This window comes from Microaerobacter geothermalis (assembly GCF_021608135.1).
Lineage (GTDB): Bacteria > Bacillota > Bacilli > DSM-22679 > DSM-22679 > Microaerobacter > Microaerobacter geothermalis.
In genome coordinates this window covers 1-54811 of record NZ_JAKIHL010000017.1, presented here as the reverse complement: position 1 = coordinate 54811, position 54811 = coordinate 1, and the positions used below count along the sequence as shown (strand labels likewise).

The 54811-nt window shown below is 42.2% G+C and carries 56 protein-coding genes and 4 pseudogenes; 52 read left to right on the top strand and 8 right to left on the bottom strand.

All coding sequences use genetic code 11. The annotated features are described in order from the left end of the window. Positions 1-336 precede the first annotated feature (336 nt). The 3 genes from L1765_RS08360 to L1765_RS08350 all read left to right on the top strand — a co-directional run bounded on the left by L1765_RS08360 (position 337) and on the right by L1765_RS08350 (position 2945). Positions 337-1296 (top strand): MraY family glycosyltransferase, encoded by a 960-nt coding sequence (locus L1765_RS08360; protein ID WP_236406279.1) that lies wholly within the window; start codon positions 337-339, stop codon positions 1294-1296. Between the two features lie 258 nt (positions 1297-1554). Beyond that, positions 1555-1869: a YbjQ family protein gene (locus L1765_RS08355; RefSeq protein WP_236406278.1), complete on the top strand. Its 315-nt coding sequence runs from the start codon at positions 1555-1557 to the stop codon at positions 1867-1869. 218 nt (positions 1870-2087) lie between these two features. After that, positions 2088-2945: a YitT family protein gene (locus tag L1765_RS08350; RefSeq protein ID WP_407942235.1), complete on the top strand. Its 858-nt coding sequence runs from the start codon at positions 2088-2090 to the stop codon at positions 2943-2945. A 154-nt stretch (positions 2946-3099) separates the two neighbouring features. Here the strand turns inward: L1765_RS08350 and L1765_RS08345 are convergent, their stop codons facing one another. Beyond that, a complete protein-coding gene (locus tag L1765_RS08345) occupies positions 3100-3345 on the bottom strand; it encodes a hypothetical protein (protein WP_236406276.1) in 246 nt (81 codons plus the stop codon). 273 nt (positions 3346-3618) lie between these two features. Between L1765_RS08345 and gatC the strand changes: the two genes are divergently transcribed. The 3 genes from gatC to gatB are packed head-to-tail and all read left to right on the top strand — an operon-like array spanning position 3619 to position 6873. Then, positions 3619-3912, top strand: coding sequence for an Asp-tRNA(Asn)/Glu-tRNA(Gln) amidotransferase subunit GatC (gene gatC / locus L1765_RS08340; RefSeq protein ID WP_236406275.1), 294 nt, complete (start codon positions 3619-3621; stop codon positions 3910-3912). A gap of 50 nt (positions 3913-3962) precedes the next feature. Further along, a complete protein-coding gene (gene gatA / locus L1765_RS08335) occupies positions 3963-5420 on the top strand; it encodes an Asp-tRNA(Asn)/Glu-tRNA(Gln) amidotransferase subunit GatA (RefSeq protein WP_236406274.1) in 1458 nt (485 codons plus the stop codon). 13 nt (positions 5421-5433) lie between these two features. Next, positions 5434-6873 (top strand): Asp-tRNA(Asn)/Glu-tRNA(Gln) amidotransferase subunit GatB, encoded by a 1440-nt coding sequence (gatB, locus tag L1765_RS08330; RefSeq protein ID WP_236406273.1) that lies wholly within the window; start codon positions 5434-5436, stop codon positions 6871-6873. Positions 6874-6960: 87 nt separating this feature from the next. Here the strand turns inward: gatB and L1765_RS08325 are convergent, their stop codons facing one another. Next, positions 6961-7290, bottom strand: coding sequence for a hypothetical protein (locus L1765_RS08325; RefSeq protein WP_236406272.1), 330 nt, complete (start codon positions 7288-7290; stop codon positions 6961-6963). 200 nt (positions 7291-7490) lie between these two features. Between L1765_RS08325 and tnpA the strand changes: the two are divergent. The 5 genes and pseudogenes from tnpA to L1765_RS08300 all read left to right on the top strand — a co-directional run. Continuing rightward, positions 7491-7727 (top strand): annotated as a pseudogene (gene tnpA, locus L1765_RS08320) (IS200/IS605 family transposase); the annotation flags it as partial. A gap of 326 nt (positions 7728-8053) precedes the next feature. After that, positions 8054-8431 (top strand): annotated as a pseudogene (locus L1765_RS08315) (transposase); the annotation flags it as partial. Between the two features lie 106 nt (positions 8432-8537). Further along, positions 8538-9449, top strand: coding sequence for a tyrosine-type recombinase/integrase (locus tag L1765_RS08310; protein ID WP_236406270.1), 912 nt, complete (start codon positions 8538-8540; stop codon positions 9447-9449). Positions 9450-9699: 250 nt separating this feature from the next. After that, positions 9700-11646: a putative bifunctional diguanylate cyclase/phosphodiesterase gene (locus L1765_RS08305; protein WP_236406268.1), complete on the top strand. Its 1947-nt coding sequence runs from the start codon at positions 9700-9702 to the stop codon at positions 11644-11646. A gap of 115 nt (positions 11647-11761) precedes the next feature. After that, the gene (locus tag L1765_RS08300) at positions 11762-14182 is read left to right on the top strand and encodes a heavy metal translocating P-type ATPase (protein WP_236406267.1); all 2421 of its coding nucleotides are present in this window, start codon (positions 11762-11764) and stop codon (positions 14180-14182) included. 203 nt (positions 14183-14385) lie between these two features. Here the strand turns inward: L1765_RS08300 and L1765_RS08295 are convergent, their stop codons facing one another. After that, on the bottom strand, positions 14386-14523 hold the full coding sequence (locus L1765_RS08295) for a hypothetical protein (RefSeq protein ID WP_236406266.1): 138 nt from the start codon (positions 14521-14523) through the stop codon (positions 14386-14388). Positions 14524-14685: 162 nt separating this feature from the next. On the opposite strand from L1765_RS08295, the gene L1765_RS08290 reads away from it, so the two are divergent. The 24 genes and pseudogenes from L1765_RS08290 (at position 14686) to L1765_RS08175 (ending at position 33887) form a co-directional block, all read left to right on the top strand. Beyond that, positions 14686-16818, top strand: coding sequence for a copper-translocating P-type ATPase (locus tag L1765_RS08290; protein ID WP_236406265.1), 2133 nt, complete (start codon positions 14686-14688; stop codon positions 16816-16818). A 200-nt stretch (positions 16819-17018) separates the two neighbouring features. After that, entirely contained in the window at positions 17019-18320 is a 1302-nt protein-coding gene (locus L1765_RS08285) for an ammonium transporter (protein WP_236406264.1), read from the top strand. A 25-nt stretch (positions 18321-18345) separates the two neighbouring features. Further along, complete coding sequence (locus tag L1765_RS08280) at positions 18346-19419, top strand: DUF294 nucleotidyltransferase-like domain-containing protein (protein WP_236406263.1); 1074 nt, start codon at positions 18346-18348, stop codon at positions 19417-19419. Between the two features lie 43 nt (positions 19420-19462). Beyond that, complete coding sequence (locus L1765_RS08275; RefSeq protein ID WP_236406262.1) at positions 19463-20182, top strand: exonuclease domain-containing protein; 720 nt, start codon at positions 19463-19465, stop codon at positions 20180-20182. A gap of 128 nt (positions 20183-20310) precedes the next feature. Then, complete coding sequence (locus L1765_RS08270; RefSeq protein WP_236406260.1) at positions 20311-21189, top strand: diacylglycerol kinase; 879 nt, start codon at positions 20311-20313, stop codon at positions 21187-21189. 27 nt (positions 21190-21216) lie between these two features. After that, a complete protein-coding gene (rlmD, locus tag L1765_RS08265) occupies positions 21217-22605 on the top strand; it encodes a 23S rRNA (uracil(1939)-C(5))-methyltransferase RlmD (protein ID WP_329609999.1) in 1389 nt (462 codons plus the stop codon). 231 nt (positions 22606-22836) lie between these two features. Next, positions 22837-23187, top strand: a complete 351-nt coding sequence (locus L1765_RS08260; RefSeq protein ID WP_236406258.1) for a hypothetical protein — start codon at positions 22837-22839, stop codon at positions 23185-23187. Positions 23188-23204: 17 nt separating this feature from the next. Continuing rightward, positions 23205-24104, top strand: a complete 900-nt coding sequence (locus L1765_RS08255) for an SIR2 family protein (RefSeq protein WP_236406256.1) — start codon at positions 23205-23207, stop codon at positions 24102-24104. Then, on the top strand, positions 24097-24519 hold the full coding sequence (locus L1765_RS08250; RefSeq protein WP_236406254.1) for a hypothetical protein: 423 nt from the start codon (positions 24097-24099) through the stop codon (positions 24517-24519). The genes L1765_RS08255 and L1765_RS08250 overlap by 8 nt, the downstream gene beginning before the upstream one ends. Positions 24520-24546: 27 nt before the next feature. Further along, on the top strand, positions 24547-26124 hold the full coding sequence (locus L1765_RS08245; protein ID WP_329610000.1) for an ATP-binding protein: 1578 nt from the start codon (positions 24547-24549) through the stop codon (positions 26122-26124). A 583-nt stretch (positions 26125-26707) separates the two neighbouring features. After that, positions 26708-26959, top strand: coding sequence for a DUF1281 family ferredoxin-like fold protein (locus L1765_RS08240; protein ID WP_236406250.1), 252 nt, complete (start codon positions 26708-26710; stop codon positions 26957-26959). Continuing rightward, positions 26952-27266, top strand: a complete 315-nt coding sequence (locus tag L1765_RS08235) for a hypothetical protein (RefSeq protein WP_236406248.1) — start codon at positions 26952-26954, stop codon at positions 27264-27266. Before L1765_RS08240 ends, L1765_RS08235 begins: the two co-directional genes overlap by 8 nt. A gap of 32 nt (positions 27267-27298) precedes the next feature. Then, positions 27299-28000, top strand: a pseudogene (locus tag L1765_RS08230) (DNA adenine methylase); the annotation flags it as partial. A 19-nt stretch (positions 28001-28019) separates the two neighbouring features. Continuing rightward, positions 28020-28190: a hypothetical protein gene (locus L1765_RS08225; protein ID WP_236406245.1), complete on the top strand. Its 171-nt coding sequence runs from the start codon at positions 28020-28022 to the stop codon at positions 28188-28190. 59 nt (positions 28191-28249) lie between these two features. Further along, the gene (locus tag L1765_RS08220) at positions 28250-28492 is read left to right on the top strand and encodes a type II toxin-antitoxin system Phd/YefM family antitoxin (protein WP_236406243.1); all 243 of its coding nucleotides are present in this window, start codon (positions 28250-28252) and stop codon (positions 28490-28492) included. Then, positions 28489-28863 (top strand): type II toxin-antitoxin system death-on-curing family toxin, encoded by a 375-nt coding sequence (locus L1765_RS08215; protein ID WP_236406241.1) that lies wholly within the window; start codon positions 28489-28491, stop codon positions 28861-28863. Before L1765_RS08220 ends, L1765_RS08215 begins: the two co-directional genes overlap by 4 nt. Positions 28864-28933: 70 nt before the next feature. After that, positions 28934-29149 (top strand): hypothetical protein, encoded by a 216-nt coding sequence (locus tag L1765_RS08210; protein WP_236406239.1) that lies wholly within the window; start codon positions 28934-28936, stop codon positions 29147-29149. Next, positions 29143-29469: a DUF4320 family protein gene (locus L1765_RS08205; RefSeq protein ID WP_236406237.1), complete on the top strand. Its 327-nt coding sequence runs from the start codon at positions 29143-29145 to the stop codon at positions 29467-29469. Before L1765_RS08210 ends, L1765_RS08205 begins: the two co-directional genes overlap by 7 nt. A 251-nt stretch (positions 29470-29720) precedes the next feature. Continuing rightward, entirely contained in the window at positions 29721-29924 is a 204-nt protein-coding gene (locus tag L1765_RS08200) for a conjugal transfer protein TrbL family protein (RefSeq protein ID WP_236406236.1), read from the top strand. Continuing rightward, positions 29881-30183, top strand: a complete 303-nt coding sequence (locus L1765_RS08195; protein ID WP_236406235.1) for a hypothetical protein — start codon at positions 29881-29883, stop codon at positions 30181-30183. The genes L1765_RS08200 and L1765_RS08195 overlap by 44 nt, the downstream gene beginning before the upstream one ends. Positions 30184-30498: 315 nt before the next feature. Further along, on the top strand, positions 30499-31203 hold the full coding sequence (locus L1765_RS08190; RefSeq protein ID WP_407942231.1) for a futalosine hydrolase: 705 nt from the start codon (positions 30499-30501) through the stop codon (positions 31201-31203). After that, positions 31200-32045, top strand: coding sequence for a 1,4-dihydroxy-6-naphthoate synthase (locus L1765_RS08185; protein WP_236406233.1), 846 nt, complete (start codon positions 31200-31202; stop codon positions 32043-32045). The genes L1765_RS08190 and L1765_RS08185 overlap by 4 nt, the downstream gene beginning before the upstream one ends. Before the next feature lie 213 nt (positions 32046-32258). Next, positions 32259-33446, top strand: coding sequence for an MFS transporter (locus L1765_RS08180; protein ID WP_236406232.1), 1188 nt, complete (start codon positions 32259-32261; stop codon positions 33444-33446). A 30-nt stretch (positions 33447-33476) separates the two neighbouring features. Then, entirely contained in the window at positions 33477-33887 is a 411-nt protein-coding gene (locus L1765_RS08175) for a hypothetical protein (protein WP_236406231.1), read from the top strand. A gap of 9 nt (positions 33888-33896) precedes the next feature. On the opposite strand, the gene ppdK is transcribed toward L1765_RS08175, so the two are convergent. The 3 genes from ppdK to L1765_RS08160 all read right to left on the bottom strand — a co-directional run bounded on the left by ppdK (position 33897) and on the right by L1765_RS08160 (position 37186). Continuing rightward, positions 33897-36545: a pyruvate, phosphate dikinase gene (gene ppdK / locus L1765_RS08170; RefSeq protein ID WP_236406230.1), complete on the bottom strand. Its 2649-nt coding sequence runs from the start codon at positions 36543-36545 to the stop codon at positions 33897-33899. A 4-nt stretch (positions 36546-36549) separates the two neighbouring features. After that, positions 36550-36726: a hypothetical protein gene (locus L1765_RS08165; protein ID WP_236406229.1), complete on the bottom strand. Its 177-nt coding sequence runs from the start codon at positions 36724-36726 to the stop codon at positions 36550-36552. Between the two features lie 172 nt (positions 36727-36898). Then, on the bottom strand, positions 36899-37186 hold the full coding sequence (locus L1765_RS08160) for an FAD/FMN-containing dehydrogenase (protein WP_236406228.1): 288 nt from the start codon (positions 37184-37186) through the stop codon (positions 36899-36901). 376 nt (positions 37187-37562) lie between these two features. Here L1765_RS08160 and L1765_RS08155 point away from each other — a divergent pair, with 376 nt between their 5' ends. Then, complete coding sequence (locus L1765_RS08155; protein ID WP_236406227.1) at positions 37563-38333, top strand: DeoR/GlpR family DNA-binding transcription regulator; 771 nt, start codon at positions 37563-37565, stop codon at positions 38331-38333. An 11-nt stretch (positions 38334-38344) separates the two neighbouring features. Next, entirely contained in the window at positions 38345-39364 is a 1020-nt protein-coding gene (pfkB, locus tag L1765_RS08150; RefSeq protein ID WP_236406226.1) for a 1-phosphofructokinase, read from the top strand. A 42-nt stretch (positions 39365-39406) separates the two neighbouring features. On the opposite strand, the gene L1765_RS08145 is transcribed toward pfkB, so the two are convergent. Beyond that, on the bottom strand, positions 39407-40642 hold the full coding sequence (locus L1765_RS08145; RefSeq protein WP_236406224.1) for an MDR family MFS transporter: 1236 nt from the start codon (positions 40640-40642) through the stop codon (positions 39407-39409). 193 nt (positions 40643-40835) lie between these two features. Between L1765_RS08145 and L1765_RS08140 the strand changes: the two genes are divergently transcribed. The 6 genes from L1765_RS08140 (at position 40836) to L1765_RS08115 (ending at position 46199) form a co-directional block, all read left to right on the top strand. Continuing rightward, complete coding sequence (locus L1765_RS08140) at positions 40836-41369, top strand: ferritin-like domain-containing protein (RefSeq protein ID WP_236406222.1); 534 nt, start codon at positions 40836-40838, stop codon at positions 41367-41369. A gap of 211 nt (positions 41370-41580) precedes the next feature. Further along, positions 41581-42786, top strand: coding sequence for an ABC transporter substrate-binding protein (locus L1765_RS08135; RefSeq protein ID WP_236406282.1), 1206 nt, complete (start codon positions 41581-41583; stop codon positions 42784-42786). Between the two features lie 46 nt (positions 42787-42832). Then, on the top strand, positions 42833-43717 hold the full coding sequence (locus L1765_RS08130) for a branched-chain amino acid ABC transporter permease (protein ID WP_236406281.1): 885 nt from the start codon (positions 42833-42835) through the stop codon (positions 43715-43717). Positions 43718-43723: 6 nt separating this feature from the next. Beyond that, positions 43724-44713 (top strand): branched-chain amino acid ABC transporter permease, encoded by a 990-nt coding sequence (locus tag L1765_RS08125; RefSeq protein WP_236406220.1) that lies wholly within the window; start codon positions 43724-43726, stop codon positions 44711-44713. Further along, positions 44713-45486: an ABC transporter ATP-binding protein gene (locus tag L1765_RS08120; protein ID WP_236406219.1), complete on the top strand. Its 774-nt coding sequence runs from the start codon at positions 44713-44715 to the stop codon at positions 45484-45486. The genes L1765_RS08125 and L1765_RS08120 overlap by 1 nt, the downstream gene beginning before the upstream one ends. Then, positions 45480-46199: an ABC transporter ATP-binding protein gene (locus tag L1765_RS08115; RefSeq protein ID WP_236406217.1), complete on the top strand. Its 720-nt coding sequence runs from the start codon at positions 45480-45482 to the stop codon at positions 46197-46199. The genes L1765_RS08120 and L1765_RS08115 overlap by 7 nt, the downstream gene beginning before the upstream one ends. A gap of 21 nt (positions 46200-46220) precedes the next feature. Here the strand turns inward: L1765_RS08115 and L1765_RS16200 are convergent. After that, a pseudogene (locus tag L1765_RS16200) lies at positions 46221-46292 on the bottom strand (hypothetical protein); the annotation flags it as partial. 389 nt (positions 46293-46681) lie between these two features. Here L1765_RS16200 and L1765_RS08110 point away from each other — a divergent pair. From L1765_RS08110 to L1765_RS08075, 9 genes are all read left to right on the top strand, one after another. After that, a complete protein-coding gene (locus L1765_RS08110) occupies positions 46682-48094 on the top strand; it encodes an RsmF rRNA methyltransferase first C-terminal domain-containing protein (protein ID WP_236406215.1) in 1413 nt (470 codons plus the stop codon). Positions 48095-48103: 9 nt separating this feature from the next. Beyond that, positions 48104-48829, top strand: coding sequence for a pseudouridine synthase (locus L1765_RS08105; protein ID WP_236406213.1), 726 nt, complete (start codon positions 48104-48106; stop codon positions 48827-48829). Positions 48830-48870: 41 nt separating this feature from the next. Continuing rightward, positions 48871-49815, top strand: a complete 945-nt coding sequence (locus tag L1765_RS08100) for a 4-hydroxy-3-methylbut-2-enyl diphosphate reductase (protein ID WP_236406212.1) — start codon at positions 48871-48873, stop codon at positions 49813-49815. Positions 49816-49848: 33 nt separating this feature from the next. Then, entirely contained in the window at positions 49849-51015 is a 1167-nt protein-coding gene (locus L1765_RS08095) for an MFS transporter (protein WP_236406210.1), read from the top strand. 15 nt (positions 51016-51030) lie between these two features. Further along, a complete protein-coding gene (locus tag L1765_RS08090; protein ID WP_236406209.1) occupies positions 51031-51834 on the top strand; it encodes a GTP pyrophosphokinase in 804 nt (267 codons plus the stop codon). A 91-nt stretch (positions 51835-51925) separates the two neighbouring features. After that, positions 51926-52279, top strand: coding sequence for a hypothetical protein (locus tag L1765_RS08085; RefSeq protein ID WP_407942230.1), 354 nt, complete (start codon positions 51926-51928; stop codon positions 52277-52279). Between the two features lie 36 nt (positions 52280-52315). After that, complete coding sequence (locus L1765_RS16195) at positions 52316-52468, top strand: RCKP-type rubredoxin-like domain-containing protein (RefSeq protein WP_407942229.1); 153 nt, start codon at positions 52316-52318, stop codon at positions 52466-52468. A 144-nt stretch (positions 52469-52612) separates the two neighbouring features. Then, the gene (locus L1765_RS08080; RefSeq protein WP_236406208.1) at positions 52613-53518 is read left to right on the top strand and encodes a DNA-3-methyladenine glycosylase family protein; all 906 of its coding nucleotides are present in this window, start codon (positions 52613-52615) and stop codon (positions 53516-53518) included. Between the two features lie 611 nt (positions 53519-54129). Then, positions 54130-54811 (top strand): transposase (locus L1765_RS08075; protein ID WP_236406206.1); only part of this gene is annotated, 682 nt, incomplete at its 3' end.

The following is a 54811-nucleotide window of genomic DNA, read 5'->3' as shown; positions in this document are numbered from 1 at the left end:
CCGCAAGTGTACCGGAGCCCTTGTAGGGGTACATCCCTTTGGCGGATTTAACATGTCTGGTACCGACAGCAAGGCAGGGGGAAGAGATTATCTGCTTCTTTTCACCCAGGCGAAGCTGACCTCTGAGCTGCTTTAAATTATCCGATGGCTAACCGCTGCTACATTCTTTAGCCTCTTCGCTTGGCACAAACTCGAAGGCTGTCCTTAGTAAATTCTTTAGTTCCATTTGTATAGTTGGGTAAGCTCCTGGATAAGTGGTGAAGGTTAGTTATCGGATAAACCACGGTTTTCTTTCCAATATTAACAATAAGTCCGCTAAAACAAGGGTGAAGTTTCATGTTAAGCTACCTATTGTCATTTTTATTTTCGTTTTTTATTGTTTATCTACTGATTCCAGTCACAAGAACCGTGGCATTAGCTTGGGGATTGGTAGATGTTCCGAATTCAAGAAAACAGCATCAGCATCCAATTCCTTTATCAGGTGGGCTTGCTATATATCTTGGCTTAGCTATTTCCATGATGATATGGGTTCCCAAAACTGCTCTGTCATGGGTGATATGGATAGGAGGAGGTTTTCTTGTTTTGCTTGGTGTTTTAGATGACTGGTTTAAATCAAGGGGGCAGGAATGGGGACCGGTATGGAAGCTGTTGGGACAGATTAGTGTGGCAATCTTTTCTTTTATGATGGGTGTAGGATTTTGGGGGATGCAGACATATACGATGATGGATGTTCAATATATACTATTCCCGCAGTGGGTTTCACTTTTGGCAACGATCCTTTGGGTGGTTGCATTAACCAATATGATTAACTTTTTGGATGGCTTGGATGGCCTGGCTGCAGGGATCACGTCCATATCTGCTCTTAGTTTGTTTTTTATTTCAGTTGTGAAGGGACAGACCATCAGCGGATTGCTTTCGGTAATCTTAATTGGATCCAGCCTTGCATTTTTAAGACATAACTTTTTTCCGGCCCAAGTATTTATGGGGGATGCCGGCTCCATGCTATTGGGGTTTCTTTTAGCCGTTATTTCCCTTGACGGAGCGATGAAGGGAGCCACATTATTCAGCTTGCTGATTACGATCCTTGTATTTGGCGTTCCCATTTTCGATACGATACAGGTATTTTGGTCTCGGTTAAAGGCTGGCCGTCCCATTTATTTTCCCGATCGATCCCATGTACATCATCGCCTATTGGGGATTGGGCTATCCCAAAAACAGACGGTTCTTGTCCTTTACACGTTGGGCATTGGATTTTCACTCCTTTCCATATGGTTATTCTGGATTTTGATATTCTAACGATTCATCAAAGTGGATAAAATATAACGGAATAAACTATAGATGTGTTCGATCTATAGAGACTTAGTTCAAATGGGGATTTCAGGTTCTGGAAATACACAGAAGATGAAACCTGAAGTAAGATTTTTCGTATCAATAAGGTGAAATTTTTGATATGAAAATACATTTTCAAATCAATTTGTGACTCTTCTGGTCATGGATGTTTAGTTCCATCCTTACAGGTTATGTAAAGAATGAATGAAGGAAGGAGAAATGAAGATGATATTAACCACAACCAATACGATTCAAAACAAAGAGGTGGAAGAATACCTCGGCATCGTTACCGGGGAGGCCATTATGGGGGCTAATGTTGTAAGGGATTTCATGGCAAGCATCACTGATATTATCGGTGGACGCAGTGGGGCTTATGAAAACAAGCTAGCCGAAGGAAGGCAAATTGCCATCAATGAAATGAAGGAACAGGCCCGCAGAATGGGAGCTAATGCGATTGTTGGGATTGATTTGGATTTCGAAACGCTTCGGGATGGCATGATGATGGTTGTTGCTACCGGAACTGCGGTAAAGGTGAGGTGAAGTGATCAGAAGACTAACAGGTAATGGAGACTCCCATACGGAGTCTTTTTTCTTTGAGGGCTCCGTTCTTTAGACTTGAAGCGGACCCCAATACTTCCTGACGAACCCGACTATCGGACGTGGGAATCTTTAATTCCACATCATAGTTGAAAATGGTAATATATTAATTAATTCGCAAAAGTAGAGGTGATGATATGGAGGAACAAGCTTTGGGAAAAATGCATCGCAAGATTCCCCTTTCCGTTCAAGTACGCCGGTTTGTGTTTATTTTCTTTGGTGCTGTTTTAGTCTCCATTGGACTGGAATTATTTTTAGTACCTAATAATATTATTGACGGTGGAATCATCGGAATTTCTATTATCTTAAGCTATATCACCAATATACCCATAGGGACGTTTACATTTTTCCTTAATCTTCCTTTTTTGATTGTAGGGTATAAACAAATTGGAAAAAGTTTTGCTCTCTATACATTATTTGGTGTTGCAATTCTATCCCTAACCGTTAACCTTCTTCACGGACTGCCCACCGTGACGAAGGAACCCATATTGGCAACGGTCTTTGGGGGAATTATCTTGGGTGTGGGAGTTGGATTGATCATCCGCAATGGAGGATCCCTGGATGGGACAGAAATTGTCGCCATCCTGTTTAATAAAAAATTCCCCTTTTCCGTTGGAGAAGTGGTGATGTTTTTTAATATATTTATCCTTGGGAGCGCTGGTTTTGTATTCGGTTGGGACCGGGCCATGTATTCACTGATCACCTATTTTATCGCCTTTAAAATGATTGATCTGACCATCGAGGGCTTTGAGGAATCAAAGGCGGTTTGGATTATTTCAGATAAATCAGGGGAAATAGGAGAGACCCTGCTTGCCCGATTAGGTCGGGGAGTGACCTATCTGCACGGAGAGGGCGGATATTCGGGAGAAGGAAAGAAGGTTTTGTTCACAGTGATTACCCGTCTGGAATTGGCGAAGCTTAAATCAATCGTGGAAGATATCGATCCCAATGCTTTTCTGGCCATTGGCAATATCCATGAAACAAAGGGCGGGCAGTTCAAGAAGAAAGCTATTCACTAAGAACTTCCGTTTACAATAAAAGTGGAACTAAGTATTTACATCTCCGCAAATGAGTTCGGCGAAGGAGTGATTAAAGTCTGAGAAAATTCTTTATTTCCATATAGTTGTGAGATAAGTAGCACTAAGATATTCACCAACGGACTTATGTTTTTGTTTACCGAATGACGGAATAACCCAGTTTGACAAAGGATGTGCGCAACATTTCCCGATCGGTTTGTCCAGGGACACATATCAGGGTCACTTTTCCCGTAGTGGGATCAATATAAAATTCCCTGACTCCACGAATAGAATTGAATTGATTGAACACGGTATTCTTATTCGTATTTATCCATTGTTGATTTTTAAACTCGGAAATCCAAAAGCTTACAATATTTTGGCCAAAAGCTCCACCGCCACACATGCTAACCCCCCCATACAAGCAGCTATTCGGCAGATATTATGTTAATTTAGGGTCGTGACTTCGTACCGCTGCTCTTAAGATCTATTATGCTGGTATCGGGATTTTTTTGCAATATTCAGCGAAATATAATTTTAATATCTGTGGTTAATCATTAAAGGTGCAATGACAGAAAACCTTACATTAAATATTTAAACCTTTGCCGGGCATGGTTGCGATGCCCTTTTTTCTTTGATATCATCTTAATATTGATTGTGAATTGGAGGAGTGAGGAAGATGGCCATTTCTAAGAAAGAAGTTGAGCATGTGGCTAATCTGGCCAGGCTGAATTTAACCGATGAGGAAAAAGAAACATTCACCAAACAACTGGATGCCATATTGGAATTTGCCAATAAACTAAATGAGCTGGATACGGAATATGTTGAACCGACCAGCCATGTACTACCCATCTCCAATGTGTTGCGTGAGGATGAGGATCGTCCATCCCTGCCTGTAGAAGATGTAATCAAAAATGCTCCGGATCATGAGGATGGTCTGATTAAAGTGCCAGCGGTATTGGAAAGTGAATAGGAAAGCAGTAATCCAAAATGAATATGGGTTGGTATAAGGGAGGGTTTAAGGTGGAAATATTTCACAAGCGAATAGAAGAGATACATAGCGATTTGGTTAATAAAGAATATTCGGTTCAGGAATTGGTGGAAGTCTCTTTTGACCGAATTAAAGAAGTAGACGGTAAAGTAAAGGCCTTTCTTACTTTGGATGAAGAAGGAGCCAGAGATAGAGCAAAGAAGCTAGATGAAGAATTGTCCAGGAATGAAGAGTTAGGTATCCTGTTTGGGTTGCCGGCAGGAATTAAGGATAACATTGTTACAGAAGGAGTAAGGACAACCTGTGCCAGTAAAATATTGGCTAACTATAATCCCATCTATCACGCATCTGTAATGAAAAGACTTCATGCCGGACAAGCCATCATGGTTGGAAAAACAAATATGGATGAGTTTGCTATGGGCTCATCAACGGAGAATTCAGGATTCCATCCTACCTTTAATCCTTGGAACTTAGATCATGTACCTGGCGGATCCAGCGGCGGCTCAGCTGCTGCTGTGGCGGCAGGAGAAGTCTTTTTCGCATTGGGTTCAGATACGGGGGGTTCCATCAGACAGCCTGCCTCTTATTGTGGTGTAGTTGGACTTAAACCTACCTATGGATTGGTTTCAAGATTTGGGTTGGTTGCCTTTGCATCTTCACTGGACCAAATCGGGCCGCTCACAAGAACGGTGGAGGATGCGGCTTATGTATTACAGGTGATTGCTGGACATGATACCTATGATTCCACCTCTGCCGATGTGGCGATACCGGATTATATTTCAGCTCTAACTACCGATGTAAAGGGGCTAAAAATTGCAGTACCAAACGAATATCTGGGTGAAGGGGTAGATTCAGAGGTTAAAGAAAAGGTGAAGGAAGCTTTAAAAGTGCTGGAAGGATTGGGCGCCGCAATTGATGAGGTTTCTCTTCCTCATTCTCAGTATGCCGTTCCAACCTATTACCTGATCGCTTCATCTGAAGCATCTTCCAATCTGGCTCGTTATGACGGAGTTCGTTATGGTGTTCGGGCAGATCAGGGGTCCAATTTAATGGATATGTATAAGGAAACAAGAAGCCAAGGTTTTGGTGAAGAAGTAAAAAGAAGAATTATGCTGGGAACTTACTCATTAAGTTCTGGATACTACGATGCTTACTATCTGAAGGCCCAAAAAGTAAGGACATTAATTAAACGGGATTTTGAACAGATTTTTGATCAATATGACGTGGTCATCGGGCCGACGGCCCCTACCCCGGCCTTTAAGATTGGAGAGCAAACCGATGATCCACTGACCATGTACATGAACGATATTTTAACCATACCCGTTAATTTGGCGGGAATACCAGCGATCAGTGTACCTTGCGGTTTTGTAAACGGTTTGCCGGTAGGATTACAAATCATTGGGAAAGCCTTTGATGAATCAACGATACTGCGTGTTGCCCATGCCTATGAGCAGCATTCTGATCATCATAAGGTTCAACCTGCATTGTAAAGGGGGATTGGTCATGGGTACAACTTATGAAACAGTCATTGGTTTGGAAGTTCATGCGGAATTATCTACAAAATCGAAGATTTTTTGTGGGTGTTCCACTGAATTTGGAGCTCCCCCAAACACGCATACCTGTCCGATCTGTTTGGGACATCCTGGGGTGTTGCCTGTTTTAAACAAACGTGCTTTGGAATTTGCTATAAAAGCAGCACTGGCCCTAAATTGTGAAATTTCAACAGAGAGCAAATTTGACCGGAAAAATTATTTTTATCCCGATTTGCCGAAAGCGTACCAAATTTCACAGTATGATAAGCCCATTGGCAAAAACGGGTGGATTGAGATCGAGGTGAATGGAGCAAAGAAACGAATTGGCATCACCAGACTTCATTTGGAAGAAGATGCAGGCAAGTTGGTTCATGCCGACGGATCCTATCATTCACTTGTTGATTATAACCGTGTCGGTGTTCCCCTTGTTGAAATTGTATCAGAGCCGGATTTGCGTTCTCCTGAAGAAGCCAGGGCTTATTTGGAAAAACTGAAGTCCATTCTCCAATATACTGAAGTATCCGATGTAAAGATGGAGGAAGGATCTTTAAGATGTGATGCCAATATTAGCCTCCGTCCGAAGGGACAGACAACATTTGGCACCAAGACGGAATTGAAAAACATGAACTCCTTTCGGGGAGTTCAGCGAGGACTGGAATATGAAGAGAAGCGTCAAGAAGAAATTCTTTCTTCTGGTGGAGAAATTATTCAAGAAACTCGGAGATGGGATGAGAATAGCGGCAAGACGATTGTCATGAGAGGAAAAGAAGAGGCCCATGATTATCGCTATTTCCCAGACCCTGATTTGGTTCTTCTTACCATCGACCAAAACTGGATTGAGGAAATAAGAAAAACGATCCCAGAGCTGCCTGATGAAAGAAAATTAAGGTATACAAAGGAATATGGGCTGCCGGACTATGATGCATCGGTATTAACTGCTTCGAAGGTCATTTCTGATTTCTTTGAGCAGGCTGTCAAGACGGGTGCAGAGGCCAAATTAGTCTCCAACTGGATGATGGGAGATGTCCTTGGGTATCTGAATGCCAATGAACTGGAAATAAAGGATGTAAAATTAACCCCTGAAGGCTTGGGGAAAATGATACAAATGGTTGAAAAGGGGACAATCAGCACAAAGATTGCAAAGACGGTCTTCAAAGAGATGATGGAAACCGGAAAAGATCCTGAAGTAATTGTAAAAGAACAGGGATTAGTCCAAATCAGTGATGAAGGTGCTTTGCGAAAAATCGTTGAAGAAGTATTGGAGCAAAATCCTCAATCCATCGAGGATTATAAAGCAGGGAAGGAACGGGCCATTGGGTATTTGGTTGGACAAGTGATGAAGCAAACCAAAGGTAAGGCGAATCCTCAGATGGTGAACCAGTTATTAAAGGAAGGGCTTAAGAACAGGTAATTATTTTGGAAAAAATTGCATGTTTATGATTTCTTTTTTTGCACACTCTATAGATGTCGGGTACGTAACGGTTGAGCGAAGACTCATTTATGTTCCTGCGGGGGTATAAATGAGTCGGCCAAAGGTTGTATACAGGTCATTTGGGCTTGTATACAGCCGGAGGGAAGATTCTATACGGTTGGGAAAGGCTTCATTATCATCAAAACGGATGGTAATGGGGTCCCAACCAATCGTATAGGGTCGAGCGAAGATTATACAGAGTGCCGCAGGCTCATTCCCATGAGTTAACAGTCCTATCGGGTCGAGAGATCCGGTAAGGCTGTACAGGTATTCTGTATAGTCGAACGACCGATCATCATGGGTGCTGAAATGTTTGGTTGCAGTCGAAAGATTGCAGCTGGGTATGAAGGTATTCATGATGGTCCAAGGTAGATCGTTACGTGCTCGGCATTTATTTTAACTTACCTCCGAAAGAAGTCTCCCACTACTGAACGTGAAGGTGCGGAAGCACCAGTGAAAGTGGGAGATGAATTTTGGTTAGACGTAGCCTAAAGTTGTCTCTTTTTTTTTGTGCTATGATATAATCAGTCTTAGATAAATGAAAGGCTGTAATATCAATGAAATCAGACAATAATAATCATTCAGTGTTCTTGTTGTATTACCATCTTGTTCTGGTTGTAAAACATCGCAGAAAAGTGATTGACGATGCCATATCTGACTATGCTAAAGATATGTTTGTTCGATTGGGTGAGAATTACAATATCTCCTTAGTCGAATGGAATCACGATATTGACCATGTGCATATTTTGTTCAAAGAACATCCGAATAGTGAAATATCAAAGTTCATCAATGCCTGTGAACTACTCACCACTTAACGTGTCCACGTTTGAAGTGGGAGCTTCCTAAACAAAGATTAGAGATTTGTTTCAAGCGAAGTTTGGTATTGAAGTTTCCACCTAATGGTTTAGGCAACCCTTATTCGCTTTGGATGGTTCACGCATCCATTATCCCTCACTGCTTGTATCAGATAGGGAATACCTGTATAGGCTTGTCTTAGAATATTAAGACTACCGTTAATATCTGCATTTATCAGTTGATTTTGATTGGTGCAAAATAGCCCCCTCTTTATTCGTCTGTTTTTGTTGTAATATTCTTTGGTGACAGGCTCCAGGTCAATGGCAAGGCGAGACAGTCATACACAACCAACGTAGTCAACGGAAACATTATGCTTTTGGATGGCTATATCAAATTACCGAAACTGAAACTTGTAAAGATAAAGCAGCATCGAGAAATTCCATCATGCCATATCATCAAGTCTTGTACGGTTTCTCGAACAAAAACAGGAAAGTATTATGTTTCTATTCTTACTGAATATGAACATCAACCTGTACAAAAAGAAGTACAAGCTGTTGTTGGCTTAGATTTTTCCATGAACGGTTTATTTGTCGATAGTGAAGAAGGTAAGACAGCCAATTACCCTCGTTTCTATCGCCAAGCCTTGGAAAAATTAGCGAAGGAACAGCATATTCTATCACGCAGAAAGAAAGGATCTACAAAGACCTTATAAAGGACTTTAAGGTTCTTTTTTTTATTATTAAAAAGATGGAAATAGTCGTACAATGTATCTTGTACGACATATGACAAGATATATGGAGGAGGGCACCATGAACAAAATAGCAGAAAATCAACAAATTATTCAGTTGTTTTTAGAAACTAAATGTCGCAATTCGTCTTATACATATCGCAATTATAAAAGATCATTGGATATGTTTCATCAATTTATCGGTAACAAATCTTTTACTGAAATTACCTGGAGAGATGTACAAGAATTTAAGCTGGCTTTACAAAGAGGGGATTTTTCAAAGTGCGTGAAAGAATATTCTTCTGCAACGATTGCTGGGATTCTAGCTCCCATTCGTTCATTTTTTAAGTGGGGTTACGAGCCGAATATTCGGGTTTTTTCCTATGATTTTTCTACCTGTATTAAATTGCCCAAAATAGACATTCGAAGCAAAAATCACTTTTTAACAAAACGTGAAATTCATTTATTTTTACTCCAACTTAAAGCGCAGAGTCATAGAGATTATATGATGGGTTTGATTTTTGTCTTAATGGGTTTACGGGTGTCTGAACTGATTTCTATTCGCTGGAGTGATTTTTATTATGATGCAACAGAAGAACATATCTGGTTATCTGTTAGAAAGGGAAAAGGAAATAAAAGTAGAGAAGTGAAGGTTCCTAAAAAACTGTGGAGGTTGCTAAAAGAATACGATTTACGGCAGGAAAAAAATAAACATGATAGCCTGCTGTTTCCCTTATCTGTAAGACAAGTGGAAAGAGTAATTGAAAAAGCGAGAAAAAATTCTAGTATCAATAAAAAGATAACACCGCACTGGCTTAGACACACAAATGCGACTATGGCTTTGCTTAATGGAGCAACCTTACAACAAGTACAGGCCAATTTGGGCCATTCCCAAATAATAACGACTCAACGATACCTGCACACAGTGGAGCAAATAAATAAATCAGCACCTGATTATGTAGAGGAAAGTTTGTCTGAAAGTGTGTATTTGTAAAATTATGTCGATTTGTTTTGGAAACTGTAGATATTTTGTGAAAATTAATTTACAATGGTCGTAGAATGTATCGGTTAACATCTTACAAAACTACAGCATGTCGTACAAGATACATTGTACGACTATTATATTTTAACACCTTGATTCGTGCAAATGTACTAACAATGTTTGATCAACCAACAACTAAAAACCAGAAGTGTTCCTTATGTCCAGATGGAGATCACCAGATCATGGTGAAAGAGGTGATGGAATGAAAAGAAATAAAAACATACTTATAAGTAAAGAAAATATTGCTCTTAAAATTTCTGCTATCTATGTAATCTTCGGAGGACTGTGGATTTTACTATCTGATAAACTAGTAGATTCATTAGTAAAAGACAAGGTGATATATACCTGGATTCAACTGCTGAAAGGATGGTTTTTTGTTATAACTACCGGTTTGATTCTGTATTTGCTTATGAAACGGGGAGTTGAACAACTTGTAAAAACACAAAAGGCTCTTAAAGATTCTGAGAATAACCTGCTTCTTTCAAAAGCAGTGTTTGACCATTCTGTTGAAGGAATTATGGTTTGTAATTCAGAGGGGGAAATTCAACTGGTTAATCCGGCTTTTACCCGAATTACGGGCTATTCACAAGAAGAAGTGATCGGGAAAAATCCTAGCATATTAAAATCAGGAAAACAGACAAAAGAGTTCTACAAAAGTATGTGGAGCACATTGCTACAATTTGGTCATTGGCAGGGAGAGATTTGGAACAGGAGAAAGAATGGAGAAATATACTTGGAATGGATTACGATAACTGCCGTAAATGAAAATGAAGAACCCCAAAACTTTATCGCTTTCTTTAGGGATATCACAGAACTGAAAGAGAAGGATGAAATCATAAAATATCAGGCTTATTATGATCAACTAACGGGCTTGCCAAACCGCCGCATGTTAAACGAACAATTAAACTTAAAGCTATCCCAAAACCAAGATGATCAAAAGCTTGCCATTTTGATTCTTGATTTGGACCAATTTAAATGGATTAATGATGCATTTGGACACACATTTGGGGATGCCCTATTAAAAAACATGGCAGTCAGGTTAAAGGGGTTGTTTGATGATGATATTTTCCTCGCCCGTCTTGGCGGAGACGAATTTATTTTGCTTATAGAAAATACGCCTTCTCGACATGTTTCCTTCTGTAAACACGTAGAAATCATTGCACAAAAGGTACTCAAAATGTTGGACAAGCCGTTTATGATTCAAGAGGAAGAAATTATTGTAACAGCAAGCGTTGGAATTAGTTTATTTCCTGATGATGCAAAAGATATGGACACCCTGTTAAAAAATGCCGATGTTGCATTGTATCGAGCTAAAGATCATGGAGGAAATACGTATCAATACTATACGGATATCTGGAGCGATGATGGATTAAGACAACTCACATTACAAAAACACTTACGAAAAGCATTAACAAATAAAGAATTTATCATACATTATCAACCAAGAATAGATATTCGATCTGGGAAAATAAATGGCATGGAGGCATTGCTTAGATGGAAAAATCCGAAGGAAGGATTGATTTCTCCAACTGAATTTATCCCTTTAGCTGAAAAAACCAACCTCATTATTCCTATTGGTGAATGGGTAATGCGAACTGCCTGCAAACAAAATAAGAAATGGCAGGATATGGGTTATCCTCCGATAAGGGTTTCAGTAAATATTTCTCCCCGCCAATTACAGAGAGATAATTTAATGGAAATGGTACACAATGCCCTGAAAGAATCTGGACTTCAACCGCATTATTTGGAAATCGAAATCACCGAAAGTGATATTATGAAGAATCCTGAGAAAAACATTGAAATGTTAACTCAATTAAAGGAAATGGGAGTTCATATTTCCGTAGATGATTTTGGTACAGGATATTCTTCCCTCAATTATTTAAAGCGGCTCCCCATCGATACCTTAAAGATTGACCGAAGCTTTATCAAAGACATTGATACTGACCGTGACAACGCAGCAATTGTTGAAGCTATTATTACCCTTGCCCATCAATTACATTTAAAGGTGGTTGCAGAGGGAGTAGAAACCAAAACACAAGAGGCTTTTCTGCAAAAGAAGTGCTGCGATGAGATTCAGGGATATTTATTTAGCAGGCCGGTTCCAGCTGAAGAATTTGAAGAGATGTTAATATTGGAAAAATGTATATAGTCCCCCTTCAAAGCAAAGAACTATGTATAAAGATTTTGCATCCACCAAAACATCCAATCATTAGGTTGAAGTCATAATGTTAAGGTGGAAGAAATGACTGAAGGTGGAATCGTTCATGGGCGATATGAAACAAACATCCCTGAAAATAAACGGCATGACATGTGCAAGCTGTGCTTTGAAGATTGAAAAGAACTTAAAAAAAATCCCTGGTGTGGTTGAGGCAAATGTCAATTTTGCTGTAGAAAAGGCAACCATAACCTATAATCCTGATGAGGTTCAACCCGCCCAGTTCGAGGAGAAAATTGAAAAATTGGGCTATACGGTTCCAAAATCAAGAGCGAAGCTGAAACTGGTCGGGATGACCTGCGCCAACTGCGCCCAAAAAATTGAAAAGAAACTGAACAGTTTAAATGGGGTATATTCAGCTACGGTAAATTTCGGAATGGAATTGGCCATGGTGGAATATAATGAAAATCTTATTTCAATTGGTGAAATGAAGCAGGCAATTGAAAAACTGGGCTATGAATCTTTTTCGGCCGATGAGGAAGGTTCGGCTGATGCCGAAAGGGAAGCGAGGGAAAAGGAAATTGCCAGGCAAAAACGATTATTTGTGTTTTCAGCCGCCCTCTCAGTCCCCTTGGTCCTCTATATGTTTGCGGAAATATTCACCTGGAATCTGCCAGCCATCTTTTTTAACAAATATTTCCAGTTTGCACTTGCTACCCCGATTCAGTTTTATGCCGGCTGGCAGTTTTATGTGGATTCCTATCACAACCTAAGGAATAAATCAGCCAATATGTCGGTTCTTATCGCGATGGGTACTTCGGCGGCTTATATCTACAGTGTAATCGCAACTTTTTGGGGAGATTTGATTGGTGAAACGGCCGTTTATTATGAAACAAGTGCAGTGATTATTACGTTAATTATTTTGGGAAAACTTCTTGAAGCGGTTGCCAAGGGACGTACTTCCGAAGCGATCAAGAAGTTGATGGGACTGCAGGCCAAGACAGCCAGAGTGATACGCAATGGGGAAGAAAAGGATATTCCTATTGAAGACGTAATCGTAGATGACATTATTGTGGTTCGCCCCGGGGAAAAAGTTCCGGTTGATGGCATCATCGTGGAGGGTTCTTCCAGTTTGGATGAATCCATGCTGACAGGGGAAAGTATTCCGGTAGAGAAGAAGACAGGAGATGAAGTCATCGGGGCCACCCTCAACAAATATGGAACGTTTAAATTTAGAGCAACAAAGGTTGGAAAAGATACGGCATTGGCACAAATTGTTAAAATCGTAGAAGATGCCCAAGGATCAAAAGCTCCCATTCAGAGAATGGCGGACAAAATTTCTTCTGTTTTTGTGCCGACGGTCGTGCTGATTGCCCTTCTCACCTTTACCATCTGGTATGTGTTAACCAGAGATTTAACACTCGCTCTTTTATTTGCCACTGCCGTTCTTGTGATTGCCTGTCCCTGTGCCCTTGGTTTAGCAACTCCGACGGCGGTGATGGTGGGAACAGGAAAAGGGGCTGAAAGCGGGATATTGATAAAAGGTGGGGAGCATTTAGAGAGTGCGTATAAAACGGATGTGATCGTTCTGGATAAAACAGGAACAATTACAAAAGGAAAACCAGAGTTGACCGATGTGATTCCCCTTTCGAAGGAATGGACGGAAGAGAAATTCCTTCAGATTGTTTCCTCTGCTGAAAAGAACTCAGAACACCCTTTGGCAGAGGCCATCGTGGCAGGAGCAAAAGCCAAAAATCTGCAACTGGCTGATCCGGAATCCTTTCATGCCATTCCCGGCCATGGGATTGAAGCAACCGTTGATGGAAACCGGATGGTTGTGGGAACACGAAAATTGTTGCGTGAAAAAAATATCGATTTCTCAGGTCATGAAAAAGAAATAGAAGCCCTGGAGGAAAATGGCAAAACAGCAATGCTAGTTGCCATAAATCATCGGTTGGCTGGTTTGATTGCAGTGGCTGATACGGTAAAGGATACCTCTGCCGAAGCCATTAAGGCTTTGCAAAAAATGGGGATTCGGGTGATGATGATTACTGGAGACAACGTAAGGACTGCCCATGCCATTGCCCGTCAGGTTGGCATTAAGCCGGAGAATGTACTGGCGGAAGTCCTCCCTGAAGAGAAGGCATCCAATGTGGAAAAGTTGAAAAAAGAGGAACGCATCGTGGCCATGGTGGGTGATGGAATCAATGATGCACCTGCCCTTGCCACCGCTGATATCGGTATTGCCATAGGAACAGGTACTGATGTAGCTATGGAAGCTGCGGATATCACGCTTATGAGAGGGGATTTGCGCGGGATTGTTGCAGCGATTCGCTTAAGCCGTCAAACGATGAGAAAGGCAAAACAAAATCTGTTCTGGGCCCTCATATACAATACATTAGGAATTCCAGTTGCTGCCCTTGGATTCCTGAGTCCGATTATTGCAGGTGCTGCGATGGCGTTCAGTTCGGTATCCGTTGTCACCAACTCAACCTTATTGAAACGATTTAACCCAATGAAAGGATTTTAAAAGGAAGTTCAAAAAGTCCGGTAAAAATTGCTGTCGAATTTCTGCGTTAGCTTGCTTTTGCGCTCCTCACGTATTAAAAGCATACGCTCCGGTGCTCAAAGCTACGCTGCCTTGAACTTCTCGGCCCTTTTTATCCTCCATTTTGAACAGGCTCTTTAATAAAAATGGGCTATCCCGTACATTTGGGACAGCCCATTTTTTAGTTAACAACCGCAACCGCGCTTTTTTTCCGTCTTTTCTTCCTTTATTTCCTCCTGTTTACTCATTGGTGCACAACAGTCATCTACAGTTTTGACTTCTTTTCTATTTTTTTCCTCTGCTGGTGTACAACAATCTATCATGAGTTCCACCCCCTATACAATAGGATTTCCTTATTCCTTTAGATTTAAGAGATGAAAATTTTACAGAATAGACAGGATAAAGTGAATCATGAACTGCGTATAAAATTTACCTGCTCCTCAAAAACTAAAATAATTGGAATTCTTTGTGAAAGGGTGTTGATGATGGAAAAAACCAAAAAAAAATTTAGTCATGTCCACAACAAAATTGATGAAAGGGCTGGACAAGTGGGACACTTTCATGAATCCCATGATGAATATAACAAAGCTACCGGGAATAACCAGGAAGATATGGCTGGAGTAAGTCATGAGCATCATGGACCGGAGATGACTGGGAAAATCCGAAATCTTTTTATAATTACTCTATTTTTTACCACATGGGTTCTTTTATATTCCCCTATTGCCACAGAACTGTTAAACATTCGTTTAAGAGCGCCGGTTGATAACAATCTGTGGCAGTTTTTGCTGGCCACTCCTGCTGTCCTCATTGGAGGTTCATTTTTTTATAAAGGGGCTTGGAGAGCCCTCCGTTTTCGCAGCCCTGACATGTCCGTTCTAATTTCCACGGCAGTATTGGCTTCTTATCTATACAGTGTGGGAGCCACTTTTATTTATGCGGGAGAAGTGTATTTCGAAGCTTCCCTCATGCTATTGACTTTTGTCTTGCTAGGTCATTGGATGGAAGCCATTACCCGCAGTAAAACCACCAAGGCCGTGAAAGCATTATTAGATCTGACTCCGCCAACAGCCCGCATAAAGGTAGAAGAAGAATGGAGGGAAGTAAAGCTGGAAGAGGTCCAGGTTGGGGACATCTTAATGGTAAAGCCTGGAGAAAAGATTCCTGTGGATGGAGAAGTAATCGATGGATTTAGCTCTGTGGATGAGTCAATGATCACCGGAGAATCTGTTCCCGTCGAGAAAAAGCATGGCGACGAATTGACTGGGGGAACCATGAATCAAAACGGGCAACTGATCATGAAAGCGACAAAAGTGGGATCTGATACCGCCTTGGCCCAAATAGTAAAGTTGGTTGAAAATGCCCAGAAATCAAAAGCAGAAGCTCAGAGAGTGGCAGACAAGTTTGCCCAATATTTGGTGATTGGGGTGATTACACTAGGAATATTAACTTTTGTTGCCTGGTATTATTTATTGGATGCTCCGGTTGTCTTTGCCCTTTCTGCCGCCGTCGCGGTAGTGGTGATTGCTTGTCCCGATGCGTTAGGACTTGCCACTCCAATCGCTATCGTGCTAGCCACGGGAATGGGAGCAAGAAGAGGGATTTTAATCAAAAATGCCCAGGCATTGGAACGCATGTCCAAGATTAATATGGTGGTAGTGGATAAAACAGGAACCTTAACTAAAGGAGAGCCGGAAGTTCAGGAAATGATCGTAACCCCTGAATGGACAGAAGAAAAACTGTTACAAGTGGCATCAGCCATTGAACAGGGATCAGAACATGTTTTGGCAAAAGCCATTGTAAAAAAAGCAGAAGTACAAAAAATAGAATCAAATGAAAATCATATCCGTGATTTCAACATCATTCCCGGTCATGGGGCGGAAGGCTGGTTAAAAGAAAGTCATGTGATCATCGGAAACCGAAAGTTGATGGAGGAAAAGAATATTGATATTACCCCTCTGCTACGGGAGGTTACAGAATTACAGGAAAAAGGTAGAACAGTCATGTATCTGGCTGTGGACCAAAAGTTAGCAGGAGCCATTACCGTTGCAGATGAGGTAAAACCAACCTCCGCCGAAGCGGTAAGAATGCTTAAAAATCAAGGAATTGATGTAGCTATGTTAACAGGGGATAATCAACAAACCGCAATAGCCATTGGTAAGAAACTGGGAATTGATCTCGTATACTCGGAGGTTCTTCCGCAACAGAAGGCAGAATATATAAAGAAATTTAAAGAAGATGGCAAATTTGTGGCTATGGTAGGAGATGGAGTGAATGATGCACCTGCATTGACTCAGGCAGATATAGGCTTGGCGGTAGGGGCGGGTACCGATGTCGCCATTGAGTCCGCAGATATTGTATTGGTAAAGGATGACCTGCGGGATATTGTTACGGCTGTAAAATTAAGCAAAATAACCCTCGGAAAAATCAGACAAAATTTATTCTGGGCAGTTGCCTATAATTTTGCGGCTGTTCCCGTTGCTGCAGGTATCTTTTATCCTACCTTTGGAATAATGCTTAGACCGGAAATTGCTGCTTTGGCTATGTCTGGAAGTACGATCACTGTGGTGTTGAGTTCCCTTTTGTTAAGAAGAAAAGAAAACAGACTTTCCTTAGCGTGATTTACCGCAAACTGCGTAATGTAATATAACAAGATAAATCACACACAATTGCCGTTATTTAACGGCTTTTTGTTTATGTAAATAAACATTACATTAAACAAGAAATAATATTGACAAAATACGAAAAACTAGGTATGATATGACGTATATAATGTTAGGTAATATAACATAATAAAAAATAAAGAAAAGGAGAGGATTGTATGGAAACCATTATTTATGAGCTAAATGCGGTTTGGATTTATTTAGCTGCGATGTTGGTGATTTTTATGCAAGCGGGATTTGCACTGCTGGAAGCGGGTTCTACACAAATGAAAAATGCCGGGCATGTTGCAGGAAAGCAGGTTCTGAGCTTTGCCATAGGTGCCATAGTTTTTTGGGCCTTTGGATATGGAATCACCTTTGGTGAAGGAAATGGTTTCTTTGGTACACAAGGTTGGTTTCTGAAAGGATTTGAAGGATTTGCAACTGGATTAACCTCTGGGGATTTGCCAGTTGAGTTAACCTATTTATTCCAGTATGGTTTTGCCGCTGTTTCCCTGGCTATCGCCTGGGGAGGATTTGCAGAAAGAGCGAAATTATCTGTCTATTTTGTTTTTGGTACACTCTTTATGATTGTCATCTATCCTGCCATCGGTCACTGGGTATGGGGTGGCGGTTGGTTAGGTGAATTGGGAATGTTGGATTTTGCCGGTTCTACGGTAGTTCACCTTACCGGAGCCATTGCTGCCCTTATTGCTACCCTATTATTGGGTCCTAGACTTGGTAAATACAACAAAAACGGTAAGCCAAATGCAATTCCGGGCCACAACCAGGTTTATACGGTTCTTGGGACATTGATTTTATGGTTGGGTTGGTTTGGTTTTAATCCTGGGAGTACTTTACAAACTGGCGCCGCACAATTTACCTATGTAGCATTAACCACCAATTTGGCTGCTGCGGCTGGTGCAATCTTTGCCCTATTGGCTGCGAAACTGCATAGCGGAAAGGCAGATATTCCAGCCACACTAAACGGAGTTTTGGCAGCCCTCGTTGCGATTACCGCTCCTTCAGCCTTTGTAGAACCATGGGCTGCAGTGGTTATCGGTGGAGCAGCGGGCTTTATCACATATTTTACAGCAGTATATTTTGAAAGAAAGAAAGTGGATGATCCGGTATGTGCTTTTTCCGTCCATGGAATTGCTGGGATTTGGGGAACCATTTCCATCGGACTCTTTGGAGTAGCAGAATTGACAGGAGGATCAGCAGGTCTTTTCTACGGCGGAGGATTAAAACTTCTCGGAATTCAAACTTTGGGTGTAGTGGCTGCTGGTTTATATGTAGCTGTGATAACCTTTGTAATATTAGGTATTATGAAAGTAACTATGGGCATTCGGGTTTCTGAAGAGTATGAAGTAGCCGGTTTAGATATTAGTGAACATGGCTCCTACGGTTATCCTGAGTTATTAAAGAAAAGTGAGGAGAAGAAAAATCTTCATCTGTCTGCCGAGTCTTCTTCGGTATGATCATGTCGTAAAATGGGAGGACCCAATGGAACGGTTGTTTCAAAATTGGCAAAAAGAAATTGCAGCGGCTTTCGATTTAAAAGAGCTGAAACAAATACATTGGGATATTTCTAAAGGGCTCTCCAGCGGATTTTCAAAGGGACTTATCCATCTATCCAACGTGATCGTAATATATGATCAATTAACGAAACTGCATGATCAAATGATGATAAAAACATTTCAGTTGGTGGAACAGGGGCTTCAACAGCAGGGAAAGGAGGCCCCTGTACCCTTTTGTTGGCTGATCCTGGGCAGCGGAGGAAGAAAAGAGCAGACGTTATGGACGGATCAGGACCATGCTTTGGTTTATTTAAATCCACCGGAGGAAAGAGAAAAGGAGATCGATGATTACTTTCAGAGTTTGGCGGATCAATTGGTTCTTGCCTTAGATGATATTGGATATCCCCTGTGTAAGGGGAATGTGATGATTAGTAACCCTAGATGGAGGAATTCCGCAGTCAAATGGAAGAATACCTGGACGGATTGGGTGGAACATCATCATTTGGACCATTTACGTTTTGCGTTGATTTCTGCAGATTTTCGACCCATCTATGGATTGATGGATCTGGGAAAAGAATTGCGGCACTGGTTTTCAACATTTATTTCTAAACAACAGGCATTCCTTAGCAGGGGAGCAGAGCATAATTTGGTTCACCAAATCCCCGTCGGTCCATTGGGGCAATTCATTACAGAGAGGTACGGTGAGAAGGCGGGATATTTTAACCTCAAAGAGGGAATTTACCGACAAATGGTGGAAACATTAAGGCTCTGGTCCATGAAATATGAAATACCCGCGGTCAATTCCTTTGAAAGATTATCCGGTCTGTCGGAAAGAGGGCTTTGGAAAGTTGAAGAAATAAAAGAATGGGAACAGGCATTGGCGATCGTATTTTTTCTTCGGTTATTTCATCACGTTACATCGGCTGCAAAACTGGAGTTTCCCGATAACTTTATTCAACTTCAAACATTGGAGAAGGAACAGATGAAAGAATTAAAAAAAGCGATGAAACTGGTCAGAAGGTTTCAAAAATATACAAATAAGAAATTTACATCTATGTGAAAGAGGATGTTCAAAAAAGTCATTTTGAACAGGCTCTAAAAGCTTGAGGAAAGGTCGATGGGAAGAAATGATGCAGTTTTTTAACCGGATGTTCAACATAAACCAAGGGGTTCAAGGAGGAAGCCTGCAGCAGGAAGCCTGGAAACGAAGCATTTTAAAGGAAGCCTCGGAACGGAGTCTACTTTCCCAACCCCTTGAAAAAGTGAATTACGTGGTTGTTGACACCGAAACAACAGGATTTCGTCCTGATTTGGGGAATGAAATTATTTCTTTGGGTGCAGTCCATGTGGAAGACGGGTTGGGACAGCGGTCATTTTCATCCTTGGTGAAGCCAACCCAGCCCATTCCTTCCCACATTACTGATTTAACAGGAATATCGATGAAAGATGTAAAAAAAGCACCGACACTAAAAGAAATATTGCCCTCCTTTATACAATTTGTTGGGTCAAGGGTTATCGTTGGATATCATCTGGGTCATGATCTGACATTTCTCAATTACTACCTGTGGAGAACTAAATTTTCCCGCATCACCAATCGGACCATCGAACTGAGGCGGGTCATATCCTCTTTATATCCAGAATTAATAGATCTGATTGAATTAGATGACATCTTAAACCATTTTCAAATTCCAATTTCTAAACGGCATACGGCCCTTGGTGATGCCAGAATGACAGCAGCTTTGTGGAGCATACTCTTAAATCAGTGCAAAAAACAAGGGATTATCACGTTCCAAGACCTGTATGAACAGTTGGCACTCTCCTGACCACCTTGGCTAAGGTGGTTTTTTTGTATAAAAGATCCAAAAGTTGCAGATGAGAAGTGGAACCTGTAAAATGGTGGCAGGAAATATCTGTTCGGAATAAAGAAATCACCATGAAGGAGTGGGGTTCCATGAAACGTGCTCGATTAATTTATAACCCATCAGCAGGCAGGGAAGAGATCCCGAAACGTTTGCCATATATCCTGGATCGGTTGGAAACGGCAGGATTGGAAACCTCCTGTCATGCCACAAAAGGATCAGGAGATGCGATTGAAGCAGCAAAAATAGCTGTTGAAAGAAAATATGATATCGTGATCGCTGCCGGCGGAGATGGGACAATTAATGAAGTGGTAAACGGTTTATCCAGATATGAGAAAAGACCTGCCCTAGGAATCATTCCCGCTGGAACCTCCAATGATTTGGCCAATGCCTTGGGAATTCCCAAATCGATTAGCAAGGCCTGTGAAATCATTGCAAATGGAAAACTAATGACCATTGATGTGGGGAAGGCAAACAAACGATACTTCATTAATATTGCCGGTGGAGGGTATTTAACGGAACTCACCTATGAGGTTCCAAGTAAACTGAAAACCGTATTGGGACAATTAGCCTATTACATGAAAGGAATTGAAAAGCTCCCCTTTATTAAGCCGACAAAAATAAGATTAGAAATGGATCATCAGACGGTTGATGAAGAAATGATGCTTTTTCTTGTAGCCAACAGTTCCACTGTGGGAGGGTTTGACAAATTGGCGCCTAAGGCTGATTTGCAGGATGGTCTGTTTGATGTGCTGGTTGTGAAAAAAACGACCCTGGCGGAATTTGTTAAGTTGGCCTCGTTGACCATGAAGGGAGAGCATATCCAAGATCCCCATATCTTATATTTTCAAACAAGCAGTTTAAGGGCCAGTTCAGAAAGTGTGGTTCATCTAAATGTAGATGGAGAATTTGGGGGAGATCTTCCCGTAGAGTTTAAAGTTCTGCCTAGACATATTCAGGTGTTTGTGTGAAATTTAGAAGGATAAGGAGAATGGCTTGTGGGAAAGACAACAATCCCGGTGGGAAAAAACCAAACCATCGAAATGGAGATTACTGGACTGACCCATGAGGGTCAAGGGGTTGGGCGATATCAAGGATTTACCCTTTTTGTTCCCCATGCATTGCCGGGGGAAAAAGTAGAAGTAAAGGTAGTTAAGGTAAAGAAAACATACGGATACGGCCGTTTAATGGAGATAAAGGATGCAAGTCCCTATCGGGCTGAACCGCCCTGTCCGATATATAAAAAGTGCGGAGGATGTCAGCTCCAGCATATCAATTACGAGGAACAGCTCCGGCAGAAGGAGCAGTTGGTACGGGATAACCTATCCCGAATAGGTGGATTGGAACATGTACGAATTCATCCGACCATAGGAATGGAAAACCCTTGGCGATACCGGAATAAAGCCCAGGTTCCCATAGGAGAAGAAAAGGGAGGGCTGATTGGCGGATTCTATGCAGCTGGCTCCCATCAAATCATAGACATGGAAGCTTGTCTTATCCAGCACGAAAAGAATGATGAGGTTGTACAGGCAGTCAAGGAAATTGCTTCTTCTTTAGGAATTTCTGCCTACCATGAGGAAACACATCAAGGGTTGATTCGCCATGTGGTGGCCAAAATCGGCTTTCGTACCGGGGAGGTCATGGTCGTTCTGATTACCAACGGAGAAGAGATTCCTCAGAAAGACAGCCTGATCGAAGGTATCTTACAAAAAGTTGACGGGATTCGAAGTATTGTTCAAAACATAAACACTAAGAGAACCAACGTCATTTTTGGAGAGAAGACAAAAACCCTATGGGGGGAAGAAGTGATTTATGATGATATCGGAAATATCAAGTTTGCGATCTCTGCCCGTTCCTTTTTTCAGGTAAACCCGGTTCAGACCGAGAAGCTATATAACAAAGCTTTGGAATACGCCGGGTTAACAGGGAAGGAAACTGTGATCGACGCCTACTGCGGCATAGGGACCATTTCGCTTTTCTTGGCCCGGCATGCCAAACAGGTTTATGGGGTGGAAATCGTGCCCGAAGCCATTTCCGATGCCAAGAAAAATGCCAGATTAAATCGCATAGAAAATGTCACCTTTGCCGTAGGAGAAGCGGAAAAGGTGATTCCATGGTGGTATGCCCAGGGAATCAAGGCCGATGTAATGGTCATTGATCCCCCTCGCAAGGGCTGCAATGAAGAATTGTTGAAAACGATCATCGACATGAAACCGAAAAGGGTTGTCTATGTTTCCTGCAATCCCAGTACTTTGGCTAGGGATTTGCGGATCTTGGAAGATGGGGGCTTTAAGACGATAGAAGTGCAGCCTGTAGATATGTTTCCGCATACGGTGCACGTTGAGTGCGTAGTTCAGATAAAACGTGCCGAAAGCCGCATGAAATAAGGTTTTCCGGGGATTTTGAAGAGCGGGTTTTTATTTTTATAAGATAAACAACCAGAAAAGCATTAATTGCCTGACTGGATTTTCTTTGATAAATATGGAGGTATAGCTCGCCAGGAAAGCACGAATGATATTCTGAAAAATTAGCCGAAAAAAGCCTTTTAACAAGTTTACCAAAATTTATGATATAATTATGTCTGTTAGAGAAATGAGAAAATTCAAAGAAGTTTTGGTATGGTTGAAGGAGAAAGATTGATGAATTCGATAGACTGGTCAAAAGGGCATATTCTCTATATTGCAAATGAAGTCCCTAAAGGTTCAGACATTCCGGACGAAAAAGAACTTCGATCTGTGATAGAGCCATGGCTGACTGCTGTTTTTCAAAGTGAGCATCTCTCACTACTGCTGGGTTCAGGTCTTACTACAGGAATTTGTTATGACTCAGGCGTCACTCCACAGGCTATGCAGCGAATAAAATTTACAATTGAAGGTGAAAAAATAGAATTCTTTGCTAATGAAGAAGCAAAAAAGATGTCCCGTGGCTCAGCAAATTTTGAAGATGATTTAAGGATGCCATCGAATTAGTAAAAGGCTTAAAAATATTGAATGATGCAAATGCTAAAACACTCGAAGATGAAATAAATGAGAAGATGAAATCCCTCATATTGAATCTGTTAAAAAATGAATACAATGTACTTTCTTCAGATAAAGGCTCGGACTCTTTAGCGCTTTTAAAAAGATTTCTCATTAGTTTTAGCAGCCGAACTGCCACCCGTGACAGATTGCATATTTTTACAACCAATTATGACCGATTTATTGAATATGCCCTAGATAATGCAGGTATTTATACCTTAGACCGTTTTATTGGGAAGTTAAACCCAACCTTGAGAATGCATAAAATGGAGTTGGATTACCATTATAATCCACCTGGGATACGCGGCGAACCACGATATGTTGAGGGGGTTGTTCGTTACACGAAGCTGCACGGCTCGCTTGACTGGCGTTTCAGCAATGGAGATATTCATAAAGAACCCTTGCCTTTTGGGTGTGAAATAAATGAAGACGCAATTCAAAAGCCTTACGAAACAAAAGTGATTTATCCTAACTCAGCAAAAGGGATTGATACGGTATATTTCCCTTATTCTGAATTATTTAGAGACTTTTCTGCAGCGATATGTCGACCCAATTCTGTTCTTGTTACTTATGGCTACGGTTTTGGAGACTCACATATAAACAATATTATTTTAGATATGATGACTATACCATCGACTCATCTGGTAATTATTTCTTATGATTTGGCGGATGGACGAATTTGTAGCTTTGTTGAAAAATGTAATCCTTCTCAACTTACTCTTTTATTAGGTAATCATTATGGGAATATCCGAATATTAACTGAAAACTATCTTCCAAAATCAGCAATTGATCGAATTTCAGATAGACGGCATAGAATTGAAGAGAAAAGGAAAATCACTCAAAAAGAAAGTGAGAGCGAAGATGAATAAAGAATTTGAACATATCAGAAACCAAACTATTGGTACGGTTGAGTTTGTTTCTCCACGTGAAATAAAAGTACAGCTTGAAATCAATGCTCCGCAAAACACCGCTATTAATACCGGAGTACCACAACTTTTCCCAAAAGTAAACGGATTTGTTCTCATTCCCAATGAATCTGGCGCTCTTGTAGGAATTATTTCATGGATTGGAATTGAATATTCACCGTATCCTAAAAGAAAGGGGTACAAAGACTTTGACCTAATTGACTTACCCTTTCCACTTCGTAAGCTTTCTATAACTCCTTTAGGGATTCTTAAAGAAAAGGATGGGCAATTTGAAATTGAGCGTGGAGTTTATAGTTACCCGTCGGTAGGGGATATTGTTGTAGTTCCTAATCAAGAACAGTTACGGGCAATTGTCTAAAACAAGGACAATAATGCAAAAGTTAAAATCGGTGTTTCTCCGATGGCTGCAAATGCGCCTGTTTTTATAAACCCCGATAGAGTTTTTGGCAGGCATATAGCGGTTTTAGGGAATACAGGAAGTGGAAAATCTTGTTCAGTAGCTGGATTAATACGATGGACTCTTGAAGAAGCAAGAAATGAATTACCAAAAGATAAAAAGCTTAATTCCCGTTTTATTGTACTCGATCCAAATGGTGAATATTGCGATGCATTTGAGGGATTAGCTAATATCCGTTGTTTTCAGGTGATATTCAATGATAAGAGCAATTCAAATGCTGTTATCTCCCAATTAAAGGTTCCGAGTTGGATGTGGAATAGTTACGAATGGAGTTCAATTGCACAGGCTAGTGGTAAAACACAAAGACCACTATTAAGAAAAACCCTGCGGGAGATTCGTTATGGCGGAAGATTGGATGAAAATGATAGTCTGATTGCTCCTAGACGTTTAATTACAAGTATTTTGCTAACTCTTAGAAACTTTGAAAGACAGGGAATAAATGCTATAGCCAATTGGCCGGGGAAAAACAATCTAGGAGAAATTTTTCAATCATCAAAAGATTCCCTTGCTTCTTTTTTAGATAAAATCGATGGTGAGCCAAAAGATAAAATTAAAGCAATAATGGCCTCTATTAATAGTGTTTTAACAAAAAGGCCAAAGAGCGGTAATAATTATCCAGCCTTTAATTTAACAGATATACAAGAAGTTGTCTCTGCAATTGAAGCATCGCAGAGTATTTTCGGGAAGTTGAAAAGCTATCAAGGGCCAGATGAAGATAGCCCTGTTTTCTTTACAAATGAAGATTTTCTCAGTCATATTGAAAGACTATCTCAGGAAAACAATGCGCAGCAACTCATGGACTTTTTCATGATGCGAGTCAGAAGCATTTTGACTGATTCTCGCATTGCTTCAGTGATTGAAACAAAAACAAAAGAAGAAATAACTCTGGAAGGATGGTTAAATCAATATATCGGTAGTAATGAAGATGATGGAACTATTAATATTATCGACCTCTCGTTGCTGCCTTCTGAAATTCTTTTTGTAATTGTATCTGTTTTATCAAGAGTCATTTTTGAAGCCCACCAGCGTTACAGAAGAAAAACCGGAAAAATACTGCCTACAACACTTGTTATTGAAGAAGCTCACAATTTTATTAAGCGCTATGATGGGGATGCCGATGAGATTACAGCTAATCGGCTTTGTAGTCAATCATTCGAAAAAATAGCTAAAGAAGGTCGTAAGTTTGGTCTTGGATTACTGATTTCTTCTCAGAGGCCTTCAGAATTATCTCAGACTGTTTTATCCCAATGCAATACTTTTCTTTTGCACCGGATAGTCAATGATAAAGATCAGGAGATGGTAAAAAAGTTAGTGCCAGACAATCTAGGAAGCATTTTAAATGAACTCCCAATACTTCCAACAAAAAAAGCAATTTTGCTTGGATGGGCGGCCCCGATACCAGTAATTGTTGAAATGAATACTTTAGAGGATAAGTGCTGCCCAAGATCAAAAGACCCTGAGTTCTGGGATGTGTGGACTGGAAAAGAAGAAAGGGATATTGACTAGAAAAGCATTAGTGATGAATGGCAGAAAGAGGATAATATTTAATAATACCCTTGCTTTGCTATCCTAATTTCGGTGAGGGTAAAGAGGCTTTAGGATTTTCTAATTAAAGAGGAAGTGTAACTATTTCCTAACGAGGTGTAACTGTCTGTCATAACAAGAAGTGTTCAGATCGGTTTATGATAACTTTAATTTTCATCCTGATATTAAGAATTATGCTGTGGAGTTTTTCACTATAATAATATATGTCAAGGAAGTTGTTTATTAAAGTTTGTTCATCGACTTCATTTATAGTGGTTAATGTTAAAAAGCGAATAAAAATTGACCTGATCATCAACTTAGATAGTGTTGAAAATTATTGCATTTTGAATAATCGCTTATCAACTGGCAAGCTATCCAGAAAGTTGGTTGGCTTTTTGGTATTAAAAGGTTGTCTGATAGCGTAGCTTCATTTTATACATACGACAAAAACCAAATAAGGAATTCCCCATTAGCAAATTAGCGGTGGCATTTTAGAAATAAGATGCTGCCGCTTTTTTTATGCCCTTTTTTAGGGTGAAAGTCACAAACGATTGGAGGAAATCAAATGTCAAACATCAAGCACTACAAATGGGCGGATGAGGACTTTGGCTATAACACCGGCAAGGCAGAGTTTAAAGGCGGCAAAACCCTGAGTTGCTTTACACCAGAAGGCGGCTCTGCCGAGGCGCTTGAGCTGGCGGCAAGCATACTTGATATAGACCTTGCCGAAGCAGGATATCTCTACAATGAAAGCACCGGTGAATATGAATATGTGGAAGAAGAGCCGGATGAAATTCCTCAGATGGGCGGTGTGTAGCAATGCATGCCGTCTATATATCGAAAAGGCAAACGAGCATAAGGCGCTACCTTTCGAGGCAGCGTCTTTTTTTGTTGCCGGAAAGGAGCTGAACTATGAACACAGACATAAAAACACAGGAGAAAAAAACCGGCAGCGATCCTGCGCCACCAAGAAAAATTCACACCGTACCCTTGCCAAAAAACACCGAGCGCTGCAAAGGCTGTCCCTATCCTGGTGTCGGCTTTATCTGCTGGAGTACAGACGGGAGCGGTATGCGGACCGATATGGACAGGATCACCAGGCCAAGGAGGTGATGACTGATTGAACAGCATTATCAGCTGATTCGGCGGCAAAAAGGCCCTGCGTGAACTTATTTACCAGCGGATGCCCAAAGATTATGGAAGATACATTGAGGTCTTTGGTGGCGGCGGTTGGGTACTCTTCGGCAGGAAACCGGATGCAAGCATGGAGGTCTATAATGACTACAACGCCGACCTTGCCAACCTGTTCCGCTGCGTCAAGGAGCGTCCTCTGGCCCTGCTCAAGGAGTTGAATTTCCTGCCCCTAAACGGCATGGACGAATTCAACGTCCTCAAAAAATATCTTGAAAAGGAGGAATTCACCAGCGAATACCTGCGGGAGGAATTGGAACTGGCGGAGAACTGTCTGTCCCCGCCACAGTTTGAGGAAATCAAATCGATCCTCATTGAAAACGCGACCATGTCGGACGTAAAACGCGCCGCCGCCTTCTTCAAGCTGATCCGCTACAGCTACGGCAGCGGCTGCACCTCATATAGCTGCCAGCCCTTTGATATCCGGAAAACCTTCCACCTTATATGGTCGGGAAGCCGCAGGCTTAAGGATACGGTCATCGAGAATAAAGACTTTGAGGCGTTGATCCTTCAATATGACAGGGACAACGCCTTAATACCGCTTAGAGTATTTCAGCAAATGTCGGTGATGCCGTACCCTATACCGACTATGCCAGCGGCAGTCTTTCCGATGAGGGCGGTACCATCACCTTTGTGGAAAAAGGGAGCTATACACTGGCGGCGATGACGGCGCGATTTATTTTCAGATGCTCGCCCATGATTTTAAGGTGCTGGAGCTGCAAAGACTCAAGGGTGAGGCGCAGAAGATACCGCACAAAATCCGGATTTTCTCCTTCATCATGCCGATGTGCTTCCTGTTTACCTATCTCGCCATCATTACCTATGAGATCATCAAGTCCCTCGGCGGGATGTTTTGAAATGAAATAGGTTGAATTTATCCTATTTCTGTGTATACTAGAAGTAGGAGGTGTTATGAATGAATATCAACACAAACAGCCTTGTATCCATTACCGAGGCCAATCAGAATTTTTCCAAGGTGGCGCGCTTGGTTGATGAGAATGGTGTTGCGGTCATTTTGAAAAACAATGTGCCGCGTTATATTATCACAGAGTTCAGTGAATTTCAGGCTGAGGAAATGGCGGTTGACGAGGATGTGAAAAGTATAGCTCGCCGCCTGATCACAAAACACCGGATGGCGTTTGAGGAACTGGCTAAATGAAAAGATTAAGCATTCCGCAAATCGTGATGATGCACAGCACGTTGATCAAGGAAACCGGAGGATTGGACGGGATTCGTGACGAGAACCTGCTGGACACGTCGGTCAACGCTCCATTTCAGACCTTTGGCGGTGAATATGTATATAAAACACTGGAGGCGAAGGCGGCGCGTTTGGGGTATTCTTTAGTAAAAAATCATCCCTTTGTTGATGGCAACAAGAGAATCGGAATGCTTGCCATGCTGGTTTTTCTGGAAATCAATGGCATTGAGCTAACATGTTCGGATCAGGATATTATCGAAACCGGCTTAAAGCTTGCCACCGGCGAGATGGATGATAAGCAACTCTTGGAATGGATTCTACGGCATAATTAAAGAATGGGCATGGCGAAAAAGAGCGGATAACCTCCGTTCTTTTTTTGTTGAACTGAAAGGAGGTCTTCTGATGAACGAACAGGATTTGAAACAAAAGCTGCTGCGCTTTCAAAACCCGCTGGAGGTGGTGAGGGACCAGTGGCTGAACGAGCAGGGAACTGCTTTGGACGAGGAAAGGGGGCATGTCCTCTGTACACTTGCCGACACAAGGAAGGCCGAACAAGATTACGAGCTGGGCGAAGCCTTCCGAGAACCCGGACAGGACGAGGGGGTGCGGATGTGTTAGAAAAGCTGGTCAATAAACGCGGAGAAGGGTATATCGATGTGGCCGTGCTGGTACTTTGCGCCATGCTTGTCATTGCTCTTGCTGTTAAGGTATTTCCGGTCTACATCGCCAAGAGCCAACTTGACACCTTTGCCTCAGAACTTTGCAGAGAAGCAGAGATTGCAGGTAGAGTCGGCAGCGAAACCAGCATGCGGGCGCAGGTGCTGCTGGAAAAAACAGGACTTAATACCGCCATTTCATGGTCAAAGACCGGCAAAATCCAGCTCAATGAAGAGTTCATTCGGTACACTTTACCATCGGCGGTAAAACCTACACGGTAAACAACATATATTATCCCGAAGGTGACAGACAGCTTGTGTGGGTGCGCTGGACGACACCTTCCACACCGCAGGGGATGCTCTCTATGAACCTAACAGACTCAGTGAACATAAGCGGAAGCTTATGGGATGACTGGCACATCGCGCCCGTAAAACCTTAAAAATATCATCAGAAAAAGAACAGGATCGCAAGGCGTGAAAAGCCCTGCGGTCTTTTCTTTTTCAGCAATAAAGGAAGAAAGGTGGAAAAATTGATGAAAAAAAAGAAAAAGCTCTTGTACCTTGCTATGATGGGCAACATGGGAGCCGAGCTATTTGAGATGAGCTGGGTGCAGGCTATTGTGCTGTTCTTCTCCTATCTTGCATGGGCACTTTATGGGACAGGGATTGTAGTTTCCGCCTTTGAATGTGGTATTGAATACCAAAGCGGCAGGGGCACAAGAATATGGAATTATTAGTAGGGAGCTTAAAATAGATGATTTATCATTTGATGCACAAGTTGATCTACTTAAGGATTTAATTAATAAAAATTCTTGGGATGCAAATATTGACAGTGAAAAAATTATTGCTGCTTCTCATGAAATGATAGAATTAAGAAAAGAAGAAAATTCTGTTGCTATGGAATTGGCAAAATCCAAAAGTCGCTATACAGAGATGTCTCAACTCTTTGATAGTATGGATACTTATAGAAATTCGTTATCAATTCAAATTTATTAGGTACAGATAGTGAATTGATAGATGAAATTAATCGCATACTGAATGAGTTAGATGATCTTAAAAAACAAGTAGATGAAAATGCAATTGAAAAAAAGATCGATACTGCTATTAGAATTAAAAATGAATCTCTGTATAATAATTTGATTGCGCTGTCCCCATAGGCGTTGAGTACACCAAGGTTTCTTATACAAATGAAAATATAAATGAAAATAGGATGAACCGGATTAGGGCTTATTTATTAGTTCACTGTCATTAGAAATAATGACTATAATAGTAAAAGAAGCATTTAGGTTACAAAATAAAGGAGCATCTAAAATGAATGTGGATCTAAGGGAAGAACCCTCTGTTATTCCATATCACAACCGGAATAAATCGGGAATGCGCGTACTCGTCACGACTGCTGTCCCAGCAGAGAGGGACGCGATATTGCGCGGACTTCAGAGAACTGGCATATTTGATGTTCTGGCGGTGGGTGTCGGTCCTGCAGTAGCTGCAGCCCGCACTGCGAGGGCATTAGCAGCTAGTGAATACGACTTGATCGTGAGTGCTGGAATCGGGGGCGGTTTTGCTGGTCAGGCGGAAGTGGGCACCCTCGTTGTAGCCAGCGAAATCGTGGCAGCCGATTTAGGAGCAGAGACCCCGGAGGGCTTTTGCAGCCTGGAGAAACTGGGTTTCGGATTCACCCGTATACCGGTGGATAACAGCCTGGCGATTCGACTAGTGGATGGATTGCACGCAGCTGGTCTTCCAGTTACAATTGGCCCGATATTAACGGTATCGACAGTAACCGGTACTGCTCCAACCGCCCTGGAAATGGCTTCCCGGGTACCAGGGGCTGCTGCAGAAGCGATGGAGGGTTATGGTGTGGCCATTGCAGCTCAAGATCGTGGCTTGCCAATCGTAGAAATTCGTTCCATATCCAACCTGGTTGGTCCGCGGGACCGGTCCTCATGGCGGATTGAAGAGGCTTTAAAACTTTTGGAAGAAGCAAGTAAAGTATTATTGGAGGTATTCATATGAAAATTGCTTTCTCCCCCTGTCCCAACGATACATTTATTTTTCATGCCTGGGTACACGGATTAATATCCGGGGCACCAAAGCTTGAAGTAACATACGCAGATATCGACATTACCAACGGTATGGCGGAGAGTCCCAACGGACCGGATGTCCTAAAGATTTCGTATGCGGCTCTGCCGTGGGTCCTTTCTGAATATGCGCTCCTTCCCTGCGGGGGAGCATTAGGAAGGGGATGTGGTCCGTTGGTATTGACGAAAAGCAGTATATCCGAGCCCGTGATGCCAGCAATGCTTGCCGGAAAACGGGTGGCAGTGCCCAGTGAGCGATCCACCGCCTATCTGCTGTTTCGGCTGTGGGCAGCCCAAAACGTGCCTGGTGGATTGGGAGAGGTGATCATTATGCCGTTTCACAAAATTATGCCCGCCGTTCGGGATGGTGAGGTAGATGCAGGGCTTGTCATTCATGAAGCTCGCTTTACGTACCCCGAATATGGATTAGGCCTGCTGACAGATTTGGGAAGCTGGTGGGAAGCTGATACCAACCTGCCGATTCCGTTGGGTGCCATCATTGCCCGCCGTTCGTTGGATTTGGAGGCAATCTCCGGGTGGATTCGGGCGTCGCTAGAATATGCATGGAAACATCCGGATGAATCCCAGGGATACGTGCTGCATCACGCCCAAGAGATGAATCCTGAAGTAGCAAAAGCCCATATTGATCTGTATGTAAATAAGTTTTCCGCTAATCTGGGGGAAGAAGGGTATGCGGCAATCGCTGCACTGCTTTCCAGGGCCTCTCAAGAAGGTCTTGTCCCCGAAGTGGATTTGGCGAAGCTATCCTTGACATGATTTGTATTTGAAAAACCACTTTTATTATTAAATTATAATTGTTATAATCTAAATGATTTAACCTAACCCGCCAGGAGTCTTCCACCTCCAGGTTTTTCAAAGATTAACGAAAGTGGGGGATGAATGGCGGTTCTAGAGAGCAGGAAGAAAAGAGGAATCGAACGCTGCTTCTCTTGCAACGCTTGTATAATTCAGCCAAAGAAAATGATAGAAATGGACGTGGAAAAGTTGGATAAAAGAATAGGCATTATTATGACAATCCTCATGACGGTCTTTATTGGCTTTGGATTAATCATTCCCGTCATGCCCGAGATGGTGGCAGTTGCAGGAGCAGCCCCCTTTCATTTGGGAATGCTTTTGGCGATTTACTCCGCCATGTCATTCTTTTTCTCACCTCTTTGGGGAGGACTGTCTGATAAAATTGGCAGGCGTCCCATTATTTTGGTTGGATTGATTGGTTTTACCTTTAGTTTCTTCCTGTTTGGGATTGCTGCTGATAAACTTTGGTTGATGTATGTGTCTCGAATTTTGGGAGGACTTTTTTCCGGAGCAGTGACCTCCTGTGCCATTGCCTATATTGCTGATATCACTTCTATCGAAAACCGGACGAAAGGGATGGGTTTAGCTGGTATGTCCATTGGCCTCGGATTTATTTTTGGTCCAGCTGTTGGAGGCATGTTAAGCCGGTTCGGAAACGAAACTCCCTTTTTTGCTTCATCCATTTTGGCTTTGATTATTTTCGTCTTCGCCTATATCAATCTGAAAGAATCATTATCTGATGAAACCAGGAGGGAAAAAGCAGAGCAAAAGACATCAAGATGGAAAGCCTTTGCGGGTTCACTGAAATACTTGTATCTTCTCTCCTTTGTTGTCTCCTTTACGTTGGCCAGTTTGGAGGGAACCCTTCAGTATTATGAGGCCCAAAAAATCGGAGCCACCCCATTTGAAGTAGGGATTATGTTTGCCATTAGTGGAATTGTCGGTGCAGGAATACAAGGGGGGGTTGTCCGCAAGCGAGTGAAACAGGGGGATGAAAGCAAAGCTATTTTTATAGGTCTCATTGTATCTGCTATTGGGTTTACACTCATTATTTTTTCAAGGAGCTTTTGGACGGCTACTTTATTCATTGCCATTTTTGGAGCTGGAAATGCGTTGATCCGTCCTTGCGTCACGTCGCTGATTTCCCAAAAAACAACCTTTGGTCAGGGGGTTGCCACCGGACTGATTTCATCTATGGATAGTCTGGGAAGAATTGGTGGTCCGATTCTTGGAACACTTCTGTATCAATATCAAATGGAATCTCCATTTGTATTTGGCGCTGTGGTTAGCCTGTTATCCATTGGATTTCTTTATAGATTTCTTCTAAAGGACAGGTTGCATATTTCTGAATCCACAAATTAACGGGAAAAAAGGGAGAGGCAGGAATCATTTATGAACCTGGATGATTTAATCATATATACCAATCCCAGTCGAAGGGATGTAAAAAATATTTATAAGGATGAAAGATATGCCCGGGGGATTATTTTGCCCACCGGGGATATGTTGGTTTGGAACGGTGATATTATGCATGGAAAGGTGATGCCCTTCATCAAGGAGAATGGAATTCACTTCAGTATCTTTAATGACAAGTTGGAGATTTGTTGGCAGTTTGAATCTTGGAAAGAGATTCAAAGGCGGTTAGTCCTGGTTAAGCCCTATCTGATGAATTTAGGTTTTCCAGAAGACGGAAGGATCGTCTTTGATACCCAATATTATACTCATACGACCCTTCAGTTTCCGGAAATCCGATACTTCCAATTGTTTGATGATCACTATGAAATTAAACCAATCGATGCCAAATAGTTTCTTCTTTTAATCTTTCTCGGCAGCGGCTAGAGCGGCTTGCGCTGCAGCAAGCCTGGCAATTGGGATTCGATAAGGACGGCAGGAGATGAAGTTGACGCCAATGTTTTGAAAGAAGAGGACAGACTTCTTCTCACTACTGTGTTCCCCGCAGGCTCCTATTTTTAGTTGAGGTTTGCGGGCCCTTCCTTTTTCTATGGCGGTTCTAATCAGTTCTCCCACACCTTCCTGGTCAAGAACAACAAAGGGATTCTCCGGCAATATTTTATAATCCAGATAATAGGCCAAATATTTTCCTTCTGCATCGTCACGACTGAACCCAAAGGTGGCCTGGGTTAAATCATTTCCGCCAAAGGTGTAAAAATCACTGTACTCCACAATTTGGTGGGAAGTCATACAGGCCCTTGGCAATTCGATAAATGTGCCAATTGGGATATCAATCCGGTCACCATATTCAAGAAACACATGACTAAGGACTTCCTCAACCTGTTCACGAACGGTCTTTAACTCATTGATGTGGCTGACAAGGGGAACGATTATCTCAGGATAGACGATGATTCCTTCTTTTTTTAATTCAAGTGCCGCTTCTGCAATGGCTCTTGTTTGCATATCATAGATTTCTGGATACGTAATACCGATCCGACACCCCCTGTGCCCAAATGCCGGATTTAGTTCATGGAGCCCTTTTACCTTCTTTAATAACTCCTCTTTTTCTTCCATTTCCTGATAATTTTTTGCCATTTTTGCCCTTTCTATTTCCATGGTAAGGGTTTCCGCATTGGGGAGAAATTCATGGAGAGGTGGATCTATCAGTCGAATCGTAACAGTACACCCTTCCATCGCTTGAAAAATTCCCAAGAAATCCTTTTTTTGCATGGGTATCAGCTTATCAAGGGCTTTTTTTCTTTCCCATTTGTTTTGGGCTAAGATCATTTCTCGAACAATCGGAACCCTGGCCGGATCCATAAACATATGTTCCGTTCGGCAAAGTCCAACCCCCTCAGCCCCGAATAATTTTGCTGTCTTTGCTTCTTCGGGAGTGTTTACACTTCCCAAGACAGCCAGCTTCTTCACTTCATTGGCCCAAGATAATAACGTATGACATTCCGGTGTTAGTTGAGGAGGTACCAACGGAACACTTCCAAGAAAGACTTTGCCGCTGGAACCACATATGGTAATTAAATCCCCTTCCCTCAATGTTTTCCCTTGAATATATAGTTCCTTCTGGGAGAGATTGATGGTTATCTCGTCACAACCGACGATGCAGGGCTTTCCCAGATCCCTGGCTACCACGGCAGCGTGGCTGGTCATCCCCCCACGGGAGGTTAATATTCCCACACTTGCTACCATTCCGTGGATATCGTCGGCGCTTGTTTCCGATCTTACCAGAATCACGTCCTGCCCAGTCCATAGCATTCTCTCTGCTTCTTCTGGATCAAAAATGATAATGCCTGTCGCTGCACCAGGGCTGGCGGGCAAACCCGTTGCCAATACATCAGCCTTAACTTCCGGATCAATGGTTTGATGGAGAAGGGTTGACAGGTTGGATGGATCAATGCGCATGAGTGCTTCTTTTTTTGAAATAAGACCTTCATTTACCATATCTACGGCAAATTTTATTCCGGCAACAGCAGATCGTTTGGCTACCCTTGTTTGAAGTAAAAATAACCGGCCGTTTTCAATGGTAAACTCGATATCCTGTACATCCCGATAATGATTTTCCAGTGTTTTGGCCACCTCTGTTAATTTGTCGTAAGCTTTAGGGGAGCTTTCTTTTAAGATACAAAGGGATTCGGGTGTCCTTGTTCCGGCCACTACGTCTTCCCCTTGAGCATTAACTAGATACTCCCCGAAAAGTTGATTTTCTCCCGATAATGGATTCCGGGAAAAGGCGACTCCGGTTCCCGAGGAATCACCCAGATTGCCAAAAACCATCATTTGGACGGTGACCGCAGTTCCCAGATCATCGGGCAAATTGTGAATTTTGCGGTATATCATCGACCTCTGATTGTTCCATGAGTCGAACACGGCTCCAATGGCCAGAATTAATTGAACCTTGGGATCTTGAGGGAATTCATCTTTTACTTCCTGCCTGACGATTTTTTTATACTGTCTGATTAAATCTGTTAAATGATCAGCCGTCAACTCTGAATCCCGTTTTATCTTTTCCTTTTCCTTTAATTGATCCAATTCTTGTTCAAAGAGATATAGATCAATTCCCAAGACTACGTCGCTGAACATTTGAATAAAGCGACGGTATGAATCCAAGGCAAAACGTGGATTTTCTGTTTGTTCAGCCAACCCTTGAACCGTTTTGTCGTTTAACCCCAGGTTTAAAATAGTATCCATCATGCCCGGCATGGATACGGAAGATCCGGAACGTACCGATACCAGAAGAGGATTTTTGGGGTGGCTGAATTCCTTTCCTGTCACCTTTTCCAAATAAATCAGGGCATCATCAATTTGTTTTTCTACTTTTGGATGAATCTTTTTACCTTCTTTATAGTATCGGCGACAGGCGTCGGTGGTAATGGTAAACCCGGGTGGTACAGGCAGGCCAAGGGAGAACATTTCCGCCAGATTGGCCCCCTTTCTTCCAAGGAGATGATTCATCGATGCATTCCCTTCAGAAAATAAATACACATATTTTCGATTCATCTTCTTAAGATTCCTTCCATTCTTCAAGCTTTTCAATTTCTTCGACGTCTTCTACGGTAATGTCTTGGAGGCCTTCACATTTGTTCATTCCATGAACCAGCAGTTGGGAATAGGATGCTTCTGCTGCTTCTTCAGTTTCTGCTTCAATGACCATGGTTACGGTCAATTTAAATAACGGCATTCGTGTTCCTCCTTTGTTCATATGATTTATCATCGCAGATATTATATTTTAAGACCTATCATAGCAAATTATGAGTCAAGCTTCCATGAGTGACAAGAAGTTGTCATACAAAAAACATCCGGCCTGTGTTTGACCGGATGTTTTTAAGGGAGAGTGAAGTAATATGCAATTATTATAGATCAGTTTTGAAGAAGCTTCCCATCATGTTGCTGTAGTTATAGTTTCCACCCATCATACCGCCGTAGTAGCTGGTATTTCCGGTCCCATCTCCATGGCAGGCAGTGTACATTTGCTCGAATACTTCCGCATCTACATCAGGATGTATTTGCTGCATGAACGGCAGCATGGATTCGAAATCAAATCCATATGGGGTGCTTAAATCAGATTCAGCAAAGGCAGCTCCTATTCCGATGCTAAGAACCAAAACCACTAGACCGAAAGTGAAAAACGTTTTTTTCATGGCATTCCATCTCCTTTTCCTTTTTCATTTATTAAAATTGACATTTCGTCAATTTTTTCGAATTTATAGATGTGAAACTAAACGTACATATAACTTCTCGCTTGTAACCTCCGAGATAATCATTTATATGATTTTTGTTTTAGGGGGTATTTCCTCTTACATCTTCAATATACCCACCTCATATGAAGAACTTCTAAACAAGATATGAAACTTTTATGAAGATGAAAAAAAATATTTGATAGGGGTACACGTATTATTATTTTTCTCTTGAAAAGTTAAAAAATATAGACTATAATCATAAACAATCATAAACAATCATATATAATCAAATATTAAACAAATAATGATCTAAAATGATCAACAATGAGGGATGCTTATGCTATATGGAGAAGAAAGAAAAATTCATATCCTTGAATACATTCAAAAAAATTCCAGGGCCTCTGTACAAGAGCTCAGTCTTCACTTTGAGGTGTCTGAATCCACCATCCGCCGGGATTTAAAGGAACTGGAAGAAGCCAAATTACTAAGAAGAACCCATGGTGGTGCCGTATCCCTCCAAGGAGTGAATTTCGAACCAACTTTTGGGGAAAAAGAGGATAAATTTCGCTCAGAAAAAGAGGCCATTGCCAAGAAGGCGATTGAGCTTATCGAAGAGGAGGATACTATCCTGATTGATTCTGGAACAACCACTTTTCATCTAGCTAATGCCTTGAAAACATTTTCTCGATTAACAGTGGTAACCAATTCGATCATGATCGCAAAAGAACTTGAGGATAGCAGGGGAATTGAAGTTTTACTGACCGGGGGGATTTTGAGGAGAGAAACATTAGCCCTTGTAGGTCCTTTTGCAGAGCAGTCCCTTTCTATGGTTAGAGTAGATAAGGCGTTCATAGCCACCAATGGTTTGGATATCCATGAGGGACTGACAACGCCAAATCTTGTGGAAGCCTCCACAAAAAGAAAAATGATAAAGTCTGCAAAACAGGTCATATTATTATCCGACCACAGCAAAATGGGGAAAATATCATTTGCTAAATTTGCTGAAGCGAACGAAATCGATAAACTGGTTGTTGATCAGGCCGCTCCTGTAAGCGTTATCAAGCAATGGGAAGACTTAGGAGTTGACGTATACGTTGTGTGTCCATAGGAGGAAATGAGATGAAATCATCTGTTGTAACAGTCACCCTTAACCCTGCTTTGGATAAAACCATCACATTAGCACGGCTTCAACGGGGTGGATTAAATCGGGTAAAGGAAATTCAATTGGACCCTGGGGGAAAAGGAATTAATGTGGCAAAGGTGCTAAAGCAATTCCAGATTGACGTGTTAGCCACCGGATTTATTGCGGGTTCCCAAGGTGACTTTATCATGAAGAAATTAAAGAATGAAGGAATGAAGTTTCATTTTTTGAGGATTGATGGGGAGACTAGAACCAATCTTAAAATCGTAGAGGAAGAGACAAAAGTCACCACAGAAGTCAATGAATCCGGATTTGAAGTATCCAAAAAGGATCTGGATCAATTTATGGATGAAATGGAAGAGATTCTGAATGAAAGCAACATCCTTGTCTTAGGAGGAAGCTTACCTCCCGGTGTCCCTGATACCATTTATCGAGATTTTATCGAAATGGCAAATCACCGGAATGTAAAAACGATCTTGGATGCAGATGGAGCAGCGTTAAAGGAAGGGATAAAAGCCAAGCCTTATGCAATAAAACCCAATTTATTTGAATTGGAACAGCTCTTTGGATATGAATTGGATTCTGATGAAAAAATAATATCAGTATCAAAGGAATTGTTGAAAGTCGGAATTTCACTAATTGTAATATCCATGGGCAGCAAAGGATCCGTGGTCATGGATAAGGAAGAAATCTACCGCGTTACACCGTTTCCCATTATTCCGGGAAGTACAGTTGGGGCAGGAGATTCTATGGTGGCAGCTCTTGTTTATTCTCTTCTAAAAGAAAAATCCTTAATAGAATTGGCCAAATGGATCACTACTGCCGGTACAGTTACTGCATCAAAACCTGGAACCCAAGTTTGCACCTTTACCGAAGTTCAGCGCTTTTTGGGGCAGGTGCAAGTTTCACAAATTGAAGCAGACGGTGCCCATTTCCCGAATGAATCGCCAGTCCTGTGTGGAACTGGTGGATCAATTACTCAAATCGGACACGACTAACCAAATAAGATCCCAATTAGAAGAATTCACTGATGGAAGCCCCTAAGGGAGGGAAAGTCCCTTTGGGGCTTTGTTTTTAGTCATTTGTTCATCCAGGAATTTTCTCTGGCCTAAGTAATAAAAAATAGAACTGCTGGCTGCCACGAAGGAGATGATCCAGAATAAACCAGAACCCCCTATTCCCTGCAAGATATATCCCCCGATCCATGAGCCAAGAAAGAATCCCAGAGACCGGAAACCACTGGCCCCAAAATAAGTTCCCCGTAATTGCTCTCCCGCCAATTGATCGATGAAAATACTACCTGATGGGAAAAGGAGAATTTCCCCCAAAGTTAAGATGACCATTGATGCAATAAGCCCCGTCCAGTTTTGGAAAATGGCAAATCCCATGTATCCGATGGAAAAGAGGAAACTGCCTACAACCATGACTCTCATTAAAGAACGTTTTTCTGCCCAATGGCTGATGGGAATTTGGAGGATGACAACGGTAATTGCGTTTGTGGAAAGAAGAATGGAATAAAGCAGAACACCATTGTCAATAAATCCTTCCAAATATTGAGGAAGGGTTGACTCTACCTGTGAATATCCCAGATTCACCAGTACTCCGCCCAAAATGAAATATCGCAAGGGAATATCATTTTTTACAACCCGAAGAGCTGAACGGAGGGTGACCGCTTCCCTTGAAGGAGAAGGGTTTTGTATGGTTACAGTGGACATCAGCACGAGCAATGAAACAGCGTAAACGAGATACACCCCGGCGGTGATAAAAAATGCAAGGCTGGCAGAAATCATTCCTAAATAGGCTCCAATAAGAGGACCTACTGTTGCCCCAATGTTAATCGCTGTATACCGCATGCCGAATGCCTTCATTCTTTTCTCTCTAGGAGTTAAGTCAGCAATCAGTGCCTGGCTGGTCGGTTCAAAGAAGGATCGGCATAACCCATTCACAGCATTGAGAAGAACAAATGCCATGGGGTGAGCGGATAACCCAAAGCCAACAAATACACCGGACCAGGCAAAAAGAGCAGAAAGCATAATCACTTTCCGGCCAAAGCGGTCTGACAGGTTTCCCCCAATAAAGCTCCCAATGGTTCCTGCCAAAGGTCCCATTCCGATGGTTAGACCAATCAGGATCGGACTCATTTCCGTTGTCCTGGACAGATACACTGCGAGGAAAGGCAAGGCCATGAAACTAGCTGATCTGGCTATGATTGTTCCCAGCAGTAGCGCCCAGACAACGGGGTGATAAGAATGGAAAAAAACTCTTAAACGTTCCATGGAAAATTCCTTTCTGCTGAACTGGTGAGTGAATAAGTGGATTATATCTTTTTTTCGAGAATCGAACAATATCCTGACGTGAACTTCTTTAGTTTCGCAGCTATAGAAATGGACCGAAAATGTGTATTTATCTATGTTCATGAACAGTGAGGATGAATAAACTATGGGGGAAAATGTACTAAGGAGGTACTTCATGAGCCGTTATCGTCAATCCTCAATGAATCCCTATTCCCACCCGGAGTTGATGACATCTCTTGACATGATGACTCCAGGAATGATGCAATCACCTGGGATGATGCCGACGCCCGGAATGCCGTCCCCCATGGTTAGTCCGTTGTTCATACAGGATCTTAGAGAAGCAATAAACGGAGAAGCCCAAGCCATCGATTTTTATAAACGTCTGATTGAAATGGCTCCCAATCAACGGCATGTAAACTACTTAACTCATATTCGGAATGACGAGAAAAAGCACCTTCGGATGCTTACGAACCTGTATGTTCAACTAACAGGGAGAAGACCAGATATCCGTTTTACTCCGGTAAGATTTACAACCTACCGGGAAGGCCTTGAAAAAGCATTGGATGGTGAACTGGAAGCTGCGGAATTGTACAGGAGAATGTATTTGTCTGTTCAAGACAGGAGAAAGAGGGATGTGCTGTTTGAAATTATGACCGATGAAATGGAGCATCAAGTCAGATTTGCTTATTTAATTGACACCGTTCACTAAAAGAATCTGTCAATCAAAGAGGTGGACCTCGTTCCCTTCATATCTTTTATCCTGAAATCCCTCCACCGAGGGATTTTTTTCTTTGATATGAATCTTAGAAATCATTTGAATATGAGAAAAACATTATGTAGAATATTAGATATATTTGCAAAATTAATAAATAAAAAAGGGGGTTTTTAAATTGAAGTTGTTTTATCCAAATCAAAAATCCATGTGGGGAGGAAAGAGAGGATGGATGTTTTTGTCTATTCTGATTCTCTCGTTCCTCTTATTGGCCGGATGTGGAAGCAAGGAATCTGCCCCTGCCGGTGGGGATCAAAGTTCTGGAAATTCTGCTCCCTCCAGTACCAATGAAAGCGCTTCTACCGAAGAAAAAGTGGCCAAAATTGGTGTCATATCCTGGTTAACCGGTGACGGAGCTGCTTATGGGGAAGCGATAACCAACGGGTTTAAAATGGCCCAGGAAGAGCTGAATGAACAAAACCAAGGAAAATTAAAAGTTGAATTGATTATTGAGGATTCTGCAGGAAAAAGGGATCAGGCCCTGAATGCTGCCCAAAAATTAATAAATTCCGATGAGGTTGTGGCGATTCTTGGTCCAACCCTAAGCAGTGAAATGTTTGTAGTAGGTCCCGAAGCCAATGCAGCTGGTGTTCCCATCATGGGTACTTCTACAACGGCGAAGGGAATTACGGATATTGGCGAATACGTATTCCGCAATGCCCTGCCTGAATCACTGGCCATTCCTGCTGCAATTAAAAAAGCAGTAGACGCCTTTGGAATTAAAAAAGTCGCATTAATGTACGGTGCAGACGATGATTTCACCAAGTCCGGTTTTGAAACCATGCAGGCAACATCAGAAAAAATGGGACTGGAGATTTTGACCATTGAAAAATTTTCTACTGGAGATGCTGATTTTAAGGCGCAATTAACCAAGATCCAATCCCTTAATCCGGATGCTATTTTTGTATCTGCTTTATATAAAGAAGGAGGTCTCATTCTTGATCAGGCCAGAAAACTGGGTCTTAATGTTCCTGTTGTTGGAGGGAATGGTTTTAATTCGCCTCAGGTAAGTAAAGTCGCTGGCCAGGCTGCCGAAGGCATACTGGTGGCAAGTCCATGGTTCCCGGAAAGAGAGGTTCCGGCGGTTCAGGAATTTGTGAAAAAGTACGAAGGGAAATATGGCAAGAAGCCAGACCAATTTGCGGCCCAGGCCTATGATGCTTTGAGGATTATGGCGGAAGCCCTTCTTCAAATTGAAGATCCATCGGACAGAGACGCATTGCGTGATGCTTTAGCGGGAGTAAAAGATTTTGATGGTGTCACCGGTAAATTTGCATTTGATGAAAATCGTGATCCGGTAATGGATCCGGTGATTTTAACCATTAAGGACGGCAAATTTGTAGAATTTAAGTAGTTGGAACTTACAAACGGACATTTCATAGACGGGGTAGGTGAGGACTTTGTTTTTGCAGCAGTTGGTCAATGGACTGACATTGGGAAGCATTTATGCGATTGTTGCACTAGGATATACCCTTGTTTTTGGGGTCCTTGAAATCATAAACATGGCCCATGGCGCCATCTTCATGTTTGGTGCTTTTATTGGGTTAATGATGATTACCACTTTCAAGGTTCCTCTTTGGATTGCAATGATTGGAGCAATCATTGTGACAGCTTTCTTGGGACTTCTCATGGAGCGCATCGCCCTTAATCCCTTGCGGAGGAGGGCGGGCGTCTCCCACCTTGCCCCTTTAATCAGCACGATTGGAGTTTCCATTATTCTTGAAAATCTGGCCCATAAGCTGTTTGGTGCCGAAACCCAACCATTCCCGGTATCATTTGCCGAAATCAGCTACGAAATTGGAAATGTAAAGATTTATCTGGTACAAATCACGATATTTTTCATTTCAGTAGCCCTTATGGTTGGTTTGCAAATATGGTTAGGAAAAACAAAAGCTGGCAAGGCCCTGCGGGCGACGGCTGAAAATATGGAGACCGCCGGTTTGTTGGGAGTAAATACCGGTCGAATGATTACACTAACGGTCGTGATCGCTTCAGCCATGGGAGGAATTGCCGGAGTATTGGTGGGAATGGCGTTTAATGCGGTTTCTCCGCAGATGGGATTATCTATGGGACTAAAGGGGTTGGCCATTATCATCCTTGGCGGAATGGGAAACGTAAACGGAGCGATGGTCGGTGGATTAATTTTGGGAATTACCGAAGTTTTTAGCGTTGCTTATGGGGATTCCGGTTACCGGGATGCGATTGCCTTCCTGATTATCATCGTGATTCTCCTTGTCAGACCCCAGGGAATTTTCGGGGAAAAATTACCAGGGGTTAGGCGGTGAAATGTAATGATAGATACCATTCTTAATCCGTATTATCTCCAAATTTTTTCTTTTATTCTCATCAATATTATTCTGGGGATCAGTATATACATTACATTGGCAACCGGACAACTGTCCTTGGGAAATGCAGGGTTTATGGCGATTGGAGCGTACACTTCCGCCATATTGACCATCAAATTTTCTGCTCCCATGCCTGTAGGGATTGTTTCAGGGGCCATTCTTGCAGGAATTGCCGGAGTATTGGTGGGAATTCCTACCCTTCGTCTTAAAGGGGTTTATTTGGCTATTGCCACCTTGGGATTTGGAGAAGTGGTGAGGGTTCTGCTAAATAACTGGGAATATACGAACGGGGCATCCGGATTGCCAGGTATTCCACAAATTGGACGGGAAATTGCCGGATTGTTAAAGGGACTGGGGATTACGGCCAAGGATCTGGGATTAAAGGCCAATCAGCTAACCAATTTAATCATTGTGCTGGTCTTGCTTGTGATTGTCGTATTTCTCGTGTGGTTTTTTGTCCGTCAAAGTCAATCCCGGGTGGGTCGGGCCTACTCTTCCATCTGTGCTGATGAAGATGCTGCAGAAGCCATGGGAATTTACACCACCTACTACAAAATCCTTGCTTTTAGTCAAGGAGCTTTTGTTGCCGGATTGGCAGGAGCCTTATATGCCCATACCACTACGTTTATTAATCCGGCAGACTTCTCCTACCATCGGGCGGTGGAAATCTTGATATTTGCTGTCTTTGGCGGAAGTGAAGTGATCATTGGACCTATCTTTGGTGCCGCATTTTTAACCTCTCTTCCGGAGGTCCTTCGTTCAGCCAGTGACTATCGGTTGCTTATCTATGGGGCATTAATCGTGTTGATGATGGCTGTGCGGCCTCAGGGGCTCATCGATGTTCAACTTATTCGATGGATCAAGGATAAATTTTCTTCCTCCAAATCATCTTCCGCAAATAAAGGTTTTAATCAGGATAGAAAGGAGGAAGCATAATGCTCTTAGAAGTGAATGAGATTTCCCGTTCTTTTGGTGGGTTGGCTGCTCTTTCCAATGTTTCGTTTTCAGTAGACCAGGGGGAGATTTTTGGGCTGATTGGACCTAACGGAGCAGGGAAAACCACCATGTTTAATGTGATTACTTCCATGATTCCTCCGACTTCCGGCGAAATTTTTTTTAATGGCGAACCGATTCACGGGAAAAAACCTTATCAGGTTACATTCTTGGGAATTTGTCGTACTTTTCAAAATATCCGCCTGTTTCATCAGATGACTGCACTGGAAAATGTCATGGTGGGAGAACATTGCCGAACGAAGGCAGGTGTTTGGTCCAGTGTCCTGAGAACGAAGAAACAACGGCTTGAAGAGGAAGAATCAAGGAAGAAGGCCAGGGAATTGCTTGAATTGGTGGGACTCATGGAATGTAAGGATCAGATTTCAAAAAATTTATCCTATGGCCAGCAGAGAAGACTGGAGATTGCCAGGGCATTGGCCAGCAGCCCCCGACTGATTCTTCTCGACGAACCGGCTGCAGGAATGAATGAAAGTGAAACGGAAGAATTGTTTCATCTGATGAAAAAGATTCAATCCATGGGTATTACGGTATTGCTGATCGAACACGACATGGATTTGGTCATGAAAGTATGTGACCGGATGGCTGTCCTTAATTTTGGAGAAAAGATTGCCGAAGGAAGGCCTGAAGAAATCCAAAATGACCCTCAGGTGATTGAAGCGTATTTGGGGAAGGAAGAGGATGAAGAAGCATGCTGAAGGTACGAGGGTTAGAGACCTATTACGGGAATATACAGGCGCTTAAAGGGATCGAATTGGAGGTTCCCGAAGGTGATATTATTACCATCATAGGGGCCAATGGAGCCGGAAAAACCACCACCATGAAAACCATAGCCGGGGCCTTGAAACCGAAAAAAGGAACCATCACCTTTCACGGAGAGGATGTCACTTCATTGAGGGCAGATCAACTCGTTAGAAAGGGAATTGTACTGGTCCCTGAGGGGAGAGCGATTTTATCCAGAATGACAGTCTTGGAAAATTTGGAAATGGGTGCTTATCATCGGAAGGATGCTGAAGTGAAAAGGGATATTGAAACCGTAATGGAGAGATTCCCCATTTTAAGGGAAAGAAAATCACAGTTGGGTGGAACACTTTCCGGCGGGCAGCAGCAAATGCTTGCCATAGCCCGAGCGTTAATGGCTAGACCCAAGCTTCTGCTCCTGGATGAACCATCCATGGGATTAGCCCCCCTTGTTGTATCAGATATCTTCAGGATTATCAAGGAAATTAATCAGGAAGGGACAACCATTCTTCTGGTAGAGCAGAATGTGAGACAGGCGTTAAAAATAGCCCATCGGGGATATGTGTTGGAAACCGGTAAATTGGTGGCAAGCGGAACCTCCAGGGAATTATTAAACAATGAGAGAGTGAAAGAAGCATACTTAGGCGGAAGAACCGACCATTCAGCATAGGTCGGTTCTTCGCTGTTTATTTCACTTCAAAATTGGCTTTCCATTTTCATCTTTTATGATAAAGTCAAATTTTTGACCGCTGGGGAAAGTAAGTTCTTTGGCACAATATCACCTGCTGTAGTTTGTGATGTGGGATTAGAAGGGGAAGGCTGCTCCGAGGAAATCGACTGTATAGCGGAGAGGCTAAAGAACGGGAATTAGCCGTCAAACTGACTCCATCTTTGAAATACCCAGATGTTTTTGATGGCTCCGTTCTTTAGACTGGAAGCGGACATGGATCACATCTGGGCCGAACTCGACAAGCAGACGTGTAAATCTTAAGTTCCGGATCTATAGTTACAGAGTGGACGTGTAAATATTTCGTTCCACCACTTTAGACGAAAGAAACGGAAAAATTGTTCCAAAACGACGGGAGAAAAATTTGAACACAAGTGGTAGAATAAGACAAGATCAATTAAAGGGTAAAGTAAAGGGGTTCCGTCATGTTATTGCCTCAAGACTTTCTGGATAAAATGAAGCAATTATTAGGTAATGAATTCCAGTCGTTTGTTTCATCATATCAAAATCCAAGGCTTTATGGATTGCGAATCAACACTTTGAAAGTGTCAGTAGAAACTTTTCTAAAGATTTCTCCCTTTAAACTTCATCCGGTCCCCTGGACCAGAGATGGTTTCTATTATGAAGAAGGGGAGAGGCCGGGCAAACATCCATTTTATCATGCCGGCTTATATTACATACAGGAACCCAGTGCCATGGCCCCGGCTGAAATACTGGATGCACAGCCTGGAGAGAAGATTCTTGACCTTTGTGCCGCCCCGGGAGGTAAAACAATTCAATTGGCAGCCGGTTTAAAAGGAAAAGGTCTTTTGGTGGCAAACGATAATCATCCAGACCGGGCCAAAGCGCTTCTCAAAAATATAGAGCTGTATGGAGTGACCAATGCCATTGTTACCAATGAAACTCCAGACCGTTTAGCTAAAGTATTCCCTTCCTACTTTGACAAAATCCTGATTGATGCTCCCTGTTCAGGAGAAGGGATGTTTCGCAAGGAACCGGATATGATCAAAAGCTGGGATGTTCATTCCGTAGAAGCATGTATGGTAAAACAAAAAAGTATATTGGAGCAAGCGATTCCAATGCTTCGTCCCGGGGGAAAACTACTTTATTCTACTTGCACCTTTTCGCCTGAAGAAAATGAAGGGATGATTGCGCAGTTTTTGGAGAAGCATGATGAATTTCGATTGATTGACATATCACTACGAGACGGGTTTTCACCTGGAAGAAAAGACTGGGCAAACACCGATTTCCCCATGGAGAAGACCGTGAGACTTTGGCCCCATCAGATAAAGGGAGAAGGTCATTATATGGCCCTGTTGGAGAAATCAGAAGAGTCCCTCATTGTACAGGAGAAGATCCGGGAAAGGGAGATATCTGGTAGTCAACTAAAGAATAGAAATCAGGATGTATTGACAAAGCAGGAAAAAGAATGGATTGATCAGTTTATGAAACAAACGATAATTGGCAGTCGTTTATTTGATGCGGATCGTTTCGTAAAATTTAAGGATCATATTCTGATTCAACCGGATCAGCTCCCTGATTTAAAAGGATTACGGGTGGTTCGGGGAGGATGGCACATCGGAACGTTAAAGAAAAACCGCTTTGAACCCAGCCACGGATTGATCATGGGATTACCTTTGCATGACATTCGTAAAACCATCAATTTTTCCTCGGATGATTCAGATCTGACTCGGTATCTAAAGGGTGAAACCCTATTTGTAGAAGGAGAAAATGGTTGGATAGGAATTGGCGTCGAGGGTTTTCCTTTGGGATGGGGAAAAAGGGTGTCCGGTCAACTGAAAAATGAGTATCCACCCGGATGGCGATGGGTGGGATAGGAGGAAAATATGAGGTTGGATAAGCTGTTGTCCCATATGGGGTACGGAACGAGAAAAGAGATCAAAAAGTTAATGAAACAAGGCGTTGTTTTAGTAGATGGTCAGGTGATCAAAGATAGCTCCGTTCATGTTCATCCGGAAAAGCAACGGATTGAAATATATGGGGAGAGTGTGCAATACAGGGAGTTTGTTTATCTGATGATGAATAAGCCCAAAGGGGTGATATCGGCGACGGAGGATTTGGTGGAAAGAACAGTAATCGATTTGCTTCCAGAGGAATATCTGCCCTTTCAAGTCTTTCCGGTAGGACGCCTGGATAAGGATACGGAAGGACTTCTTCTTATAACTAATGACGGAAAATTGACCCACGAACTGTTATCTCCCAAAAAGCATGTTCCAAAAACCTATATCGCAGATGTGTCAGGGGTCGTGACCCAGAATGATATCCATATTTTTCGCAGAGGCGTTACTCTGGATGACGGATATGAAACCCTTCCCTCTGAATTAAGAATATTGGAAGTGGATGAATTAACACGTCGGTCAAGGATTGAATTGACGATCTATGAAGGAAAGTTTCATCAAGTAAAAAGAATGTTTGAAGCAGTACATAAAAAAGTGGTCCATTTGAAAAGGATCTCCATGGGTCCCCTTACGCTAGATCCTGAGCTTTATCCTGGGGATTTTCGGGAACTGACTGAAAATGAACTGGAAATGTTGAAGGGCAGATCAACATAAACTACAATAAAGGGAGACAGGGGCGAAGGAGGAAAACAAAAATGGAGATTGTAAAAGTCTCTCCTCGCGGATATTGCTACGGGGTAGTTGATGCAATGGTTTTGGCACAGCAGGCGGTAAAAAATTTGGATTTGCCGCGTCCAATTTACATATTGGGAATGATTGTCCACAACCAACATGTGGTGGAAGCGTTTAAGGAGGAAGGAATCATCACCCTTGATGGGGATGACCGTCTTGCGTTACTGGATCAAGTGGAAAAAGGGACCGTAATTTTTACCGCCCATGGAATTTCTCCAGCCGTGAGAAATAAGGCAAGGGAAAAGGGATTAACTATCGTTGATGCCACTTGTCCTGATGTGACCAGGACCCATGATTTAATCAGGGAAAAGGTAGCTGAAGGATACCAAGTGATTTACATCGGAAAAAAGGGGCATCCTGAACCGGAAGGAGCCATTGGAGTAGCACCCGATCATGTCGCGCTAATCAGTTCAGCGGAAGAAGCTGCTCAATTAGCAGTTGAGGGTGATAAAATTTTGGTGACCAATCAGACAACCATGAGTCAATGGGATGTTGCCGATATCATAAACGCCGTATTAAAAAAATATCCCAAGGCAGAAGTCCATAATGAAATTTGTCTGGCCACCCAATTGCGACAGGAGGCGGTGGCTGAACAGGCCAAAGGCTGCGATTTGGTCATTGTCGTGGGGGATCCAAGAAGCAATAACTCCAATCGATTGGCCCAGGTGGCGGAAGAGATTGCCGGAGTAAAGGCTTACCGGGTGGGAGATGTCACCGAGATCAGGAAGGAATGGCTGTTTGGCGTTCAAAAAGTGGCGGTTACTGCTGGAGCTTCAACTCCAACTCCGATTACGAAGGAAGTCATTCAATATCTTGAACAGTTTGATGAAAGGAATCCTGAAACGTGGACTCCTAAAAGGACAGGAAATAAAAAGATACTGCCAACGGTAAAAGATAGGATAAAGTAAGTCATATTTATTAATAGAAGGGAATATATAAAAATGTCAGGTAATGCCCTGTATTGGAGAATTAATGGTTTATTTTTTACGTTATTTTATGGATTTGGGGCACTATATCCCTTTTTGTCCACCTACTTCCGGGATGTTGGCCTGTCGGGGATTGAAATAGGAACCATTATGGCATTAGGTCCCGTTGTCGCAATTATGATGCAGCCCATATGGGGAATGATTGCTGACAAGTTTCAGGCAGAAAGGTTTATTTATATCTTATCTGTTATTTTTGCCAGTTTCTTTTCGATTTTGTTTTTTTGGGCGAATTCATTTTATGTATACCTGATGTTGATGATCGTCATACAATTTTTTCAAAGTTCCCTTGTTCCTTTGTCAGATCATGTGGCATTAACCTATAGTCATCAACATTATGTGGACTATGGGAATATGCGTCTTTGGGGTTCTGTTGGCTTTGCTGTGGCTGTTTTTGTTTCCGGTTACGTGATAGAGTGGACATCCGTTCATTCCATTTTTCTGTTATTTTCTGTATCCTTTTTACTCTCCGGAATCCTGATGAGAGGGCTGCCAGTAGGTCAAAGGATTGAAAGGCCGAAGATTTGGGAAGGAATCAAAAATTTAAGGACATATAAACGGTACTTGTTGTTCTTACCCAGTGCTTTTTTTATCTTTGGCCCTATCAATGCTAATAATACTTATTTGGGACTGTTGTATCAGGATGTAGGTGGGTCTATTATAGGAGTTGGGATTTTATTTCTTCTCGCTGTGGGAAGTGAAGCTCCTTTTATGAGATGGTCAGGGAAAATGATCCGTAAATTAGGAATTGAAGAAACGATTATATTGGCGGGGGTTGTCTCCGCCCTTCGTTGGGTTATTTATGCAATGGGTGCAGCACCCATAGTAATGATTTCTATTTTCTTTTTACAGGGAATATCTGTGGGATTGTATTTAGCTGCCGCCGCCACATATGTCAGGGAGAATACACCGCCGGAATTACAGGTGACTGCATTGGCTATTTATGCTTCAATGGGTAATGGATTGGGAACGATGGCTTTTAACTTTTTCGGCGGGATGGTATATGAAACGTTTCATATTTATGCTACCTATATCTTGTTTACTGTTGTGACATTAACAGGCATCTTGCCGATGATATGGGCAAGAATAAAATACCACGCCGCTCCTATGGAGCAAGTGAAATAAATGGGGGATGGGTTTATGGAAATAAGAGACTGGGATAAATTCCTCATACCCTATGAACAGGCTGTAGAAGAATTAAAAGTTAAATTTCGCAGCATCAGAAGTGAATTAAGAAAAAAAGACGAATATTCACCGATTGAATTTGTTACTGGTCGGGTGAAAAAAGTCTCCAGTATTCTGGAAAAAGCAAGAAAACTTCAGGTCCCTATGGATCAATTGGAAACTGGAATAGAGGATATTGCGGGCATTCGCATCATGTGCCAATTTGTGGAGGATATCCAAAAAATGGTTGAAATGATCCATCAGCGAAACGGAAAGGACCTCATCATTGTTTATGAAAAGGACTATGTAAGCAATCAGAAGGAAAGCGGATATCGAAGCTATCATATCATTATCAATTATCCCGTCCAAACGGCAGAGGGAGAAAGATGGATCTTGGCAGAGATTCAAATACGAACATTAGCCATGAATTTCTGGGCGACCATTGAACATTCTCTTAACTATAAGTATCGCAAGAACATTCCTGAAAAAGTTAGGAGTCGCTTAAAAAAAGCAGCGGAAGCCGCTTATCTTTTAGACCAAGAGATGTCGGAAATCAGAGAAGAGATTAAAGAGGCGCAGAAACTGTTTGAAATCAAATCCCAGCTGGTATCCAATATCCTTCAGTCGATTCATCAGCTTTATCGCCAAGGTCATGTTAGTGAAGCTTCCTTTTTCCAGGAACGATTTAACCAGTTGTGGGAGATGGGAGATATCCATGAGCTGAGAAGGCTCCGTGATGAGATGAATGGTAAGTTAAATTCTATGAACGGTGATTCTTAATACTTACGGAGAACTTAAATATTCTTCCATACCCTTTAGTCTCCTATCATGGTATAATGTTTTTTAAATAAGATAGGGGGAGGTGTCAGTCGTGGAGAATAAACAGAATCAAGTGGATATTGGGGAATTTATCATAAATAAGCTTCTTACAGCTAAACGTCAATTTGAAAGAGCTCTTGATTGCAAAAGGACTGAATTTGATGATTTGTACCCCTATATTAGTGAACATCCCCAGTTTTTCTGGTATAAGCGGTATGTTGCATGGTCTGAACTCCTTACCATTGTGAAGCTGGCTGATGAATTGGGTGTTTACTGGCCTGAGCATTTCACCCAACAGCAAGTAGAATATATTGCGGGCAAAGTAATGCACAGTGAAGTGCTGGATCACTGGTATGAAGGGGACGGGAAAGAGAGAGAGGAAGTAAAAAACCAAATGGGAGAATGATTCCATTGATATATAATGGTGTTATAGCTTGGTGTAATGGGCATCCATAAATCATATAAACATGACAGGGAGGTAAAAGGGATGGCTGTTTTTAAATGTACAAGCTGCGGATCAACGAAGGAAGGGCGCTGTAAACCAAGGAAGTGTCCAAATTGTGGCTCGCAGAATACCTTTGAAAAAGTTGAATAAGCATCATATGAATAATGAGAGGTTAGGAAGGGGAATTCCCTTCCTTTTTTCATTTTTCTCCCGACTGAATCTCCATGATATAGTATGATATAGGAAAGGGAACGTGTAAATCTTTAGTTTTTGATCTATAGAAAGGATTTTGAAATGAAAACCATATTGTATCCCACCCCGCCATTTGATTTTAATAAAATGAAAAAACGCCTTTTGCGAACCAAACAAGCCCATTTGTATAGAGAACTGGACCATCGGTTATATCGGGTAATTCGTTTGAATCAACAACTGATTTTATTCTCTGTTCAATATTTAGAAACCGAATTGGGTCCGTCCCTTGAAGTACAGTTTCATACCGGTCATGAATTCCTTTCTCCAAAGGAACTGGAGAAAGGAATCACTATGATCAAAAGAATGTTTTCCATAGATATCCCTCTTCACCAATTTTATGAGAAGATGGAGGGAAGTCCTCAAATGAAGCCGCTGATTCAGTCTTTCTATGGACTTCGCTTTCTATTGGAGCCGGATCTTTTCGAATGTATGGTGAAGACGATTATAAGTCAGCAGCTAAATCTCCCCTTTGCAGCTGCCTTAACCCAGCGGGTGATTGATACCTTCGGAGAAACCCTGGAATGGGAAGGAGAGATTTTTCCGGTATTTCCTTCTCCTGAAAGAATGGCATCCATTGCTCCAGATCAATTGCGTCAGATGCAGTTTAGCCAGCGAAAGGCTGAGTATGTCATCGATTTTGCCAAATCGGTCGAAAGAGGCGCGGTCAATTTAGACCGTCTTTATCACTTATCGGACCAAGAAGTGTTTTCTCAGCTTCTCCCGTTAAGGGGAATAGGCAGGTGGACCGTGGAATGTCTGATGATGTTCGGAATGGGAAGGACGGATGTTTTGCCCGCTGCAGATATTGGATTAAGAAATGGAGTCAAAAAAGTATTTGGTTTGGATTCACAACCTGACGAAGAATATGTAAGGAAACTTGGGGAAGACTGGAGTCCGTGGAGAAGCTATGCAACCTTTTATTTGTGGGAAAGTTTAGCAGATTCCTAGGATTAGTATAGACGGAATTAAAGATTCACACGTTCGCTAGTCGAGTTCGTCAAGGGAACTGATTCAGGACTGCTCAAGTCTAAAGAACGGATCCCTTAAACCTCCAACGAGTGTTCATATCTCCACAGGCGTAACTTCGGGTAGTTCCTACCCTACGCATACTTTATTATGCCTACTGGACTTCGGCTTCGTACACGAATGATTTTACAGTACAGATGATTCCCTGTACTAATCCCATATCATTCAGTTGCAAAAGAACATCTGTTCTCAATTACAGTTTATCATGTTTTTTCTTACAATTCCAGAAGGGAATTTCGACAAAAGCGTCCATTCATCTCATGGTTGAAAACACGAGTGTTCTGGACGCAAATCATTAAGAGCTATTTGCGATGTTCGGGAAACCAGATGAGACAAGGGTTTAGAGAAAGGCGAAAATAAATTTTACCCCAAAAACAAGCGGAAAAATGCGGGTTAATAGGAGTAAAAAAAGAGGCTAGGCAAAAATCCACCCCAGCCTCATTTTGTGGTTACAAATAGGTAACAGGTGAGTCCGTCTATGGTAAAATTGTAATTGCCTAAGTTACAAAATTTATCCATGGAGGTCACCTGTTATGGCGATTATACCACAATTGAAACTATTTGAGTGGAACGAAATTCAAACACTCGGAGATTTGGAACGCCTGCGTCTGGTGCTGGAATACATGCCGGACGAAGAATTGATGGTTGCACTTGAACGCAAACGCGGAAAAGGGCGAGACGACTATCCGGTACGCGCGATATGGAATTCCGTCTTGGCGGGAATCGTATTTCAGCATGACAGCGTGGAGAAACTGCGTCGGGAATTGAGTCGCAATGGTCAACTGCGGGAGATGTGCGGATTTGGGGATAAAGTTCCACCATCGTGGGTCTACACACGATTCATGAAATCTCTGATGGAACAAGAACCGTTGATTGAAGAGATATTTGACCGACTCGTGCAGCAGATCGGTGAGGTGCTGCACGATTTCGGCAAGCATCTGGCGATGGACAGCAAGGCGATTTCTTCATTTGCCAAACGCAAGAACAGGAACGAAGAGAGAGATGGGCGCCGAGACATGGATGCGGACTATGGGAGAAAAGAATACCGCGGAGTGGATGAAAACGGAAAACCATGGGAGAAAATCGTTAAATGGTTTGGCTATAAACTGCATTTAGTGGTAGATGCAACGTATGAACTGCCGGTGACATTCAAGCTCACAAAAGCCTCTGCTTCGGATATAACCGAAGGGCATGCATTGCTAAGCCAGATGCAGG

Excerpts from the sequence above, each read along its gene's own strand:
- L1765_RS08310 (WP_236406270.1), top strand. The coding sequence starts at position 8,538 with ATGAACAAAATAGCAGAAAATCAACAAATTATTCAGTTGTTTTTAGAA.
- gatC (WP_236406275.1), top strand. The coding sequence starts at position 3,619 with ATGGCCATTTCTAAGAAAGAAGTTGAGCATGTGGCTAATCTGGCCAGG.
- L1765_RS08145 (WP_236406224.1), bottom strand. The coding sequence starts at position 40,642 with ATGGAACGTTTAAGAGTTTTTTTCCATTCTTATCACCCCGTTGTCTGG.
- L1765_RS08140 (WP_236406222.1), top strand. The coding sequence starts at position 40,836 with ATGAGCCGTTATCGTCAATCCTCAATGAATCCCTATTCCCACCCGGAG.
- L1765_RS08210 (WP_236406239.1), top strand. The coding sequence starts at position 28,934 with ATGAACGAACAGGATTTGAAACAAAAGCTGCTGCGCTTTCAAAACCCG.
- L1765_RS08220 (WP_236406243.1), top strand. The coding sequence starts at position 28,250 with ATGAATATCAACACAAACAGCCTTGTATCCATTACCGAGGCCAATCAG.
- L1765_RS08110 (WP_236406215.1), top strand. The coding sequence starts at position 46,682 with ATGTTATTGCCTCAAGACTTTCTGGATAAAATGAAGCAATTATTAGGT.
- L1765_RS08180 (WP_236406232.1), top strand. The coding sequence starts at position 32,259 with ATGGACGTGGAAAAGTTGGATAAAAGAATAGGCATTATTATGACAATC.
- L1765_RS08305 (WP_236406268.1), top strand. The coding sequence starts at position 9,700 with ATGAAAAGAAATAAAAACATACTTATAAGTAAAGAAAATATTGCTCTT.
- L1765_RS08260 (WP_236406258.1), top strand. The coding sequence starts at position 22,837 with ATGGTTGAAGGAGAAAGATTGATGAATTCGATAGACTGGTCAAAAGGG.
- L1765_RS08295 (WP_236406266.1), bottom strand. The coding sequence starts at position 14,523 with ATGATAGATTGTTGTACACCAGCAGAGGAAAAAAATAGAAAAGAAGTC.
- L1765_RS08360 (WP_236406279.1), top strand. The coding sequence starts at position 337 with ATGTTAAGCTACCTATTGTCATTTTTATTTTCGTTTTTTATTGTTTAT.
- L1765_RS08080 (WP_236406208.1), top strand. The coding sequence starts at position 52,613 with ATGAAAACCATATTGTATCCCACCCCGCCATTTGATTTTAATAAAATG.
- L1765_RS08165 (WP_236406229.1), bottom strand. The coding sequence starts at position 36,726 with ATGCCGTTATTTAAATTGACCGTAACCATGGTCATTGAAGCAGAAACT.
- ppdK (WP_236406230.1), bottom strand. The coding sequence starts at position 36,545 with ATGAATCGAAAATATGTGTATTTATTTTCTGAAGGGAATGCATCGATG.
- pfkB (WP_236406226.1), top strand. The coding sequence starts at position 38,345 with ATGAAATCATCTGTTGTAACAGTCACCCTTAACCCTGCTTTGGATAAA.
- L1765_RS08215 (WP_236406241.1), top strand. The coding sequence starts at position 28,489 with ATGAAAAGATTAAGCATTCCGCAAATCGTGATGATGCACAGCACGTTG.
- L1765_RS08350 (WP_407942235.1), top strand. The coding sequence starts at position 2,088 with ATGCATCGCAAGATTCCCCTTTCCGTTCAAGTACGCCGGTTTGTGTTT.
- L1765_RS08270 (WP_236406260.1), top strand. The coding sequence starts at position 20,311 with ATGAAACGTGCTCGATTAATTTATAACCCATCAGCAGGCAGGGAAGAG.
- L1765_RS08190 (WP_407942231.1), top strand. The coding sequence starts at position 30,499 with ATGAATGTGGATCTAAGGGAAGAACCCTCTGTTATTCCATATCACAAC.
- L1765_RS08090 (WP_236406209.1), top strand. The coding sequence starts at position 51,031 with ATGGAAATAAGAGACTGGGATAAATTCCTCATACCCTATGAACAGGCT.
- L1765_RS08325 (WP_236406272.1), bottom strand. The coding sequence starts at position 7,290 with ATGAATACCTTCATACCCAGCTGCAATCTTTCGACTGCAACCAAACAT.
- L1765_RS08355 (WP_236406278.1), top strand. The coding sequence starts at position 1,555 with ATGATATTAACCACAACCAATACGATTCAAAACAAAGAGGTGGAAGAA.
- L1765_RS08290 (WP_236406265.1), top strand. The coding sequence starts at position 14,686 with ATGGAAAAAACCAAAAAAAAATTTAGTCATGTCCACAACAAAATTGAT.
- L1765_RS08125 (WP_236406220.1), top strand. The coding sequence starts at position 43,724 with ATGATAGATACCATTCTTAATCCGTATTATCTCCAAATTTTTTCTTTT.
- L1765_RS08095 (WP_236406210.1), top strand. The coding sequence starts at position 49,849 with ATGTCAGGTAATGCCCTGTATTGGAGAATTAATGGTTTATTTTTTACG.
- L1765_RS08115 (WP_236406217.1), top strand. The coding sequence starts at position 45,480 with ATGCTGAAGGTACGAGGGTTAGAGACCTATTACGGGAATATACAGGCG.
- L1765_RS08225 (WP_236406245.1), top strand. The coding sequence starts at position 28,020 with ATGCTCGCCCATGATTTTAAGGTGCTGGAGCTGCAAAGACTCAAGGGT.
- L1765_RS08135 (WP_236406282.1), top strand. The coding sequence starts at position 41,581 with ATGTGGGGAGGAAAGAGAGGATGGATGTTTTTGTCTATTCTGATTCTC.
- L1765_RS08300 (WP_236406267.1), top strand. The coding sequence starts at position 11,762 with ATGGGCGATATGAAACAAACATCCCTGAAAATAAACGGCATGACATGT.
- L1765_RS08155 (WP_236406227.1), top strand. The coding sequence starts at position 37,563 with ATGCTATATGGAGAAGAAAGAAAAATTCATATCCTTGAATACATTCAA.
- gatB (WP_236406273.1), top strand. The coding sequence starts at position 5,434 with ATGGGTACAACTTATGAAACAGTCATTGGTTTGGAAGTTCATGCGGAA.
- L1765_RS08120 (WP_236406219.1), top strand. The coding sequence starts at position 44,713 with ATGCTCTTAGAAGTGAATGAGATTTCCCGTTCTTTTGGTGGGTTGGCT.
- L1765_RS08280 (WP_236406263.1), top strand. The coding sequence starts at position 18,346 with ATGGAACGGTTGTTTCAAAATTGGCAAAAAGAAATTGCAGCGGCTTTC.
- L1765_RS08345 (WP_236406276.1), bottom strand. The coding sequence starts at position 3,345 with ATGTGTGGCGGTGGAGCTTTTGGCCAAAATATTGTAAGCTTTTGGATT.
- L1765_RS08240 (WP_236406250.1), top strand. The coding sequence starts at position 26,708 with ATGTCAAACATCAAGCACTACAAATGGGCGGATGAGGACTTTGGCTAT.
- L1765_RS08175 (WP_236406231.1), top strand. The coding sequence starts at position 33,477 with ATGAACCTGGATGATTTAATCATATATACCAATCCCAGTCGAAGGGAT.
- L1765_RS08105 (WP_236406213.1), top strand. The coding sequence starts at position 48,104 with ATGAGGTTGGATAAGCTGTTGTCCCATATGGGGTACGGAACGAGAAAA.
- L1765_RS08285 (WP_236406264.1), top strand. The coding sequence starts at position 17,019 with ATGGAAACCATTATTTATGAGCTAAATGCGGTTTGGATTTATTTAGCT.
- L1765_RS08250 (WP_236406254.1), top strand. The coding sequence starts at position 24,097 with ATGAATAAAGAATTTGAACATATCAGAAACCAAACTATTGGTACGGTT.
- L1765_RS08200 (WP_236406236.1), top strand. The coding sequence starts at position 29,721 with ATGAAAAAAAAGAAAAAGCTCTTGTACCTTGCTATGATGGGCAACATG.
- L1765_RS08100 (WP_236406212.1), top strand. The coding sequence starts at position 48,871 with ATGGAGATTGTAAAAGTCTCTCCTCGCGGATATTGCTACGGGGTAGTT.
- L1765_RS08160 (WP_236406228.1), bottom strand. The coding sequence starts at position 37,186 with ATGAAAAAAACGTTTTTCACTTTCGGTCTAGTGGTTTTGGTTCTTAGC.
- L1765_RS16195 (WP_407942229.1), top strand. The coding sequence starts at position 52,316 with ATGGGCATCCATAAATCATATAAACATGACAGGGAGGTAAAAGGGATG.
- L1765_RS08185 (WP_236406233.1), top strand. The coding sequence starts at position 31,200 with ATGAAAATTGCTTTCTCCCCCTGTCCCAACGATACATTTATTTTTCAT.